Origin of the sequence: Cronobacter dublinensis subsp. dublinensis LMG 23823 (genome assembly GCF_001277235.1) — a bacterium.
In the GTDB taxonomy this organism is placed as follows: Bacteria; Pseudomonadota; Gammaproteobacteria; order Enterobacterales; family Enterobacteriaceae; genus Cronobacter; species Cronobacter dublinensis.
In genome coordinates this window covers 3773092-3829153 of sequence record NZ_CP012266.1, presented here as the reverse complement: position 1 = coordinate 3829153, position 56062 = coordinate 3773092, and the positions used below count along the sequence as shown (strand labels likewise).

At 59.0% G+C, this 56062-nt stretch carries 54 protein-coding genes and 1 tRNA gene (2 of these 55 running past the window's edge); 27 read left to right on the top strand and 28 right to left on the bottom strand.

All coding sequences use genetic code 11. The annotated features are described in order from the left end of the window. From AFK67_RS17705 to AFK67_RS17685, 5 genes are all read left to right on the top strand, one after another. Positions 1–421: the 3' portion of a DUF4310 family protein gene (locus tag AFK67_RS17705; RefSeq protein ID WP_038869929.1), read on the top strand. 224 nt of this gene lie to the left of the window's left edge; the window shows 421 of its 645 coding nt (coding positions 225–645); the start codon falls outside the window, past its left edge; the stop codon is at positions 419–421. Positions 422–460: 39 nt separating this feature from the next. Continuing rightward, positions 461–1594, top strand: a complete 1134-nt coding sequence (locus AFK67_RS17700) for an amidohydrolase/deacetylase family metallohydrolase (RefSeq protein ID WP_007722774.1) — start codon at positions 461–463, stop codon at positions 1592–1594. Beyond that, positions 1578–2696: a DgaE family pyridoxal phosphate-dependent ammonia lyase gene (locus AFK67_RS17695; protein ID WP_007722777.1), complete on the top strand. Its 1119-nt coding sequence runs from the start codon at positions 1578–1580 to the stop codon at positions 2694–2696. Before AFK67_RS17700 ends, AFK67_RS17695 begins: the two co-directional genes overlap by 17 nt. Further along, the gene (dagF, locus tag AFK67_RS17690) at positions 2693–3433 is read left to right on the top strand and encodes a 2-dehydro-3-deoxy-phosphogluconate aldolase (RefSeq protein ID WP_038884537.1); all 741 of its coding nucleotides are present in this window, start codon (positions 2693–2695) and stop codon (positions 3431–3433) included. The genes AFK67_RS17695 and dagF overlap by 4 nt, the downstream gene beginning before the upstream one ends. A gap of 111 nt (positions 3434–3544) precedes the next feature. Continuing rightward, a complete protein-coding gene (locus tag AFK67_RS17685) occupies positions 3545–5455 on the top strand; it encodes a BglG family transcription antiterminator (RefSeq protein ID WP_038884535.1) in 1911 nt (636 codons plus the stop codon). 50 nt (positions 5456–5505) lie between these two features. Here AFK67_RS17685 and nrdG read toward each other — a convergent pair whose 3' ends face one another. From nrdG to AFK67_RS17670, 3 genes are all read right to left on the bottom strand, one after another. Then, entirely contained in the window at positions 5506–5970 is a 465-nt protein-coding gene (nrdG, locus tag AFK67_RS17680; RefSeq protein ID WP_032967262.1) for an anaerobic ribonucleoside-triphosphate reductase-activating protein, read from the bottom strand. A 371-nt stretch (positions 5971–6341) separates the two neighbouring features. After that, positions 6342–8477, bottom strand: a complete 2136-nt coding sequence (gene nrdD, locus AFK67_RS17675; protein ID WP_032967264.1) for an anaerobic ribonucleoside-triphosphate reductase — start codon at positions 8475–8477, stop codon at positions 6342–6344. A gap of 297 nt (positions 8478–8774) precedes the next feature. Next, on the bottom strand, positions 8775–9656 hold the full coding sequence (locus tag AFK67_RS17670; RefSeq protein WP_007722788.1) for a LysR family transcriptional regulator: 882 nt from the start codon (positions 9654–9656) through the stop codon (positions 8775–8777). A 102-nt stretch (positions 9657–9758) separates the two neighbouring features. Between AFK67_RS17670 and AFK67_RS17665 the strand changes: the two genes are divergently transcribed. Next, positions 9759–10289 (top strand): NAD(P)H-dependent oxidoreductase, encoded by a 531-nt coding sequence (locus AFK67_RS17665; protein WP_007722790.1) that lies wholly within the window; start codon positions 9759–9761, stop codon positions 10287–10289. 24 nt (positions 10290–10313) lie between these two features. Here AFK67_RS17665 and treC read toward each other — a convergent pair whose 3' ends face one another. The 3 genes from treC to treR form a co-directional block, all read right to left on the bottom strand. Further along, a complete protein-coding gene (gene treC, locus AFK67_RS17660) occupies positions 10314–11969 on the bottom strand; it encodes an alpha,alpha-phosphotrehalase (RefSeq protein ID WP_007722793.1) in 1656 nt (551 codons plus the stop codon). A gap of 60 nt (positions 11970–12029) precedes the next feature. Then, positions 12030–13448 carry a PTS trehalose transporter subunit IIBC gene (treB, locus tag AFK67_RS17655; RefSeq protein ID WP_007722797.1) on the bottom strand — a complete coding sequence of 473 codons (1419 nt, stop codon included), beginning with the start codon at positions 13446–13448 and terminating at the stop codon, positions 12030–12032. Between the two features lie 147 nt (positions 13449–13595). Further along, on the bottom strand, positions 13596–14543 hold the full coding sequence (gene treR / locus AFK67_RS17650) for a trehalose operon repressor TreR (protein ID WP_007722800.1): 948 nt from the start codon (positions 14541–14543) through the stop codon (positions 13596–13598). A gap of 376 nt (positions 14544–14919) precedes the next feature. Between treR and grxB the strand changes: the two genes are divergently transcribed. Beyond that, entirely contained in the window at positions 14920–15555 is a 636-nt protein-coding gene (grxB, locus tag AFK67_RS17645) for a glutaredoxin 2 (RefSeq protein WP_007722805.1), read from the top strand. A 56-nt stretch (positions 15556–15611) separates the two neighbouring features. Then, positions 15612–15914: a putative quinol monooxygenase gene (locus tag AFK67_RS17640; RefSeq protein ID WP_007722807.1), complete on the top strand. Its 303-nt coding sequence runs from the start codon at positions 15612–15614 to the stop codon at positions 15912–15914. Positions 15915–15974: 60 nt separating this feature from the next. Here the strand turns inward: AFK67_RS17640 and AFK67_RS17635 are convergent, their stop codons facing one another. From AFK67_RS17635 to yqhD, 3 genes are all read right to left on the bottom strand, one after another. Further along, entirely contained in the window at positions 15975–16484 is a 510-nt protein-coding gene (locus tag AFK67_RS17635; RefSeq protein WP_038869906.1) for a DUF3828 domain-containing protein, read from the bottom strand. A 76-nt stretch (positions 16485–16560) separates the two neighbouring features. After that, on the bottom strand, positions 16561–17388 hold the full coding sequence (dkgA, locus tag AFK67_RS17630; RefSeq protein WP_007722810.1) for a 2,5-didehydrogluconate reductase DkgA: 828 nt from the start codon (positions 17386–17388) through the stop codon (positions 16561–16563). Between the two features lie 105 nt (positions 17389–17493). After that, on the bottom strand, positions 17494–18657 hold the full coding sequence (gene yqhD / locus AFK67_RS17625; RefSeq protein ID WP_007722811.1) for an alcohol dehydrogenase: 1164 nt from the start codon (positions 18655–18657) through the stop codon (positions 17494–17496). A gap of 187 nt (positions 18658–18844) precedes the next feature. On the opposite strand from yqhD, the gene AFK67_RS17620 reads away from it, so the two are divergent. Next, entirely contained in the window at positions 18845–19738 is an 894-nt protein-coding gene (locus AFK67_RS17620; RefSeq protein WP_007722812.1) for an AraC family transcriptional regulator, read from the top strand. Positions 19739–19766: 28 nt separating this feature from the next. On the opposite strand, the gene yghB is transcribed toward AFK67_RS17620, so the two are convergent. Both yghB and metC read right to left on the bottom strand, forming a co-directional pair. After that, the gene (gene yghB / locus AFK67_RS17615) at positions 19767–20420 is read right to left on the bottom strand and encodes a DedA family general envelope maintenance protein YghB (RefSeq protein WP_007722813.1); all 654 of its coding nucleotides are present in this window, start codon (positions 20418–20420) and stop codon (positions 19767–19769) included. Between the two features lie 118 nt (positions 20421–20538). Beyond that, positions 20539–21726: a cystathionine beta-lyase gene (gene metC, locus AFK67_RS17610; protein WP_007722814.1), complete on the bottom strand. Its 1188-nt coding sequence runs from the start codon at positions 21724–21726 to the stop codon at positions 20539–20541. 249 nt (positions 21727–21975) lie between these two features. On the opposite strand from metC, the gene exbB reads away from it, so the two are divergent. Continuing rightward, positions 21976–22716, top strand: coding sequence for a tol-pal system-associated acyl-CoA thioesterase (gene exbB / locus AFK67_RS17605; protein WP_007722818.1), 741 nt, complete (start codon positions 21976–21978; stop codon positions 22714–22716). A gap of 6 nt (positions 22717–22722) precedes the next feature. Continuing rightward, positions 22723–23148, top strand: a complete 426-nt coding sequence (exbD, locus tag AFK67_RS17600) for a TonB system transport protein ExbD (RefSeq protein ID WP_007722821.1) — start codon at positions 22723–22725, stop codon at positions 23146–23148. A gap of 80 nt (positions 23149–23228) precedes the next feature. On the opposite strand, the gene AFK67_RS17595 is transcribed toward exbD, so the two are convergent. From AFK67_RS17595 to AFK67_RS17585, 3 genes are all read right to left on the bottom strand, one after another. After that, a complete protein-coding gene (locus AFK67_RS17595; RefSeq protein WP_007722823.1) occupies positions 23229–24125 on the bottom strand; it encodes an SDR family oxidoreductase in 897 nt (298 codons plus the stop codon). Positions 24126–24403: 278 nt separating this feature from the next. Then, complete coding sequence (locus AFK67_RS17590) at positions 24404–24823, bottom strand: hypothetical protein (RefSeq protein WP_007722825.1); 420 nt, start codon at positions 24821–24823, stop codon at positions 24404–24406. A gap of 5 nt (positions 24824–24828) precedes the next feature. Continuing rightward, positions 24829–25230: a hypothetical protein gene (locus tag AFK67_RS17585; RefSeq protein WP_007722827.1), complete on the bottom strand. Its 402-nt coding sequence runs from the start codon at positions 25228–25230 to the stop codon at positions 24829–24831. 105 nt (positions 25231–25335) lie between these two features. On the opposite strand from AFK67_RS17585, the gene AFK67_RS17580 reads away from it, so the two are divergent. The 3 genes from AFK67_RS17580 (at position 25336) to AFK67_RS17570 (ending at position 27743) form a co-directional block, all read left to right on the top strand. After that, a complete protein-coding gene (locus AFK67_RS17580) occupies positions 25336–25836 on the top strand; it encodes an ESA_00282 family adhesion-associated protein (protein WP_007722831.1) in 501 nt (166 codons plus the stop codon). A 119-nt stretch (positions 25837–25955) separates the two neighbouring features. Next, the gene (locus tag AFK67_RS17575; protein WP_007722834.1) at positions 25956–26453 is read left to right on the top strand and encodes a TIGR00645 family protein; all 498 of its coding nucleotides are present in this window, start codon (positions 25956–25958) and stop codon (positions 26451–26453) included. Positions 26454–26615: 162 nt separating this feature from the next. Next, on the top strand, positions 26616–27743 hold the full coding sequence (locus tag AFK67_RS17570; RefSeq protein ID WP_007722837.1) for a mechanosensitive ion channel family protein: 1128 nt from the start codon (positions 26616–26618) through the stop codon (positions 27741–27743). Between the two features lie 57 nt (positions 27744–27800). On the opposite strand, the gene phnO is transcribed toward AFK67_RS17570, so the two are convergent. The 5 genes from phnO to AFK67_RS17545 form a co-directional block, all read right to left on the bottom strand. Beyond that, complete coding sequence (phnO, locus tag AFK67_RS17565; protein ID WP_007722839.1) at positions 27801–28238, bottom strand: aminoalkylphosphonate N-acetyltransferase; 438 nt, start codon at positions 28236–28238, stop codon at positions 27801–27803. 154 nt (positions 28239–28392) lie between these two features. Continuing rightward, positions 28393–29772, bottom strand: coding sequence for a carbohydrate porin (locus AFK67_RS17560; RefSeq protein ID WP_007722842.1), 1380 nt, complete (start codon positions 29770–29772; stop codon positions 28393–28395). A gap of 149 nt (positions 29773–29921) precedes the next feature. Next, on the bottom strand, positions 29922–30227 hold the full coding sequence (locus AFK67_RS17555) for a PTS lactose/cellobiose transporter subunit IIA (RefSeq protein ID WP_007722844.1): 306 nt from the start codon (positions 30225–30227) through the stop codon (positions 29922–29924). A 138-nt stretch (positions 30228–30365) separates the two neighbouring features. Further along, on the bottom strand, positions 30366–31691 hold the full coding sequence (locus tag AFK67_RS17550) for a PTS sugar transporter subunit IIC (RefSeq protein WP_007722847.1): 1326 nt from the start codon (positions 31689–31691) through the stop codon (positions 30366–30368). A 16-nt stretch (positions 31692–31707) separates the two neighbouring features. Beyond that, positions 31708–32022 carry a PTS sugar transporter subunit IIB gene (locus tag AFK67_RS17545; RefSeq protein ID WP_007722851.1) on the bottom strand — a complete coding sequence of 105 codons (315 nt, stop codon included), beginning with the start codon at positions 32020–32022 and terminating at the stop codon, positions 31708–31710. A 290-nt stretch (positions 32023–32312) separates the two neighbouring features. Here AFK67_RS17545 and AFK67_RS17540 point away from each other — a divergent pair, with 290 nt between their 5' ends. After that, entirely contained in the window at positions 32313–33266 is a 954-nt protein-coding gene (locus AFK67_RS17540; protein WP_007722854.1) for a LacI family DNA-binding transcriptional regulator, read from the top strand. A 40-nt stretch (positions 33267–33306) separates the two neighbouring features. Here the strand turns inward: AFK67_RS17540 and AFK67_RS17535 are convergent, their stop codons facing one another. Further along, positions 33307–33924: a DUF2238 domain-containing protein gene (locus AFK67_RS17535; protein ID WP_007722856.1), complete on the bottom strand. Its 618-nt coding sequence runs from the start codon at positions 33922–33924 to the stop codon at positions 33307–33309. A 259-nt stretch (positions 33925–34183) separates the two neighbouring features. Next, positions 34184–37273, bottom strand: coding sequence for an autotransporter outer membrane beta-barrel domain-containing protein (locus AFK67_RS17530; protein ID WP_007722859.1), 3090 nt, complete (start codon positions 37271–37273; stop codon positions 34184–34186). A gap of 198 nt (positions 37274–37471) precedes the next feature. On the opposite strand from AFK67_RS17530, the gene AFK67_RS17525 reads away from it, so the two are divergent. Both AFK67_RS17525 and AFK67_RS17520 read left to right on the top strand, forming a co-directional pair. Next, entirely contained in the window at positions 37472–38311 is an 840-nt protein-coding gene (locus AFK67_RS17525; RefSeq protein ID WP_007722862.1) for an alpha/beta hydrolase family protein, read from the top strand. Between the two features lie 250 nt (positions 38312–38561). Further along, positions 38562–38816: a hypothetical protein gene (locus AFK67_RS17520; RefSeq protein ID WP_234015077.1), complete on the top strand. Its 255-nt coding sequence runs from the start codon at positions 38562–38564 to the stop codon at positions 38814–38816. 276 nt (positions 38817–39092) lie between these two features. On the opposite strand, the gene AFK67_RS17515 is transcribed toward AFK67_RS17520, so the two are convergent. Continuing rightward, positions 39093–39168 (bottom strand) — tRNA-Phe (locus tag AFK67_RS17515). 112 nt (positions 39169–39280) lie between these two features. Further along, complete coding sequence (locus AFK67_RS17510) at positions 39281–40000, bottom strand: DUF554 domain-containing protein (RefSeq protein ID WP_007709573.1); 720 nt, start codon at positions 39998–40000, stop codon at positions 39281–39283. Between the two features lie 540 nt (positions 40001–40540). Here AFK67_RS17510 and AFK67_RS17505 point away from each other — a divergent pair. Further along, a complete protein-coding gene (locus tag AFK67_RS17505) occupies positions 40541–42679 on the top strand; it encodes an ornithine decarboxylase (protein ID WP_007709569.1) in 2139 nt (712 codons plus the stop codon). Positions 42680–42835: 156 nt separating this feature from the next. On the opposite strand, the gene AFK67_RS17500 is transcribed toward AFK67_RS17505, so the two are convergent. Next, entirely contained in the window at positions 42836–43534 is a 699-nt protein-coding gene (locus AFK67_RS17500; protein WP_007709566.1) for a response regulator, read from the bottom strand. Next, positions 43524–45158 carry an ATP-binding protein gene (locus AFK67_RS17495; RefSeq protein ID WP_038884594.1) on the bottom strand — a complete coding sequence of 545 codons (1635 nt, stop codon included), beginning with the start codon at positions 45156–45158 and terminating at the stop codon, positions 43524–43526. The genes AFK67_RS17500 and AFK67_RS17495 overlap by 11 nt, the downstream gene beginning before the upstream one ends. Before the next feature lie 337 nt (positions 45159–45495). On the opposite strand from AFK67_RS17495, the gene AFK67_RS17490 reads away from it, so the two are divergent. From AFK67_RS17490 to citG, 8 genes are read left to right on the top strand one after another with little or no spacing between them, the layout of a single operon-like run. Next, positions 45496–46860, top strand: coding sequence for a 2-hydroxycarboxylate transporter family protein (locus tag AFK67_RS17490; RefSeq protein WP_007709562.1), 1365 nt, complete (start codon positions 45496–45498; stop codon positions 46858–46860). Between the two features lie 18 nt (positions 46861–46878). Then, on the top strand, positions 46879–47742 hold the full coding sequence (locus AFK67_RS17485; protein WP_007752387.1) for a fumarylacetoacetate hydrolase family protein: 864 nt from the start codon (positions 46879–46881) through the stop codon (positions 47740–47742). Positions 47743–47760: 18 nt separating this feature from the next. After that, complete coding sequence (gene citC, locus AFK67_RS17480) at positions 47761–48792, top strand: [citrate (pro-3S)-lyase] ligase (protein WP_007709560.1); 1032 nt, start codon at positions 47761–47763, stop codon at positions 48790–48792. A 25-nt stretch (positions 48793–48817) separates the two neighbouring features. Further along, positions 48818–49111: a citrate lyase acyl carrier protein gene (gene citD / locus AFK67_RS17475; protein WP_007709559.1), complete on the top strand. Its 294-nt coding sequence runs from the start codon at positions 48818–48820 to the stop codon at positions 49109–49111. Further along, entirely contained in the window at positions 49108–49983 is an 876-nt protein-coding gene (gene citE / locus AFK67_RS17470; RefSeq protein ID WP_007709555.1) for a citrate (pro-3S)-lyase subunit beta, read from the top strand. Before citD ends, citE begins: the two co-directional genes overlap by 4 nt. A gap of 10 nt (positions 49984–49993) precedes the next feature. Further along, entirely contained in the window at positions 49994–51511 is a 1518-nt protein-coding gene (gene citF, locus AFK67_RS17465; RefSeq protein ID WP_007709552.1) for a citrate lyase subunit alpha, read from the top strand. 3 nt (positions 51512–51514) lie between these two features. After that, positions 51515–52054 carry a citrate lyase holo-[acyl-carrier protein] synthase gene (gene citX / locus AFK67_RS17460; RefSeq protein ID WP_007709546.1) on the top strand — a complete coding sequence of 180 codons (540 nt, stop codon included), beginning with the start codon at positions 51515–51517 and terminating at the stop codon, positions 52052–52054. Beyond that, complete coding sequence (citG, locus tag AFK67_RS17455; RefSeq protein ID WP_032966212.1) at positions 52032–52874, top strand: triphosphoribosyl-dephospho-CoA synthase CitG; 843 nt, start codon at positions 52032–52034, stop codon at positions 52872–52874. The genes citX and citG overlap by 23 nt, the downstream gene beginning before the upstream one ends. A 65-nt stretch (positions 52875–52939) precedes the next feature. On the opposite strand, the gene mltC is transcribed toward citG, so the two are convergent. Genes mltC through mutY form a run of 3 tightly spaced genes read right to left on the bottom strand, consistent with a single transcriptional unit; the run spans position 52940 to position 55427 of the window. Then, entirely contained in the window at positions 52940–54022 is a 1083-nt protein-coding gene (mltC, locus tag AFK67_RS17450) for a membrane-bound lytic murein transglycosylase MltC (protein WP_032966211.1), read from the bottom strand. 44 nt (positions 54023–54066) lie between these two features. Then, a complete protein-coding gene (locus AFK67_RS17445) occupies positions 54067–54342 on the bottom strand; it encodes an oxidative damage protection protein (protein WP_007709534.1) in 276 nt (91 codons plus the stop codon). A gap of 2 nt (positions 54343–54344) precedes the next feature. Then, the gene (mutY, locus tag AFK67_RS17440; RefSeq protein WP_085958806.1) at positions 54345–55427 is read right to left on the bottom strand and encodes an A/G-specific adenine glycosylase; all 1083 of its coding nucleotides are present in this window, start codon (positions 55425–55427) and stop codon (positions 54345–54347) included. Positions 55428–55582: 155 nt separating this feature from the next. Here mutY and trmB point away from each other — a divergent pair, with 155 nt between their 5' ends. Further along, positions 55583–56062: the 5' portion of a tRNA (guanosine(46)-N7)-methyltransferase TrmB gene (trmB, locus tag AFK67_RS17435; protein ID WP_007752347.1), read on the top strand. 240 nt of this gene lie beyond the right edge of the window; only the first 480 of its 720 coding nucleotides appear in the window; it begins with the start codon at positions 55583–55585; its stop codon lies beyond the right edge, outside the window.

Sequence of the window (56062 nt, the reverse complement as noted above, 5' to 3'; positions counted from 1 at the left end):
AGGTTCGCTGGTAGGGATCCTGGATATCGGCGGCGCCATCCAGACCGGCGTAGGGCTCGGTGTTCCGGCGCTGCTGCTCGGCGCGGGCATTGTCTTCCCGGTGGCGAACTTCGCCGCCTCGCTGGCGACCGGGCTGCTGATTGGCCTCGCTATCGGTTACGTCATCATTCTGGCGCGTAAATTCACCATCAACCAGAGCGACTCCACCTACGGGGCGGACGTCATGATGGGCGCGGGCAACGCCTCCGGGCGCTTTCTCGGGCCGCTGATTATCCTGAGCGCGATGACGGCGTCGATACCTATCGGCATCGGCTCGCTCGTCGGCGCGCTGCTGTTCTACCTCTGGCAGAAGCCTATCACCGGCGGCGCTATTCTCGGCGCGATGATCCTGGGCTCGCTGTTCCCGGTCGCGATCGGTTAACCGCGCGAGCGCTGCGGCGCCCGCCCTTAAGGAGTGCCTATGTTTGACCTGATCCTGCGTCAGGCGCGGCTGGTGGACGACACGCTGGCGGATATCGCCATTAAAGACGGCGTCATCGCCGCGCTTGGCGAGGTTTCCGGCGCGGCGTGCGAGACGCGCGAGCTCAACGGCGAACATTACGTGAGCCCCGGCTGGATAGACCTGCACGTCCACTGCTACCCGAAATCGCCGATTTATCACGATGAGCCGGACGCGGTCGGTATCGCGACGGGCGTCACGACGGTCGTGGACGCGGGCAGCACCGGCGCGAACGATATTGACGACTTTTACGCGCTGACGCGCGGCGTCGCGACTGACGTGCTGGCGCTGCTCAATATCTCGAAGGTCGGGCTAATCGCCCAGAATGAGCTTGCGGATATGGCGAATATCGACGCTGTTGCCGCGCGCGACGCCATCGCCCGTCACCCCGATTTTATCGTTGGCCTGAAGGCGCGGATGAGCAGCAGCGTGGTGGGCGACAACGGCATCGCGCCGCTTGAGCGTGCCAAAGCCATTCAGCAGGAGAACGGCAATCTGCCGCTGATGGTGCATATCGGCAACGGCCCGCCGCCGCTCGATGACATCGCCGCGCGGTTATGCGAAGGCGACATTATCACCCACTGCTTTAACGGTAAGCCGAACCGCATTCTGACGCCGCAGGGCGCGCTTCGCACCAGCATCAGCGACGCGCTGCGGCGCGGCGTGCGGCTGGACGTGGGCCACGGCAGCGCCAGCTTTAGCTTTGAGGTGGCGCGCCAGGCTATCGCACAGGGCATTGTGCCGCACACCATTAGCTCGGACATCTACTGCCGCAACCGTATTAACGGCCCGGTGAAAAGCCTGGCCCATGTGATGTCGAAATTCCTCGCCATCGGCCTGTCGCTGCCGCAGGTGATTGACTGCGTGACGCTGCATGCCGCGCAGGCGCTGCGTCTTGAACATAAAGGCCGCCTGACCCCAGGCGCGCACGCTGACCTGACCATTTTCGACCTGCGCCGCCAGCCGGCGCGGTTTACCGATGCCGACGACCAGAGCCTGCAGGGCGAACATTTACTGGTGCCGCTTGCCGCCGTGCGCGCGGGCGTCTGGCACATGACCGAACAAGGGAGCGCGGAACATGCCTTCAGTGTATGAAAAATATGATTTAAAACAGGTGATCAACGCCTCCGGGCGCATGACGATTTTAGGCGTCTCCACACCGCGCCAGGCCGTGGTTGAGGCCATGTCCGAAGGGCTTAATCACTATTTCGAGATGAAAGATCTGGTGAATAAAACCGGCGCTTACATCGCCAGCCTGCTGGATGTGGAGGCGGCGACGGTCGTCTCCTGCGCGTCGGCGGGCCTCGCGCAGTCGGTGGCGGCGGTGCTGGTGAAAGAGAGCGACTGGCTTCTTGAAAACCTGCATACCACCGCGATGGCGCAAAACGAGATTGTGCTGCCGAAAGGCCACAACGTGAACTACGGCGCGCCGGTGGGCACGATGGTGGCGCTGGGCGGCGGAAAGCTGGTCGAGGCGGGCTACGCCAATGAGTGCTCGGCGCAACAGCTGGCTGCCGCGATCACGCCGCGCACGGCGGCAATTCTCTATGTGAAATCCCACCACTGCGTGCAAAAAAGTATGCTGAGCGTGGCGCAGGCGGCGGCAGTGGCGCGGGCGCATCAGCTGCCGCTTATCGTCGATGCCGCCGCCGAAGAAGATTTGCAGTGCTACTACCGCGCCGGCGCCGATCTGGTGATTTACAGCGGCGCTAAAGCCATTGAAGGGCCCAGCAGCGGGCTGGTTATCGGCAAAACGCAGTATGTGGAGTGGGTAAAACGCCAGGCGAACGGTATCGGACGCGCCATGAAGGTCGGCAAAGAGGGCATTCTCGGCCTGACCTGCGCCATTGAACACTACCTCAGCGCGCCGAAAGAGAGCGGGGCGGAGATGGTCGCGAAGATGACGCCGTTTATCGACCAGCTCAACACGCTGAATGGCGTGACGGCCCGCGTGGTATGGGACAGCGCCGGACGCGACATTGCCCGCTGCGAGATGACATTCGACGACGCCGCGACCGGCGTACCGACGAGCGATCTGGTCAGCGCGCTGAAACAGGGCGAATACGCCATCTACTTTCGCGGCTACAAGGCCAACGAGGGCATCATCGAAGCCGACGTGCGCAGCGTCAGCGCCGCCCAGTTGGCGATTGTTTTGCGCCGCATTCGCGACGTGCTGAATCAGGAGACGCCCGCATGAAACTCACCCCGAATTTTTACCGCGATCGCGTCTGCCTGAACGTGCTGGCGGGCTCTAAGGAAAACGCCAGCGCGATTTATGAAGCCGCCGAAGGGCATGTGCTGGTGGGCGTGCTGTCCAAAAACTATCCCGATGTGGCGAGCGCCGTCACGGATATGCGCGACTACGCGGCACGTATCGATAATGCGCTGTCTGTAGGGCTTGGCGCAGGCGATCCGAACCAGTCGGCGATGGTCAGCGCTATCGCGCGCGAACTACAGCCGCAGCATGTGAATCAGGTTTTTACCGGCGTGGGGACGAGCCGCGCGCTGCTCGGGCAGCGGGAGACCGTCGTCAACGGGCTGGTGTCGCCGACCGGCACGCCCGGCATGGTGAAAATCTCCACCGGCCCGCTGAGCAGCGCCGCGCCCGACGGCATCGTGCCGGTAGAAACGGCCATTGCCCTGCTGAAGGATATGGGCGGCAGCTCGATGAAATATTTCCCGATGGGCGGGCTCGCCTGCCGCGAAGAGTATCAGGCGGTGGCGCAGGCGTGCGCGCGTCACGACTTCTGGCTGGAGCCGACCGGCGGCATTGATCTGGCGAACTTTTCGGAGATCCTGGGTATCGCGCTGGAGGCGGGCGTGAGCAAAGTGATCCCGCATATTTACAGTTCGATCATCGACAAAACCAGCGGCGATACGCGCCCGCAGGATGTGCGCCGCCTGTTGGCGATGACGCGCGAGCGGGTGGGGTAAGCGCTTTTACGTTAAGGCTGGAGAATATATTTATCACCGTGATAAATATAAACCCTGCCTGACGCCGTCCGCGGGCGCGATGGCGCGCCCGTTCAACGAGAGGAAACCGGTGTGCGATTCCCGAGTCAACGTCTGTCCCGGCTGTTTGATCTGCTGCAAAACGAAGCGCTGCCGCAGGATGAGCTGGCGCGCCGGTTAAACGTCACCACGCGTACCGTGCGCGCCGATATCAGCGCGCTCAATGAACTGCTGCGCCAGCACGGCGTCCAGCTGGTGCTTAATCGCGGCAGCGGCTATCAGCTGAACGTCGACGATCCGGGGCGGTATCAGGCGTTGCAGGCGAGCCGCCCGAACGCGCTGCGCATTCCGCGCACCGCGCCGGAGCGCGTTAACTACCTGGCGGTGCGTTTTCTGACGGCGGCGTTTGCCCTGAAGCTTGAAGATCTCGCCGACGAATGGTTTGTCAGCCGCGCCACGCTGCAAAGCGACATGACGGAAGTGCGCGAGCTGTTCACCCGCTATAACCTGACGCTGGAGACCCGCCCGCGCCACGGTATGAAGCTCTTTGGGAGCGAGATGGCGCTGCGCGCCTGCCTGACGGACTTGCTCTGGCAGCTCGCCCAGCAGGACAGCGCCAACCCGCTGATTACCGAAGAGGCGCTGAACGCCGGCGTGCAGGAGCGGCTCGGCGGCGGGCTGCCGGCGATTTTCTCGCGCGCGCGCCTGCGCTTCACCGACGAAGGCGAACAGTTTATCCGGCTCTACTGCGCGGTGGCGGTGCGGCGTATCAGCGAGGGCTATCCACTGTCTGAATTTGTGGCGGACGATGTCGATGAGAGCGTGCGCGCGGCGGCGCGCGATATTGCGGCCCTGCTGCAAACGCTGTGCGGTAAGCCGCTGTCGGATGCCGAAGAGAACTGGCTACGGGTGCATATCGCCGCGCGGCAGGTGCAGGAGCTGGAGCCCAGCGCTATCAGCGCCGATGACGCCGAAGCGCTGGCGGGCTACATCCTGCGCTATATCAACACGCACTATAACTACAACCTGCTGACCGACGAGCAGTTGCGCGCCGATTTGCTGACCCATATCCGCACCATGATCACCCGCGTGCGCTACCAGATAAACATTCCTAACCCGCTGCTCGGCAACATAAAACAGCACTACCCGATGGCCTGGGATATGACGCTTGCGGCAGTGTCTGGCTGGGGGAAATATACGCCTTACACAATCAGCGAAAACGAGGTGGGGTTTCTGGTGCTGCATATCGGCGTCGGGCTGGAGCGCCACTATAACGTGGGCTACCAGCGCAATCCGCGCGTGCTGCTGGTGTGCGACACCGGCAACTCCACGGTGCGCATGATCCAGTCGATGCTGCTGCGCAGATATCCGCAGCTCGAAGTGAGCGAAATCGCCACGCTGCGCGACTATGAACAGCGCGCCAGCATCGCCGAGGATTTTGTGATTTCTACCGCGCGGGTCGCCGAAAAAGATAAGCCGGTAGTGGTGATGTCGCCGTTTCCGACCGATTTCCAGCTGGAACAGATAGGCAAGCTGGTGCTGGTGGACCGCACCCGGCCCTGGATGCTGGAGAAATATTTTGACGCTCGCCATTTTCGCGTGGTGGAAGGGCCCATGACCCAGCAGGAACTCTTTACGCAGCTGTGTGGAGAGCTGGAGCGGGAGGGCTACGTGGACGCGGATTTTCTGCCGTCGGTGGTGGAGCGTGAGGCGATTGTCAGCACGATGCTTGGCGACGGGATAGCCCTGCCGCATTCGCTCGGTCTGATGGCGCGCAAAACCGTGGTCTACACCGTGCTGGCGCCGCAGGGAATAGCCTGGGGCGAAGAGACGGCGCACGTGATTTTCCTGCTCGCCATCAGCAAGCGCGAATATGAAGAGGCGATGACGATTTACGATCTGTTCGTGACGTTTTTGCGCGAACGCGCGGCGCAGCAGCTACAAACGTGTCGCGATTTCGCTCATTTTCACGAGGTGGCGATGGCGTGTCTGAGCCGCTTTTAGCGGCGGTTTGCGCACGAAGAGGCGTGATTCGGATAGCGTGGCCGCGGCGCTCAGCGCAGCCGGTGGATAACCTGGTTACTGCTGCCGCGCCAGATGAGCGCCGGATCTTTGAGCTCCTGAACAAACTTGCCGTCGACCAGAACGTTGATGAGCGCCACGACCTCGCGCTGGGCGTCGTTCAGCTCATCGATTTTATATCCCGTCCAGACCCAGATATCTTTGCCGGGGCATTCAGCCCGCACGCGACGGACGAGTCGCAGGACCGTCGGCACGTTTTTCGGGTGCAGCGGATCGCCGCCCGAGAGCGAGAGCCCCTGGCGTTTGACGCGGGTGTCGTTGAGATCGCGGATGATGCGGTTTTCCATGTCGTCGGTGAACGGCGAGCCGGAATTGAGCCGCCAGGTGCTTTTGTTATAGCAGCCCGGACATTCGTGGACGCAGCCTGCGACAAACAGCGTACAGCGGGTGCCGGGGCCGTTGACGACATCAACCGGGTAGTATTGGTGATAATTCATTTTCGCTTCTCAATGGACGCCATAGCGGCGTTGGCTGCGCGCATTCGCCCCGGTCACTTACCGGAGTAAGCTCCCGGGGACTCGTTCGCTTGCCGCCTTGCTCTGACGCCAATTGCTTTGCGAAATCGCTTCTCAATGGACGCCATAGCGGCGTTGGCTGCGCGTATTCGCCCCGGGCACTTACCGGAGTAAGCTCCCGGGGACTCGTTCGCTTGCCGCCTTGCTCTGACGCCAATTGCTTTGCGAAATCGCTTCTCAATGGACACCATAGCGGCGTTGGCTGCGCGTATTCGCCCCGGGGGCTGTCGCGCGGCATGGCGGGTGCGCTGCGCTTACCCGCCCTGGGGACTGTCGCGACGTGGCAAACGGCGTTAACCCAACTGGCCGTTGCCGAGGTGTTTCACGCGGCGCTTCACTTCTTCCTGCTTACCGGCATTGAACGGACGGGCGTCGGGGCTGCCGAGATAACCGCATACGCGGCGGGTGACGGAAACGCGCGTGGCGTCGTGGTTGCCGCATTTCGGGCAGGTAAAGCCCTTGCTGGTGCACTCGAACTCGCCGGTGAAGCCGCACTCGTAACATTCGTCAATCGGCGTATTGGTGCCGTAATACGGCACGTGGTGATAGCTGTAATCCCACACGTCCTCCAGCGCCTTGAGGTTATGCTGAAGGTTCGGGTATTCGCCATAACAGATGAATCCGCCATTGGCGAGCGGCGGGTAAGGCGCTTCGAAATCGATTTTGTCGTACGGGTTCACCTTCTTCTCGACATCCAGATGGAAGCTGTTGGTGTAATACCCTTTATCGGTCACGCCCGGCACCACGCCGAACTCGGCGGTATCGAGGCGGCAGAAGCGGTCGCACAGGTTCTCGCTCGGCGTACTGTAGAGGCTAAACCCGTAGCCGGTCTCCTCTTTCCATTCATCCACCGCCTGACGCAGACGCTCGACAATCGCAATGCCTTTGGCGCGCAGCGCGTCGCTGTCATATACATGCTGATTGCCGCACAGCGCGTTAATGGTTTCGTGAATACCGATATAGCCGAGTGAAATGGACGCACGGCCATTTTTGAAAATCTGCGCGATATCGTCATCGGGTTTGAGACGCACGCCGCACGCGCCTTCCATGTACAGAATGGGCGCCACGCGCGCTTTCACGCCTTCGAGACGCGCAATACGCGTCATCAGCGCCTTGCGAGCGAGCGTCAGGCGCGCATCCAGCAGCTGCCAGAACACGGTTTCATCGCCTTTCGCTTCCAGCGCGATGCGCGGCAGGTTCAGGCTGATAACCCCGAGGTTATTGCGCCCGTCATGGATCTGCTCGCCGTTCTCTTCATAAACGCCGAGGAAACTGCGGCAGCCCATCGGCGTTTTAAACGAGCCGGTGACTTTCACGACCTGATCGTAATTGAGGATATCCGGGTACATGCGCTTGCTCGCGCACTCCAGCGCCAGCTGTTTGATGTCGTAATTCGGGTCGCTGGCTTTATGATTCAGGCCGTCGCGGATGGCGAACACCAGTTTCGGGAACACGGCCGTTTTGTGGTTTTTGCCAAGCCCGGCGATGCGGTTGCGCAGGATCGAACTCTGGATCAGGCGTGATTCCCAGCTGGTGCCGAGCCCGAATCCGAAGGTAACAAACGGCGTCTGGCCGTTGGCGGTATGCAGCGTGTTGACTTCATATTCCAGCGACTGGAACGCGTCGTAGCACTCTTTCTCGGTGCGCGCGCGGGCGTAGCCTTCCGCGTCCGCAATCTGCCACTCTTCGGCCACCTGGCGATGCTTGTTATAGCTTGCGGTGACAAACGGGGCCAGCACTTCGTCGATGCGGTTGATGGTGGTGCCGCCGTAAATATGGCTCGCCACCTGGGCGATAATTTGCGCCGTCACGGCGGTCGCGGTTGAGATGGATTTCGGCGGTTCAATCTCGGCGTTGCCCATCTTAAAGCCCTGCGTCAGCATGCCTTTTAAATCGATAAGCATGCAGTTGAACATCGGGAAAAACGGCGAGTAGTCAAGATCGTGATAGTGGATGTCGCCGCGCTCATGCGCCTGCACGACATCGCGCGGCAGCAGGTACTGACGCGCGTAGTGGCGCGCGACGATGCCCGCCAGCAGATCGCGCTGGGTGGGAATGACTTTGCTGTCTTTGTTGGCGTTCTCGTTCAGCAACGCCGAATTGGTCTGCTCCACCAGGCCGCGGATCTCTTTATTCAGGCGACCCTGTTTTTCGCGGGCGATATCGCGGTCGTGGCGATATTCAATATACGCGCGCGCCAGCTGCTTGTAGTTGCCCGCCATCAGCTGGTTTTCTACCGCCGTCTGGATCTCGTGGATATCCACTTCCCGACGATGCTGCATCTGACTGCTGACGATCTCTGCGACGGTGGCGCAATAGTCTGCGTCATCGACTCCCGCTGCCTGCGCCGCACGAAGAATCGCTTCGTGAATGCGCGCTGAATTGAAAGGTACTTTACACCCGTCTCGTTTCACTACATGCGGTGTCATGATCACTCCATATTAAGCACAGGTTATCCACAGAATCTTCGTCGTGCGGCATGAGCGGTATCTTCCCGATAACCCCTCAGTAACGGCGAAGCCGGCCCGTTTTATCCACAGCGTTGCGTCGTTTTCAGCAATGCCGGATTGTTGAAAGGGTAGCCTGAAATAACAAGATATTGGGCCGCGCTGGATTTTAATGTCTATATATAGTGATTTGCATCAAACAAGTTTGCGTTTTTATTGATGCAGGACAAAGCAAAGCGGCGAGCGCGCTCGGCGTCTGCGCTGACGGATGCGAAATATTTACGCCGTGAATTTTTCGATTAAAAAGTCGACAAATGCCCGCACGCGCGGGGCCAGGCGATGGTGCGGATATTTCACCCATAGCGGCTGCGGCGCGGGCCAGTGGGCCTCCATCAGCGGCACGAGGCGGCCCGAGGCGACGGGCGGAGCCAGATACCAGTCGGCGAGCGAAACGATGCCCATATCCGCCAGCGCCGCGTCGACCAGCACGTCGGGAAAGGTGCTGATAAGAAACGCATGCTGCTCTTCCATCGCCAGTTCGTCAGCAAGCCAGCTTTGCAGCTTGCCGTTGCCGGGATTGCGGTGTACGAGACAGTGGTGATGTACAAGATCCTGCGGGCGTTGCGGCGTGCCGAAGCGCGCCAGATAAGCGGGGGAGGCGGCGAGCATCATGCGCATCGGGCGGATCTCGCGCGTCACTACCCGGCTGTCCTGCACGGTGCGCTGGCCGACCGCCACGTCGATCCGCTCGCCAATCAGATTGACGCGGCGCGGATCCATCGCCAGATCCAGACGTACCTGCGGGTAGCGCGCCTGAAAAGCGGGCAGTTCCGGCATCAGGAGATAGCGGCCGAAGCCCGGAATGACGCTCACACGCACCAGCCCCTGCGGCTCGTCGGCGGGTTTTTCCAGCGCCTGATCCAACGCGTGCCACAGCGGCGCCACCTGGTCGCGCAGCGCCGCGCCTTCTTCCGTCAGCACCACAAAATGGGTGTTGCGCTGGAACAGCACGCGCCCGAGCCGCGCTTCCAGCTGGCGCACGCTTTTACTCACGGCGGCGGGCGTCACGCCCAGCAGGCGCGCGGCGGCGGAAAAGCTCTGGCTCTGCGCGGCGGCCAGAAAAGCGGGCAGCAGGCGGTGTACATCGGAAGTCAGCGTCATGGTTGATACCTTTGGTTGAAACAGATATGCCCGGAACCGCGCTACAGGTTAACCCTGCGTCGTGCCAACATTACCTCAACATCACCGTTGAGGAGAGAAAAAATGAAAAAAGTATTGGTACTGGCCGGGCACCGTTACCCGGATGAATCGCGCGTCAACCACGCCGCCATCGAGGCGCTGAAGGCGCTGCCGCAGGTGACGGTGCATGAACTGATGCGCGAGTACCCGGATTTCAGGATTGACGTGAAGCGTGAGCAGGCGTTGCTGCTGGCGCATGACGCGGTGGTCATGCTGTTCCCGTTCTGGTGGTACAGCGCGCCCGCGATTTTAAAAGAGTGGCAGGATCACGTACTGGAGCACGGCTTCGCGTATGGCAGCGGCGGCGACCGCCTGCACGGTAAGCCGTTTATGCTGATGGTCTCGACCGGCGGCAACGCGCAGGCGTATTCGCCGCAGGGCTACAACCGGTATCCGATTGAAGAATTCTGGCTGCCGTTCCGCGCGACAGCCAACATGACCGGCATGGTCTGGCAGACGCCCGCGCTGATTCAGGGCACCCATGTACTGAGCGACGCCGAACTCGACGCGGGCATCGCGCAGTGGCTGAGCCGGGTAAACGCGCTGGTAAGCTGATGCCCGGCGGGTGCCGGGCAAGGTTCAGGATTGCAGCCAGATAGCGGCTTCGAACGGGCGCAGGTTCATTTCCGCAGGTTCAGAGGCCGCGTCCGGGTAGTTGCTCATTAACAGCTGCCATTCGCCGCTGAATGCGCCCGGCGTACACCAGTGCGTTTCGCGACTAAGGTTGGCCATCACCACCAGCTGCTGGCCCTGCCATTCGCGGCGGTAACACCAGAGATACGGGTGCTCCGCCAGCAGATCCTGATAGTCGCCCCAGGTGAAGATCGGGTGCGCTTTGCGCAGCTGAATCAGCTTTTGGTAGGCGTAAAAGACGGAGTCTGGATCGTCGAGCGCGCGGGCGGCGTTGATCTCGCGGTAGTTATCGCACAGCCCAATCCACGGCGTGCCGGTGGTGAAGCCGCCGTTGTCGCTGTCATCCCACTGCATCGGCGTGCGGCTGTTGTCGCGCGATTTGCTGGCGAGGATAGCGAGCAGCGTCTCCGGGCTTTGCCCCTGCGCGCGGCGCTCCGCAAACATGTTATGGCTCTCCACGTCGCGGTAATCGATGATGCGCGTAAAGTGCGGGTTGGTCATGCCGAGCTCTTCGCCCTGATAGATATACGGCGTGCCCTGCATACCGTGCAGCACCATCGCGAGCATTTTCGCCGCCGGAACGCGCAGCTCGCCCTCGTCGCCGAAGCGCGAGACGATGCGCGGCTGGTCGTGGTTACACCAGAACAGCGCATTCCAGGCGACATTATGCATCCCCTGCTGCCAGTGGTTGAAGATGGCTTTCAGCGCCACGAAATCGGGCTGCGCCAGCGTCCACTTCTGCCCGTTGGGGTAATCCACTTTCAGATGGTGAAAGTTAAAGGTCATTGAGAGCTCGTGGCCCTCCAGCGCGGCATAACGCTTGCAGTTATCGAGCGTGGTGGAGGACATTTCGCCAACCGTCATCAGCCCGCGCGGCGTAAACACATCGCGGCTGAGTTCCTGCAGATAATCATGAATGCGTGGTCCGTCGGTGTAAAAACGCCGCCCGTCGCCCTGGTCATCGGAAGGAAAATCGCTGTCTTTGGAAATCAGGTTAATCACATCCAGGCGCAGACCATCGACGCCGCGATCGGCCCAGAATTCGCAGACTTTTTTAACGTCGTCGCGCACCTGCGGGTTTTCCCAGTTGAGGTCCGCCTGTTCGGGCGCGAAGAGGTGCAGATAATACTGGCCGCTCTCCGCGTGCCAGCGCCACGCGCTGCCGCCGAATTTTGAGCGCCAGTTGTTGGGGGCCTCCTCCGGCGTGCCGTCGCGCCAGATGTAGAAATCGCGGTGCGCGCTCTCGCGGGTCAGCGCGTCGTGAAACCAGGCGTGCTGGGTCGAGGTGTGGTTAAACACCATATCCAGAATCAGCCGGATGCCGCGCGCGTGCGCCTCGGCCACCAGCGTGTCGAACTCCTCCAGCGTCCCGTAGGCCGGGTCGATGGCGGTGTAATTCGCCACGTCATAGCCGTTATCGACCTGCGGGGAGAGATAAAAGGGGGTGAGCCAGATGGCGTCGACGCCGAGCGTTTGCAGATAATCGAGGCGGCGGATAACGCCCGCCAGATCGCCGGTGCCGTTGCCGGAAGTATCCTGGAAGCTCTTCGGGTAAATCTGGTAAATCACCCCGTTTTGCCACCAGGGCAGAGTTTTAGTCATAACGCCTTCCTGCCGTTGCTGAAGGGGAGCGCCGCAGCGCTCCCCGTACCACTCTAAAAGTTAGACGACTAATAACGTTCCCTGGCGGGATTTACGCTTATAGATGAACGTTGTCAGGATAAACGGCACGATAATCGCCACCAGCATCGCCATACCGTACACGCTCCAGTAGCTGGTCTGGATGGAGAGAATGGCCGGCAGGCCGCCGACGCCGATGCCGTTGGCCATCACGCCGCTTAAGCCGCACAGTAGCCCGGCGATGCACGAGCCCACCATGCCGCACAGCATCGGGAAGCGGTATTTCATGTTGATGCCGTACATCGCGGGCTCGGTGACGCCGAGATAGGCGGAGATCGCCGCCGGAACGGAAATCTCGCGCTCGTTGTGTTTGCGGCTGGTGGCAATGATGCCCATCACCGCCGACCCCTGCGCGATATTCGACAGCGCAATCAGCGGCCACACCGGCGTACCGCCCATGCTCTGGATCATCTGCATATCGACGGCAAGCGTGGTCTGATGGACGCCTGTGATAACCAGCGGCGCATAGAGGAAGCCAAACAGCGCGGCGCCGACGGGCGCGAAGCTGCCGGTCATCAGATGACGCACCGCGAACGCCACGCCGTCGCCGATAAGGCGTCCGAACGGGCCGATAAACGCATGCGCCAGGAACACGGCGAGCAGTAGCGAACAGACCGGCACAACCACCAGATAGAGATAATCCGGCACCAGCCGTTTCAAGCGTATTTCAATCATGCCGAGCGCGAGACCCGCCAGCAGCGCGGGGATGACCTGCGCCTGATAACCCACTTTGGCGATGGAAAAGAGCCCGAAGTTCCACACTTCCGGCGTTTGCTGGCCGAGCAGGTAGGCGTTCATCAGCTGCGGAGAGACCAGCGTGATGCCGAGCACGATCCCGAGGATCGGCGTGCCGCCCATTTTGCGCACCGCCGACCAGCAGATCCCGACCGGCAGGTAGAAGAAAATCGCCTCGCCGATAAGCCACAGGAAATCGTTCACCGTTTGCAGCACCGGGAACATCTGCGCCAGCGTCTGGCCGCCGCTCATCGGCACGTCGCCTATCACATTGCGAAAACCGAGCACCAGACCGCCGCTAATCAGCGCGGGCAGCAGCGGGAAGAAGATTTCGGCAAAGTGGGAGATCAGCCGCTCGTGCCATTTCATGTTCTGGCGCGCGGCGAGTTTGGCCTGATCTTTACTGGCGGCGCTATGGCCGCTGGTGGCGATCAGCGCCTGATAGTAATCGCCGACGTTGGTGCCGATTACCACCTGGAACTGCCCGGCGTTGGTGAAACAGCCTTTGACCATCGACAGTTCTTCAATGGCTTTCGGATTGGCTTTGGCCGGCTGGTTCAGTACAAAGCGCAGGCGGGTAATACAGTGGCTGACGGTCGCGATATTCTCACGGCCGCCCACCAGTTCTATCAGTTTATCGATATCCTGTTGGTTTACTTTGCTCATGATGAAGCCCTGTCGCAGAGGTAGGTACGAGGCACGGATGGCCTGATGCGCAGAGTAACGAGTAACCGTCCGGACGTGAACGGGAACGTTCCCGAAAATGGAGGGCGATCACAATAAACGTGGCGCACTGTCACGCAGGGCACACGATCAGTCGAGATGAGCGGGGATCACTATCTGGCGCGGATCGGCGCGGCGGGTAATCTGATCGATAAGCTGTTTCGCCGCCGCGCGCCCGGCTTCGCCGTAGCCAGGATCGACGGCGATCGTCTCCGGGTGCAGGAATTTCAGCAGCGGCGTATTGCCTACGCTCGCGAGCTGCAACGGCGCGCCGCCGCGCTGCTGGAGGTATTTGCTGACGCCGATGGCGAGGGTGTCGGTGGCGCAGACCAGCGCGGTGGTGTCGTCATGGAGCACTTCGGCGGCGTGCTCGTAGCCCTGTTTCATCGCAAGCCCCGGCAGCGTGTCGCAGGGCGTCAGCCCGTGCTGCGCGCAAAAAGCGAGATAGGCTTCGTGGCGACGTTTGCCGGTGGTGATATCGCTGTGCGGCACGCCGAGAAAACTGATGCGCCGGTGGCCTTGTTCATACAGCCGCTGCATCAGGAGCCGTATCGCGCCCTCGTCGTCAAAACAGACCGACGCAAAGCCTGGCGCGTCGCGCGCCATCAGCACCAGCGAATCCTGCCAGGCGGCGCTCAGCGCCTCGTTGACGCCGGTAAAGCTGAATAAAATCACGCCGTCGATATGGCGGCGGCTCAGCACGCCTAAATGCTCCTGCACCAGCGCCGGCGAAAAACGGCTCTCCAGCATGATAGGGTCGTAGCCCTGTTCATAGAGCGCCGGCAGCATCGTCTGCACCGCCAGGTTTTCCGACAGCGAATCCAGACGCGTTACTATAATCGCCACCACTTTATCGCTCTGCCCGCGCATCGCCCGCGCCGAACGGGAGGGCGAAAAACCGTGCTGGCGCATCACCGCCTCCACCTTTTCACGGGTGCGCTCGCTGACGCCGCTCTCGTTATTGAGCACGCGCGAGACCGTGGATTTCCCCACGCCGCTTAAGCGCGCGATATCTTTGATGGTGAGACGGGTTTGCATCGTCCATTCCTCTGGCTGGCGGTCGAAAAGGTGTTATGCGTTAAGGTAATGCGCGCCGCGCCGCGCGCAATGGGTAAAATCTGGTTCGGGCAGATCCTGATGAATAACGAGGAGCGGGCGCCATTTGTACGCGGCTAAGCGAAGCGGCGCTTATCTTCGCCGATGGCTTGTGGCTTATCAATCGGTTAGCAGCGAATTTGTGCGCCTGTCGTCTGTGGCGCGGGCAAAGGGATGAGGCGGTCAGCCAGCAGGCAGGTCGTAAGGCTGGCGCCTCGTTATGGCAGTGCGTTATGGTAATGACATTCAAGACAACGCATCCGTCGTCCTTTTGCGCGCGATAAAAATGTTGTCGCCGCCTTCCAGCATGGAGAATTGCATGAAGCTGCATATCTACGAGCACTGCCCGTTCTGCGTCCGCGCCCTGATGATTTTCGGCCTGAAAAAGCTACCCGTTGAGGTGTCGGTCATTATGGAAGGTGACGCCGAAACGCCGACCCGCATGGTCGGGCGCAAAGTGGTGCCGATTCTTGAAAAAGAAGACGGCACGTATATGCCGGAGAGTATGGACATCGTGCGCTACGTTGATGGGCTTGCCGCGCCGCGCGTCGCCGATGCGCCGGTCGATGAGGCGGTAAAACAGTGGTGCGAGTCGGTCTCCGGCCCGCTGTTCAATCTGGTTATCCCGCGCTTTACCGAGGGCGATTTCGCCGAACTGGCGACCCCGGAAGCCCGTCGCGCCTACGCCGCGCGTGAAGAGAAAGCGTTTGGCGATCTGGACGCGCTACGCGCGCAGACGCCTGCGCTGCTTGAGCAGGTTAACGCGAAGCTCGCGGCGCTTGAGCCGCTGGTAGCCGAGCGTCACGCGGTCGATACCACCGATTTTATTCTCTTCCCGCTGCTGCGCTCGCTCACCATCGTGAAAGGCGCGGCATTCGGCCCGCAGGCGCAGGCGTACCTTGCGCGCGTGTCGGCGCAGACGCAGGTGGCGCTGTTAAGCGACCAGGCAAAATAACCGCGACGGGCGTAAGCGCGCCGCTTATTTACCAACCTTAACTTCAGGAGTACAACATGACCGTTCCGGTAGTCGCTGTTTTTGTCAGTAAGCCTGGCAATGAAGAGACGCTTGAGCAGCTGTTTCGCGGCGTGATCGAGAAAACGCACGCGGAAGAGGGCTGCATCGTTTACCAGCTGAACCGCGACAGTGAAAATCCGCGCCGTTTCGTCTGGACTGAAGAGTGGGAGAGCCGTGAACTGCTGCAAAAACATCTGCAGTCGGCGCACATCGTTCACCTGTTCTCTGAGCTGCCGAAATATATCGAAACCTCAGACGTGATGCTGCTGGATAAACTCGCAGGCGGCAGCGCGAAGTAAGACGGCGTCAACGCAAAAAAAACGGCTTGCTCAGGCAAGCCGTTTTTTATGGGGCGCGAATCAGGGGGCGACGGCGTCGCTGTTAGCGCTATCGGCGCGCAGTTGCTTACTGCTCTCCTGTAGCGACTGAGAGAGGCTGCCGTTGCCGTTCATGATGTCATCGATGCGCCAGCGGCCTTTTTCATTGATAAGCGCGAAGCTTTGCGTGGTGGCGTCCGGTGAGCTGCGAAACGGACGGAACGTCACTGTCGCTTTGGCGTGCGCGGCATCGCTGTTGGTCACATTGATTTTATCTACCGCCAGATCGTCCCAGTCCTGGCAATAGCAGATGGGATCGTAATCGAGAAAGCCAACTTCGCCGCCCGCGAGACGGGTGTCTTCATCGACCAGCTTTAACAGGCGATCGGAGAGGATCTGCTTCTCGCCTTGGCTTGTGAAATCAACGGGTTCATTGCCTTTGGAATAACTTTGGTAAAGCGCTTTCAAAAATTGCGTAGGGGTCTGCTCGGCCCCTTGCGCCAGCGCGCTGGCGGAAAAAAACAGCATAACTAACGCTAAGCGGTGCTTCATCGGAACTGGTCCTCAAACGTCCGTAAACAGGCCTGCGTAGTATGCTGTTTTTTCTTTTTGCCGCCAACAGGCGCGTTTATCCGCCGAACTGTTCCGGGTCCGGGCCGAGGCGTTTGCCCTGATCGAGTTTCGCGATTTCGCTCAGCTCGTCTTTATCCAGGCGGAAATCCCAGACGTCGAAGTTTTCCGCGATACGCGACGGCGTAACGGATTTCGGGATAACCACCAGGCCGGAATCGAGATGCCAGCGGATGACAATCTGCGCCGGGGTTTTGCTGTACTTATCGGCAAGCGTACGGATGATTTTCTGATCGAATACGCCTTCGCCGCCCTGCGCCAGCGGGCTCCAGGATTCCGTCTGGATCTTGTGCGTGGCGTTCCAGGCGTGCAGCTGGCGCTGTTGCAGCAGCGGGTGCAGCTCAATCTGGTTGATAACCGGCGTGACGCCTGTTTCATCAATGATGCGTTGCAGATGCTCTACGTTAAAGTTACAGACGCCGATGCTCTTGATGAGCCCTTCCTGCTGGAGTTCGATCATGCCTTTCCAGGCCTCGACATAGTGGTCGATAGCCGGCACCGGCCAGTGCATCAGATAGAGATCCACATAGTCGAGCTGCAGCTTTTCGAGGCTCTCTTCCAGCGCCTCGCGCGGGCGCTTCTGGTCGTCATTCCACAGTTTGGTAGTGATAAACAGCTCGTCGCGCGCAATGTCCGCGCTTTTCAACGCATCGCCCACGCCCTGTTCGTTTTTATAGGCCGCCGCGGTATCGATGGAGCGATAGCCCACCTCCAGCGCTTTATGGATAGCGGTGACAACATCTTCGTTAGACGCTTGCCATACGCCGAGGCCGAGCTGGGGCATCAGGTTGCCGTCATGCAGCTTAATTACGCCTGGATTTGCCATATGTCCTCCTTTTGAGCTAACACACCGGGGCTGTTGCCCCGGCGCAAGTCAGGTGAGTTAAGTCTGGTTCAAATAGCCAAAAACGAAAGGTCGCGCGCAAAAAGCTTAGCGGGCGGCCTCGTAAATGCGGCGGCTGACGTCGAGGGTAATGTCCTGGTGTTCGCCAAGCGCGGTCAGGCCGTGCTCTTCGAGTTTCGCCAGCAGCGCCGGGATGGAACTGCCGTCCAGGCCGTAATCACTCAGGCGGGTTGGCGCGCCCATGGTTTCAAAGAAACGGCGGGTGGCGGCAATCGCGGCATCGATGCGTTCATCGTCGCTGCCTTCGGTGATATTCCACACGCGCCCGGCATATTGCAGCAGTTTGGCGCGCTTCTCGTTGCGCTTCTCATTCCACAGCGCTGGCAGCACGACCGCCAGCGTCTGGGCGTGATCCAGCCCGTGCATCGCCGTCAGCTCATGGCCGAGCATATGCGTCGCCCAGTCCTGCGGCACGCCCGCGCCAATCAGGCCGTTCAGCGCCTGGGTGGCGGCCCACATCAGGTTGGCGCGCACGTCGTAGTTTTCCGGCTCTTTCAGCGCTTTCGGGCCTTCTTCGATAAGCGTCAGCAGAATGCCTTCGGCGAAGCGGTCCTGAATTTTCGCGTTCACCGGGTACGTGACGTACTGCTCGACGGTGTGCACAAACGCGTCCACCACGCCGTTCGCTACCTGACGCGGCGGCAGGGTGTAGGTGTAAACCGGGTCGAGAATGGCGAAGCGCGGCTGCACAAACGGCGAGTGGAACGCTTGTTTATCGCCCGTGGCGCGGCGCGAAACCACCGCGCCTTTATTGGATTCCGAGCCGGTCGCAGGCAGCGTCAGCACCGAGCCCATCGGGATGGCGTCGGTAATATCGCTGCCGCGGGTTTCAAGGATATGCCACGGATCGCTTGCGGCGGTGTAGTGCGCGGCGGCGGCGATAAATTTAGTGCCATCCAGTACCGAACCGCCGCCGACGGCCAGTAAGAATGTCACTTTTTCTTTACGCACCAGTTCAACGGCGTTCATCAGCGTTTCGTAAGACGGGTTCGGCTCGATGCCGCCGAACTCCAGCACGTCGAGACCGTTTAACGCGCTGTAGACCTGATCGAGCACGCCGGTTTTCTTAACGCTGCCGCCGCCGTAGGTAATGAGTACGCGGCTGTCGGCCGGGATGAGCGAGCGCAGTTCGCTGATGGCGCCTTTACCAAAGGCAATGTGGGTCGGATTGTGGAGGTTAAAGTTGTTCATCGAAAACTCCTTCTGGAATAAACGTCACGCCAGGCGTGAAAGGTTGACGACTATTCTCGGCGCGGGAGCGTACAGCCTCAATGCTCATTCCTGCCTTTCTCTTGCCCATTTCTCTTTGCCGCTGGAGGAAACGCATTTTTTTGCGCACACTGGAGGCCGGATAAAAGGCTATCAGGAGCCGTGATTAATGAACCGTGACAGCGTCTGCCGCAAAATTGCCGACGAGATTAGGAGACTGAAAGAGAAAGAAAAAATGCTGGCGTTTCTGCCGCCGGAGGTGCGTCTGCTGTACGGCACGACGCCCGGCGCGCGCACACCGGTCATTTATCAGCCTGGCATCATATTTCTCTTTTCCGGCCATAAAACGGGTTATCTCAACGATAAAGTTTTCCGCTACGATCCGCGCGAATATCTGCTGCTGACGGTGCCGCTGCCGTTTGAGTGCGAAACGTTCGCCACCCCGCAGGAGCCGCTGGCGGGCCTGCGCATTAATATCGATCTGTTACAGCTTCAGGCGCTGGTGATGGAGATTGGCGAAGATGACCACTTCCGGCCCGCGCCCTGTTCGTGCGGCATTAACTCGGGCGTGCTGACCGATGAGATCCTCTGCGCCGTCGAGCGGCTGCTGGAGGTGCTGGAGACGCCGCTCGACGCGCGGATCCTCGGCAAGCAGGTCGTGCGCGAAATCCTGTATCACGTCCTGAAAGGGCCGGGCGGCGGGGCGCTGCTGGCGCTGGTGAGCCGTCAGACGCATTTTAGCCTGATAAGCCGCGCGCTGCGGCGCATCGAAACGCGCTATGCCGAAACCCTGACGGTGGAGCAACTCGCCGCGGAGGCCAACATGAGCGTGTCAGCGTTTCACCATAATTTTAAAGCGGTGACGAGCACCTCTCCGCTGCAATATCTGAAAACCTGGCGGTTGCAGCAGGCGCGGTTATTGATGCTGCATAACGGCATGAAAGCCAGCGCGGCGGCAATGCAGGTAGGGTATGAGAGCGCGTCGCAGTTTAGTCGGGAGTTCAAACGTTATTTCGGCGTCACGCCGGGAGAGGACGCCGCGCGGATGCGCGCGATGGCGTGAGCGGAGCTGGCGCTCCGCCCGAGGTCATTCAGCTTGTTTTTTTCTTCACTACCACCACGATGGCGCCGAGCAGGCCCATGACCAGCAGCGCGATGGGCAGGATCATGAGAAACGTCATGACCTGATCCTCATGGCGTTTAACGAACGGGATCATACTGATGGCATAGCCAAGGCCGGTGACCACGCCGACCCAAATCAGGGCGCTCAGCCAGTTGAAAATCTGGAAGCGGCGGTTAGAGAGGCCGGAGATGCCCGCCATTGTCGGCAGCAAGGTACGCACAAAAGCCAGGAAACGCCCGGTCAGCAGCGCCAGCAGACCATGGCGGTCGAACATGCAGGTGGCGCGGTGGTGGTATTTTGCCGGTAACTGCGCGAGCCAGCCGCGCACGAGGCGGGTATTGCCGAGCCATCGCCCCTGAACATAGCTCAGCCAGCAGCCGAGGCTCGCCGCCGAGGTGAGGATCACAAGCGTCGGCACAAAGTCCATCACGCCCTGGGCTATCATCGCGCCCGCCAGCAGGAGCAGGCTGTCGCCCGGTAAAAACGAGGCCGGCAGCAGACCGTTTTCTAAAAACAGCGTGGCAAACATCACGCACCAGACAACGCCAACGACATGCGGGTCCGCCAGCGCGGCAAAATCGTGATGCCAGAGCGCAGCGATAATATCCTGGATAACAGCCATGGGAGATCCTGTGGAACAGCGGAATTGTGCTTATTGTACCCTTAAATGGACCGGCACATCTGCATTACAGGTTCAACAAACCCTCTCTTTTCCTGGGATAACGGCGTTTTTTTTCACTTCAGGCGATGCGATGAAAGCCTGCGTCCAGATCGGCGATTAAATCTTCGACATTTTCAAGCCCGATGTGCAGGCGCACCAGCGTGCCGGTGAAGTCGACGCCGCCCGCCGGACGAATCGCCGCCAGCTCTTCGGGCTGATTGGCGAGGATCAGCGATTCATAGCCGCCCCAGGAGTACGCCATGCTGAAATGGGTGAAATTATCCAGATAACGCGCGAATTCCGTCTCGCTCAAACGTCTGTCGAGAATAAAAGAGAACAGGCCGCTGGCGCCGCTAAAATCGCGCTGCCAGAATTCATGGCCTTTGCTGCCGGGCAGCGCCGGATGGTTGACGCGCGCCACCTGCGGATGCGCCGCCAGCCATTGTGCGATTTTCAGCGCGCTTTCGTGATGCTGACGCAGGCGCACGGCAAGGGTGCGCAGGCCGCGGCTGGTGACATACGCCGTGTCGGCATCCACCATCTGGCCCATCAGGTAGGCGTTTTCGCGAAGCGTATCCCAGCAGCGGGCATTGGCGACGGCGGTGCCGATCATCGCGTCCGAATGGCCGACCAGATATTTAGTGCCTGCCTGAATAGAAATATCGACGCCGAAATCGAGCGCTTTGAACAGAATGCCCGCAGCCCAAGTGTTGTCCATCATAATAATGGCCTGCGGCGCGACGCGGCGCACCGCCGCGACAATCGCCGGGACGTCATGCACTTCCATCGTGATGGAGCCTGGCGACTCCAGAAACACGACTTTGGTGTTGGGCTGAATATGTTGCGCGATAGCCGCGCCCGCCAGCGGATCGAACCAGCTGGTGGTGACGCCGAGCTTCGCGAGAATTTTGGTGCAGAAATCCTGCGTCGGCTCATACGCGCTGTTGGTCACCAGCACATGGTCGCCCTGTTCAACAAACGCCAGAATAGTATTAGCGACCGCCGCTGCGCCGCACGGAAACAGCGCGCAGCCCGCGCCGCCTTCCAGCTCGCACATCGCCTCCTGAAGCGAAAAGTGGGTCAGGGTGCCGCGACGGCCATAAAACAGTTCCCCCTGCGCGCGCCCGGCGGTGGCCTGTTTTTTCGCCTCAACGCTCTCAAACACCAGCGATGACGCCCGCTGGATCACGCTGTTCACCGAACCTTGCGTGTAACGTTTCGCGCGTCCGGCATGGATGAGCGTCGTCTCGATGTGTTTGTCGGTCATGGAAGGCTCCTGTCTGAACGTCTGGATGTCTAAAACTACGTTACCACGGAAAATCCCCAGCGCCTCGCGCTGTTTTGCGTTTGGCGGGAAAGATGAAAAAACGTCATCTGCGCCGCTTTCCTGTCTGAGCGCAAAGAAAAAAAATGTGCGCTGGCGCACCATGCAAATACTAATGAGAACTACTATCAATTCGATGTCATTTTGATATCATTGTGAGCAGTTTTGTGACTTTCGTCCTGGAGATGCAGAGTGGGAAATAATTTGATGCAGACGGATCTCTCCGTCTGGGGCATGTATCAGCATGCCGACATCGTGGTGAAAATTGTCATGATCGGCCTCATCCTGGCCTCCGTCGTGACCTGGGCGATCTTCTTTAGCAAAAGCGTTGAGCTCGCCGGTCACAAGCGCCGCCTCAAACGCGAGCAGCAGGAGCTGGCAGGCGCCCGCACGCTGAACGACGCGCGCGAGATGGCCGAGCGTTTCGGCCCGAAAAGCCTCAGCGCCCGTCTGATTGACGAAGCGCAGAACGAGCGTGAGCTCTCGGCAGGCAGCGAAGATAACGAAGGCATTAAAGAGCGCACCGGTTTTCGTCTTGAGCGTCGCGTGGCGGCGGCAGGGCGTCACATGGGGCGCGGCAACGGCTATCTCGCCACTATCGGCGCGATTTCTCCGTTCGTCGGCCTGTTCGGCACCGTGTGGGGCATCATGAACAGCTTTATCGGCATCGCCCAGTCGCAGACCACCAACCTTGCGGTCGTGGCGCCGGGTATCGCCGAAGCGCTGCTGGCGACGGCCATTGGTCTTATCGCCGCGATCCCGGCCGTGGTTATCTACAACATTTTTGCGCGCACCATCGGCAGCTATAAAGCGACGCTCGGTGATGTCGCGGCACAGGTGCTGCTGCTGCAAAGCCGCGATCTGGATCTCGAGGCGAGCGCGCAGGCGCAGCCGCAGCCGGTACGTACTGCTCAGAAACTGCGTTTAGGTTAATGCCCTATGGCGATGCGTCTTAACGAAAATCTGGATGATAACGGCGAAATGCACGAAATTAACGTCACGCCGTTTATCGACGTGATGCTGGTGCTGCTGATTATCTTTATGGTGGCCGCGCCGCTCGCGACCGTCGATGTGAAGGTGAATCTGCCGGCGGCGTCGAGCCAGCCGCAGCCGCGCCCGGAAAAGCCGGTCTATCTGTCGGTGAAAGCGGATAAAACGATGTTTATCGGCAACGACCCGGTTACCCGCGACACGATGGTCGGCGCGCTGGACGCGCAGACCGGCGGCAAGAAAGACACCACGATTTTCTTTCGCGCCGACAAAACGGTCGACTACGAAACCATGATGAGCGTGATGGATACGCTACATCAGGCGGGCTATCTGAAAATCGGCCTGGTCGGTCAGGAAGTGACGAAAGCGAAGTAACGCTTAAGCCTTCAGATAACCCTTCAGATAAAGAAAAAGCGCGGCACAGGCCGCGCTTTTTTATGCTCCATCGCCGGGCGTTAACTCAGGTGCTCGCCGCCGGTCACGCCGTGAACTTCGGCGGTGACGTAGCTCGACTCCTGGCTTGCCAGATAGACGTAAATCGGCGCAAGCTCGGCGGGCTGACCGGCGCGTTTAAGCGGCGTCTGCTGGCCGAACTGCGGGATTTTCTCCTGCGGCTGACCGCCACAGATTTGCAGCGGCGTCCAGATAGGGCCTGGGGCCACGATATTCACGCGAATGCCTTTCTCGGCCACCTGTTTCGCAAGGCCGCGGCTGTAGTTCAGGATAGCGGCCTTGGTAGAGGCGTAATCCAGCAGGTGCGGACTCGGCTGATATGCCTGAATGGACGACGTCGTAATAATGCTCGCCCCCGGTTTCAGGTGCGGCAGCGCCTCCTGGGTTATCCAGAACAGCGCGAACACGTTGGTCGCATAGGTTTTCTGAAACTGTTCGCTGGTGAGATCCGCAATATCTTCAACGGCGGTCTGCTTACCGGCCACCAGCGCCAGAATATCCAGCCCGCCCAGTTCTTTAATGGCGCGATGCACCAGCTCACGGGCGAATTTCTCATCGGTCAGATCGCCTGGGATCAGCACCGCTTTGCGGCCTGCCTCTTCAATCAGCGCTTTGACCTCTTCGGCGTCCTGCTGCTCGTCCGGGAGGTAGTTCAGCACCACGTCCGCGCCTTCTCGCGCGTAAGCAATGGCGGCAGCGCGTCCGATGCCGGAATCGCCCCCTGTCACCAGTGCCTTACGATCCTGAAGACGACCGCTGCCCTTGTAGGTTTTCTCGCCGCAGTCCGGCACCGGCTCCATTTTTGCCTGAATGCCCGGCGCAGGCTGTTTCTGCTTTGGATATTCCCCGGTGAAATACTGGGAAGTCGGGTCCTGGATCTTGTTCTGGTCGTTCGCCATAAGTTCCTCCTCGTTATCAAAGCGTATCTCTAAGGGTAGTGCCTTGTGCTGCGCTGTCGAAAATTATCAGGATTTTCTGTATTCACGTTGCGCAGGGTAGTCTTCGGGGCGTGCCTGTAAAGTGAGGCATAGTTAACGCTGCTGCGCCGGGCGGCGCTATCGCTGTGACGCATCAAGCGCGGCACACGCAATCATACCGGCGACGCACATATCGGCGCGCTGTAGCAGGTGACGGAGGTGATAACGCAGAGGAGAGCGGCAAGTGAAAAGCGGGCGCGCTACTTTTTGGCTGAAGGGGCGGGCGGTTCCGGGAGCGGCGTAACGGAGGAGGTCTGGCAGTTGCCATCGGCGAGCTGACGGGTCAGCATCAGCGTTTCGGCTTCCTGCGTTTTGATCTGCTGATAGTGTTGTTCAATCGCCGCCATGATTTGCGCGCGCAGCTGCGGGTGCCGGTTCATGAGTTCTTCCAGCACCGCGCCATACACTTCTTCTTTCACCAGCAACGGATAGATTTCGCGGCGATTATGCCATTTCAGCTGTACCAGGGCGGCCGGGATCGTCAGCACTGCCCGGGTATAACCCGCAATGGCTTCATTCTTTTCGTTAATCAGCGCCTGCAAATTCTGACTTAAGATAAATTTCTGCTCTTCTTGCTTATCTAAAGTGAAATATTGGTGGCTGGAGGTTATTTCCGTCACGCCAGTTAATCCTCGAACTTATAAAAAACGGGGGCGTCTTTTTCCTGGGTAATGAGATTAAGCCAAATTTTATTACCCGCTTCATTTATCTGCGCGGTTTTGGTGGCGATCAGTTCAGCCAATTCTTCAGCGCTAATAGTATTATCTTCGACCAGTTTATTCAGGACTTTAGTGTAAGCCTCGATTTTAACCACACTGAGCAGGCGTGCTTTAATATGGCGGTCGCGTTCTTCAAGCAACACGTTGCCGCTCTGGCCCGCCAGAGATTTGCCGCTCAATATGTCGGTTTCATATTCTTCGAGCTTTGGCTTTCCCTGAGTTAAATTTTCGCTATTTTGTTCGCCGGAGGGTTGGGTGTCGGGTGTAGGAATACGATAACGCGCCGGCACAAGATTGTCGGGCAACATTGATGTTATTTCCTTTTATATCAGAAGGATAAAGGATTGGGCTGAATGGTTTTCGTTGACAATAACATGCCGCAAAATTAAAATCAAAAAAAACGGAGTCTGCACATGAACAGTATTTTTTATTCTGTCATTACCTTGATGCTGCTTTTAAGCGGCGTACTTTTTTTTATGAAAGAAAATGGTGACAATAAACCAGCGAACGGTTCTGGTGCAGAGCCCATGCCGCCACGCAACAAAGAAGAGGGCGAAGACCATTTCTCCGCGCTCCTTAACGCAATTACGCCGTTATGGTACTGGCGCGTTAATCATGAATATATTGATTTTACTAATGCAACCATTAAAAAAATGAGTTTTGAAGAGCTCAATGCGACGCCTGGTTTATTTGAGGCGCAACGCCGTTGCAGTAATCTTAATTCCGCGGTTTATAAATATTACGACAATTTAAAAAAACGCTGTCTGAACGGCGAGTTAGTCACTTTCTCCGATATCGAAGTCCTCAACCTGCGCCACTGCTTCCATGAGTTCAGCCAGGACGCGTACCCGCAACTGGTGGCGATCGTCTGGCCGGAGTATCAGCGCCCGCAGGTCGATATCACGCAGGTCTAAGCCTGCCTTTCTCCGTTGTTGTTGTTATTCCCCTGTTAAGCGTCGTTTGCTGGCGTGTTGCCAGACGTTAACCTCTGTGCGTTATACTGAAAGCCATTCTGGCTATTTTTCAGGACGCTATGGAACGCTTTATCGAAAACGCAATGTACGCTTCGCGCTGGCTGCTGGCCCCGGTTTACTTCGGGCTCTCGCTGGCCCTGCTGGCGCTCACCGTCAAATTCTTCCAAGAAATCTTCCACGTTCTGCCGAACATTTTATCGATAGCCGAGGCGGATCTTATTCTGCTGCTGCTGTCGCTGGTGGATATGACGCTGGTGGGCGGTCTGCTGGTCATGGTGATGTTTTCCGGTTACGAAAACTTCGTCTCCCAGCTGGATATTCATGAAGGTAAGGAAAAGCTAAGCTGGCTTGGCAAAATGGACGCCAGCTCGCTGAAAAATAAAGTGGCGGCGTCCATTGTCGCTATCTCGTCGATTCACCTGCTGCGCGTCTTTATGGATGCGAAGAACGTGCCGGATAATAAGCTGATGTGGTATGTGATTATCCATCTCACGTTCGTGCTATCGGCATTCGTGATGGGATATCTCGATAAAATCTCCCGCGAAAAAGGCTATTAACACGTTACGGCAGACAGGCCGGACGGGTTAATTCTGCGATTAAGCCCCTTCTGATGAAGGGGCCTTTTTTATCCGCCAGGCGGCATAACCCTATGAAAAGAGCGTCCTTAGCGATGGTCTATACTCAGATTTCTTTTAAGGGCTGCCAACCACGGAGGATGAATGGAGTACATTCTGCACACCAATTTTTTACGGCTGATGACCTCGTTAACGTTCTGGGGAAATGTCCTGCTGGTCGTGGCGGTCACCGCCATTACTTACTGGGTCGTGAATAAAGTGCTCGCGCTGCTGCACAAGCGTATCGCCCGCTGGGCGGAGGAGCACAACAACAGCACCGCGTATAAAGTGTTTCTCGACGTGCTGCAAAAGACGCGGCGGATCCTGATTTTATTTGCGGCGTTCCTGTTCAGCCTGCAGTTTGTCAGCCTGCCTGACCGGCTACACAGCACGATTTCCCACGCCTGGTTCCTGGTGCTGGCGTTGCAAATCGCGCTGTGGTTCGATCAGTCGGTGCAGTCGTGGCTGCGCCATTCCCTGATGCGCCCCGGCGCGCACCGCAACCCGGTGACGACGATTATCCTCGGGCTAATGATCCGCGCGCTCATCTGGGCGGTCATGCTGCTGTCGATTCTCGCTAACGCCGGGGTCAACATCACGGCGCTGGTCGCAAGCCTCGGCGTCGGCGGTATCGCCATCGCGCTGGCGGTGCAGACGGTCTTAAGCGACGTTTTCGCCTCGCTTTCAATAGGCTTCGATAAGCCGTTCGAGATTGGCGATTTCATCGTCTTTAACGATGTTTCCGGCACTATCGAGCATATCGGCCTTAAAACCACGCGCATTCGCAGCCTGAGCGGCGAGCAGATTGTCTGCGCCAACGCCATTCTGCTTCAGCAAACCATCCACAACTATAAACGCATGCAGACCCGCCGCATCGTGTTTACGTTCGGCGTTGCGCTCTCCACGCCGCCTGAGAAGCTGCGCCAGATAGGCCCGATGGTGAAAGCGATCATCGAGAAGAGCGGCGACACCCGCTTCGATCGTGCTCACTTTGCCGCGTTCGACCAGGATCGCCTGACCTATGAAGTGGTGCACATCATTAATACGGCGGATTACAACCAGTACATGGATCTGCAGCAGGAGATTAACCTGCGCATTATGGAAGGGTTACAGGAGCTCGGCGTGCGCCTGGCGCTGCCAAGCCGCGTGATTATTCAGTCTGACGGGCCGGAAGAAAAAGAGGAAGACGGTAAGCCGCAGGAGGGTAATCCACAGCAAGCCCACCAGGCGTAACGCTGAAGTATGCAGGGTTCGCAACACCCGCCCCGGTTTGTCCGGCGGCGGGTTTTTTTATGCCAGCGGTTTTGTAAAACGCGCATGGGTGCGTGTGTAGCCCTCGCGTTCGTAAAAACGGTGCGCGTCGAGGCGTTTGACGCTGGTGGAAAGCTCCGTCAGCTCTGCGCCGGCCTTGCGGGCAATCTCTTCGGCACACGCCAGAAGCGCTTTGCCAGTACCTGTACCGCGCATTTTCGGCATCACGACCAGCTCCTGGATTTCGCCAATCAAGCGCAAGTGATGCAGGTGGTATTGCAGATGCAGGGTGATCAGCCCGATCGGTTCGTCATCATGCCAGGCCAGCAGCAGGTGCGTATTGGGTTGCGCCAGGAGACGTGCGAAACCGTCGCGAAACCTGCTTCTGTCAAACGTCGCCTGTTTGAGTTCGCAAATGAGCGCGTAGGCGTGCGCTTCGTCATCAAGGGTGGCGGGGCGGATTTCATTGGCAGGCATTACGCGGCTCCTCAGGCATCCGACGGCGCGGACGCGCGATTAACAGGGCAGAAGACGACATGTACCGCGCCATTGTTGCAGCGTTTGCGGCGCGCGTCAGCCTGTTAAAAAGAGGAGGGTGAACCGCGCGACAGAAGCCGCGCGGTCAGGGGGATTACCACCAGGCTTCCCACATAGCGCCGATATTCAGCGAATCGAGCTGCGACTCTTCGGTGTTGTTCACGCGCGCGGTGCGTTTGTTGTCCACCTCGCCGCCAGTCACGTAGAAGCGCAGCATCGGGCGGAATTCCGGTCCCATCGCAATAGACATATTCTGCGAGAGCGTGACTTTCCAGCCGTCGTTGTCTCCGCCTTCTTTATAATCGACGCGCTGCCAGCCCGCTTCGAGCCAGGTAGAGTGAACGTCGTTCCAGAAATACATCGGGCGCACGATGGCGTTGTAGTTGCGGCGGTTATCGCGGTCGTCACGGTCGTTGTCGTAATCGTGGAACGCCAGCAGGTACTCAATCTGCGCCTGCTGCGTGAACTTATGAAGTCCTTCGAAGCTTGCGTAGACGGTGGTCAGATCGTCGGTTTTGTTATAGACGCTGTTGTCTGAGTTATCGGAGTAGCGGGCGATAAGTTTGTTCACGCCGCTGTCATTGGTGTGGCTCAGCACCACGCCGCCCTGCCAGGCTTTCAGGCGCTCATCGCGATCCACCGCTTTGGAGTCGAACCCGTAGTTGGCGTAAAGCTCCAGATCGAGCGGGCCGACTTTCATGCCGTGCAGTTTCGAGGTGGCCGCGTAGTTGCCTTTATCGCCGGTGCCGGAGCCGCCGGTACAGGTGATGCGCGACGGGTTGGCCTCATCTTCCATCACTTCCGGGCTACAGGATTCGACGGCTGCGACCACCGCCAGATCGAGCTGCACGCCGCCGAGATCGAAGTTTTTCACCCCAGCGCCCTGGCCGTCGTGGTTCATCCAGAAGTAGTCGTTGATGCCTTGTTGCGGACGCTGGTGGAAATCACGACCGGCCCAGAAATAGGCGTTCGGGTTGGATTCGAGCAGATTGGTCACGCCCGCGTAGGCTTTTTTCAGGTTCACTTCGTCGCCCCAGTGGTCAAACATCACGTTGACGTCCCAGATGGCGCCATTGCCGCCTTTAAAGGCTTTAGAGAGCTGGAATTCGCCGCCGTTGCCTTCGTTGCCGAGTCGGCCAATCGCGGACGCGCCGTTATAGGAGCCGTCCACCCCGACATACTTCTGGTCGCCGCTCTGGTAATGCGCGCCGTAGCGGGCGTAGCCGGTGAATTTTACCCCGAACGGGATCGCGAGATCCGGCGTCTGGGCGGTGGATTGCGGCTCGGTGATGACATCCGCTTTCTTGTTCATTGCGGCATCGATTTTCGCCTGACGCTCGGCCAGCGCTTTATCCACCGCTTTTGCCACCATGGCGTCGATTTGTTCCTGCGTATATTCATGAGCGAGCACAGACATCGGGCAAAGCGCGGCGATAACCGCCAGGGTTAAGGGCAGTTTTTTTAACGTAGTCATAATTATCTCTTTATCGTTACTATTATTAAGACAACAGCTTTCCCTTCTGGCGAGCCAGAATTAATGCGCTATCATCGGGAAAACTATTTACGTCGTTTCAGGTACAGCTATTTATCGCAACCCGGATATTTATCCACGGCAATTCTTATTTACTGACGCTGATATAAATGCATCAGCTCTTCAGAAAATTCACGCGCCAGCAGGGAATTCATTAAATGATCCTGCGCGTGCACCATAATTAACGTCATCGGCTGGCGGCCTTCTCCGGCGTCTTGCTCAATAAGCTTCGTCTGCATCTGGTGCGCTTGACGGGCGTAGCCGTCTGCCTCGCGCAGCAGCTGCTGCGCCTCGGTGAAATTCCCGGCGCGGGCGGCGTGCAGCGCTTCAAAACAGAGGCTGCGCGACTGCCCCGCATTGACGATGATTTCCATTACCGCTTCTTCCAGTGCCATCATTATTGATTACTCTTCATCTGTTAAAGGGAAATAACGCGGGCGCAGCCGCCCCCGCATGGCGCAATTCGCCACGCGTGTATTTCGGATACGGTTTTCCGCTCCCGTCTGGATAATGCGCTGTCCTTAGCGCGGCGATGATTATCCGGTGACGGTTTGCGCCGTCGGGGCGGCGTTACGGGCCTTCAGCTCTTCAGTTTTAATTAATGACCGCTCATAGGCGCGCAGGAAAGGCAGGTAAATGAGCGCCGACATCACCATGCAGACCAGGCACATGACCACCGGGGCAAAGGCCCAGTTGGCGGCCCAGGACGCGCCGATAGGCGCAGGCGTCGTCCACGGGGTGAGCGACACCACCTGTTCAATCAGGCCCAGCCGGGTGGCGGTCCAGGCGAGTACCGCGTTCACCAGCGGCACGCAGACGAACGGGAGAAACATCATCGGGTTCATGATGATAGGCGCGCCAAACAGGATGGGCTCGTTGATATTAAAGAAGCTTGGCACGACGCCCATCTTGCCGATGGTGCGCAGGTGCGTGACGCGGCTTTTCAGCAGCAGGAACGCCAGCGGCAGGGTGGAGCCGACGCCGCCAATCAGCAGGTAGTGGTCCCAGAAGCCCTGCAGATAGGTGTGCGGCAGCGCGGCGCCGGCGGCGAGCGCAGCCTGGTTGGCGGAGAGGTTCGCCATCCAGAACGGGTTCATAATGCCGGTGACAATAAGCGAGCCGTGGATGCCCGCGAACCAGAAGATCTGGCACAGCAGCACGGAGAGCAGCACCGCAGGCAGGGAGTCGGAGGCGGAAACCAGCGGCTCCAGCAGATGCATAATCGCCTGCGGCATAATCATGCCGGTCTGCGCTTCGATAAACAGGTTCAGCGGATGCAGCGTGCCCATGACCGCCATCACCGGGATCAGAATTTCAAAAGAGCGCGCCACGCCGGTCGGCACCTCTTTGGGCAGGCGAATCGTCACCTTATGCTGCTTGAGCCACGCGTAGACGCGGGTGGAATAGATGGCGGTGATGAGCGCCGTAAAAATGCCCTGGCCGGAGAGATATTGCGTGGAGATTTTGCCGTCGGCATACGGGGCGGCGACCAGCAGGAACGCCATAAAGGCCAGCAGGCCGGACATCACCGGGTCGAGCTGGAACTGACGCCCCAGGCTCGCGCCTATCCCGACCGAGATAAAAAAGGTCATCACGCCCATGCTGAGGTTAAAGGGCAGCATCAGTTGCTCGCGGTAAGTCTCGGAGAAATCGAGCCAGGCGCGGGCGAAGCCAACCGTGGTATCGGCGGAGAATGGCGGGAAGATAAACACCAGCATAAACGAGCCGATAATCATAAACGGCAGCGCCGCGGTGAAGCCGTCACGAATGGCGATAACATATTTCTGCTGGCCGAGTTTTCCGGCGAGCGGAGTGATCGTCTGTTCAATGACGGCAATCATCGACTGATATAAAGAACTCATGGGCGAGATCCTGTTTCTAATGCGCCGCTTCGATGAGCGAGAGCGCGTAGTCCAGCACTTTGTCGCCACGCTGCATTCCGTAATCCATCATGTCGATGGCCTGAACAGGAATGCCGTGAGCGGCAGCCTTTTGCGACAGCGTCGGTAACATATACTTCACTTGCGGCCCGAGCAGTACCACCTGATATTTTGGAAACTGCGTATCAAATTCGGCAACGCCCCAGGCTTCAATCTGTACCGGGAGGTCCCGCTCCTGGGCCGCGTCCACCATTTTCCTCACCAGCAGACTGGTGGACATTCCCGCAGAGCAACACAGCATAATCTTGTACATGACCTCATCCTTAAATGTAAAAACTTATTGCGGAGATGATTGGATAGGATATGGAAACCGATTTCCATTTATAAAAAATGGAAGTGTGAGCCCTATCATGATCTCCCGCTTATCGCGCGGATTAATTGGATTTGCATCACAGCTTTTCAGGTGAAATTCGTGACACGGATACGAAACGGAAAATCGGTTTCCATGATTTCGGGAAACAGATATACTTCAGCCGGTTATCATCTGAACGATTTTTGATGAAAGTTTGACGCAGAAAACCAGGTTTCTGTCAGGGGAAAAAGATGTCAACAATCAACGACGTATCGCGTTTAGCCGGGGTGTCGAAAGCCACGGTGTCTCGGGTGTTGAGCGGATCGCGCGGCGTGAAGGAAGCCAGCCGTCAGGCGGTGTTGAAAGCGGTGGATGAACTCAACTACCGCCCTAACGTCATCGCGCAGTCGCTGTTAAGCCAGAGCACTGGCTGCATCGGCGTGATTTGCGCGCAGGATAATATCAACCAGACCACCGGTTACCTCTACGCGCTGGAAAAACAGCTCAGCCAGCATCAGAAACACCTGCTGCTGCGCTTCGCCAACAGCAAGCAGGAGGTGATGCAGGCGCTCGACGAACTGACCAGCGGCCTGTGCGACGACGTGCTGATCATCGGCGCGCGGTTTCCGTTAAACATCACGCAGGAAAATGTGATCCTGGTGGACTGCATGGAGAGCGAAAACGCCCCCAGTCTCCAGTACGATCATGCGTTCGCCGTGGAAACCGCCTGTAACTATCTGATTCGTCAGAACCGACGCCAGATTGCGCTCATTTACCCCCACGGCAGCGGCTTCGCCGATCAGGTGCTGCTCGGTTATAAGCTGGCGCTGGAGCGCAACTTCCTGCCGTTTAACCGCAATCTGGTGTTGATGGACGCGACCTCATCGTCGGTGGCGTTGCAGGAGTTGCTCAACAACGCCACGACGGTGAACTTCAACGCGCTGCTGGTGGCCGACGATCAGGAGGCGCAGCGTGTCATCCCGCAGCTCCAGGCGTTTAATAAGTCGGTGCCGGAAGAGATCATGGTCTTTAGCCTCGCGGGCACGCTGCATATGCCAGGCATCCCGACGATCCCGGCTATCGAGTATTCGATGGATGTGATGGCCGCGCGAATTGTCGGCTGGCTGAATGAGAAAACGCAGGATGTGCTCGGCAGCGGCGTGCTGCGGGGCGACTTATTCCTGCCGGAAATCCCTAAGCGCTAAAATAAAAGCCGCCTGCGGGCGGCTTTTTAATGGGGGGGCGTTAATGCACAAAGCGCCGCAGCTGGCGCGTATGCCAGCGGCCCAGCGCGAATACCGTGATAAAGGCGCCTGCCAGCGCGCAGAGCATATCCGCCTGCGTATCCCATTCATCACCCTGGGTGCCGAGAAAATCATCGGCGTCTTTACCGAGCGCCAGCGCCACCCACCATTCAATCAGCTCATAAAACGCGCTGACGGCGAGCGTCACGCAACAGACCAGGCACGCCAGCATCTTTGCCCCGAACCGGTAGCCGCCGCGCGCCAGTACTTCCCGCGCCGCCATTGAGATAACGAGCCCCTGCAAAATATGCCCGAAGCGGTCGTAAGGGTTGCGGGCAAGCCCGAACCACTCCTGCACCGCAAACCCGGCGGGCACGCGTGCATAGGAATACATCCCGCCGACGATAAGCGACACGCATCCCATAAAAACCAACGCATACAGCAGCGGCGTCAGCGGATAGCGCTTCGCGGTGAGCCACAGCACCGGCGCCACGATAAGCACCGGCATCACTTCCATAAGCCAGGTTAGCCTGCGCCCGGTGGTCAGCGCGGTGATGACCAGCAGCAGCGCCAGCAGCGCAACGCCTGCGCTGAGATAAAAGGGACGAGAGGTTTTCATCAGCGATCCTTCACAACGGCCAGGTGAAAAGCGTAAACCAGCAACGTTGATGCTGCGCCGCGCGGCCTTCTGACGGCGCGCCAGGTGAACGTTATCTTATTCATTTTAGATGGATTACGGCCGGGCTCATGATGAAACGCGCGCCGCGTGGGATCGGGCCGCAGAGGAGAGGGCGTATCGTGAGACGGGAGAGCGAAACGTGGGACGCCTGAAATAAAAAACGGGGCCGCGTGGCCCCGTGAGTGTTCAGCGTCAGCGCTTAGAACGATTTGTTCAGGCGCAGGCTGAAGGTGTGTGCCTGGTAACGCTCGGCGGCCTGGAGGTCATAACGCGCGTCAATGCTCAGGTCACTGGCGTTAAACAGCGTGCTGCCGACCGACAGACCCGCCATATCCTTAACCGGCGCGGCACCTTTGGTGGTGAACTGCGTCTCGCCAATGGTATCGGCGGCGTAGGTCGCGGTGTTGCTCGTACGGCGGTTGTCATACTGGTGGATCCAGGAGACCTGCGCGAACGGGGTCAGGCGGCCAAGACCGGTATCGAAGCCTTTCTCGATGCGAGTGCCAAGATCGCTTGTGACCGACTGCGAGTGCGATGAACCTACGTCCAGCGCCATGCCGTTGCCGCCGCTCTCTTTATAGCCATCGACGTGCTGATAACCGTAAGTCAGGCCCGCCATCGGGGTGATCACCACCGCAGCAGGCAGCGTGAACGGGTAGCCGAATTCGCTTTGCAGCGTCACAGACTGGCCGTTGAACTTGCCGTTGGCCGTACCGGAGAAACCGGTGAAGTCTGCGCGACGCACGGTGTCGTAGTTCTGACGGGTCAGCGCGGCAGACAGGTTCACAAACCACGGGTCACCGGAGTAGCCAGCATAGCCAATCACGCCATAGTTATTCGCCGTTGAGTTGTTGCCGGTCAGGTTGTCTTTACCGTGTACGGAGGTGTTGCTGTAGTTCAGCGCCGCACCCACGCGCCAGTCTTCTGCGACGGTACGGTCTGCGCCAAACAGCAGGCCGCCAAATTTCGCGCTGTAACCGCTCACTTCACTGGTGCTGTCCTGACGGGTATAGCCGCCGTACGGTTGCGCCCAGACGATCCAGTCACTGTAGCCGTCACCGGTTGACACGCCGCTCAGGCCCGCCGTTTGCGGACTGCGGATGGTATCCAGATGGTTGCCGACGACACCCATTGCGGTGGAGGTCGCCACGCCGCTCGCCGTGCTGACGTTGATGTTCTGGCTGGTGGAAAGACGCTCGCCTACGCGGTTGGCTTCCTTCGTGCCCTCAATCGCCAGTGATGCGTTGTACAGCTCAAGCAGCTGTGGCGCGATGCCGGAGTAACTGGCGAGGCCATTCAGCGACGACGTCGCGTTCGAGGTGGTGGCTCGCTCAGGCCCGGTGACCGGTGCCACAGGCGGTTTCACAACCACTGGCGGTTTCACTACCACAGGCGGTTTGCCCGGCACGGTAGGGGTAGTAGGGTTTCCTGGGACGGTTGGCGTTCCGGGCACAGGCGGCGTCGGCGCTTTTTCAAGCTGAACGACCAGCGCGCTGTTGGTCTCGTCAACATAGGTTGAACCCGTGACTTTACCGGCATAGCCCACTGCCTTATAAGCCAGTTTGTCCGCGTTATAGTTCGTGCCGTTGCTGTTAGCGTTGATAACGACATAGCGCTGGCCGGGCGCGAACTTATAGGTATTGCCGGTGCGGGTAAGCGATATGCTGGAGCCTTGATCCACGGTCGCAGAGCCTGTGACGTTCAGGCGGCCATAGCTGGTATCCTGGGCGATATCGCCGCTCGCGGAGGCTGTGTCGCTCACGCCAACGATCAGCGCCGCGCCGGCGTTTTGATGGTAATTGCCGGTGATGGCGATCGGGGCGTTAATCTGAAGCTGCGCCGCATCGTTAAGCACAGTGCCGACGGTGGCGGTGCTGTCATCGCTTGAGAGGCTGTGCGTGGTGAGGCTGGCAACGTTGATATTATCGTTCAGCAGCATTGAGCCGGAGCGGAAGATAACGTCGCTGTTGCTGGCAATCGTACCGATGCCGTTCGTGCTGGACGCCGTTTCGTCATCGCCGACGGTACGCACACCCGTAAGCACGCCCTGTTTATCCGTGCCGCCGATAAATTCCAGTGCCGCGCCATTGTTGGAGGAGATATTACCTTCAATGATGCCGCTGTTAGTGATAGTCAACGCGGAGCCGTTAGTGCCATTGGTAAAAATCGCATTGCCTTTACCGGTAATGGTGCCGTTATTGATAATGGCATTGCTGGCGCCATTACTTCCGGTGATGTAAACACCCTGGGTGCTGCCAGTAATGGTGCCGTTGTTAATCAGCGTCGTGGTGGTCGTCTGGGAGTTATAATTGGTTGCATAAAAGCCGTAACTGCCACTGACGGTACCATTGTTAATAATGGTGCTGGCAGCGGTAGAGTTGCTGTTAGTGTTACCGTTGTAAATACCGACTAAATTGCCAGAGATATCACCATTATTAGTCAGCGTATCAATCTGGCCCAGGTTATACACGCCGACATAATTACTGGCGATTTTGCCGTCATTGGTTAACGATTTAATGATGCCCGTGTTGGTATTGAAAATGCCTGAGTTATAATAACTGGTGCTAGTGTTGATGTTGCCGATGGTGCCGGTATTATGCAGTGTATTAATCGTGCCGGTATTATAAATTGCGCCGTTATTATAATTATACCCGCTGGTGTTGGTGGTCGTGGAACTAATAACGCCAGCGTTTTCCAGCAGATCGATTTTGCCGAGGTTACTCACGCCGGTTCTACCCGTAATCACGCCTGATGAAATATTCTTCAGTGTCCCGAGCGTACCGCTATTAGTAATGCCGCCCTGGCTATAGTTGCCGCCATAATTGTAGTAGGTGTCAGGGCCTTCAATCGTACCGCTGTTGATAAGCGTGCCTACCTGGCTTGTTTCGGTCAGGTTAACCGCGCTGCCGGAATAATAATTGTTGCTGGCAGAGGCCATTTTAATGCTGCCAGAGTTATCGATAGTATCGATCGTACCTTCGTTTTTCAGGCCGTAAGAATAGGTGTCAGTATTTTGGCTGTTGCCTTCAGCGGAAATGACGCCATCGTTATCAAGTAACGTGACCGCAACGCCCTGCCCAATACTGAGCGCCGAACCGGCGCTGCTAAGCGCAGAACCAGTATTCGTTACCTGAACCAGGCTATAGGAGCTTGAGATCTGAACATCAGATTGCTGGCCGGAAATGACATAGTCGCTCGATACTGCAAAGGCATAAGGTGCCAGCAGTCCTTGCGCAGAGGTTAACGCTACCAGCAGGGTGCCTTGCTGGCTAAAACGTGATTTCTTCATGATGTACCGTGCGACGCTGCGCTTCAGGTTAAGGGGAACGGCCGTTATATGCTATCTTCAGATTAATCTGATTACATTTCGCTACGAAATATACATTTGCTTGCAAAGAAAACAATAAGCGGTCGTGAACTATTTTCGGCGCACGACGGGCGGAACTTTAGGACTTAAGTGAAATAAAACGGGTACAGGGCAGGAACAATGGCTAAAAATGACCTCGCTTTTACAGGTGTACTATTGATTAGTATGGCTTTATTTTTAGCCGGATGTGCCGGTAAAAATTTTCGTGAAGACGCCGATGCGCAGGCTACAAAACGTGATCTCATCGGCAAAAATTTTTTTGCGCGCGGCTTACCGCTGCGTACCTGGCAGCGCATAACGCCGCCGGTCACGCGTTTGCGCGTTTACATCGAGGGTGACGGGTTTGCATGGGTGAGCCGCTCGCGACCCTCTGACGACCCGACGCCGCACAACCCCGTAGGGCTGAAGCTCGCAGCGGCGGATCCGTCTGCGAATGTCCTGTATATGGCTCGTCCGTGTCAGTTTATCGGCCTGCCATTGCCGCCCGCCTGCAACGTTCATCTCTGGACCGATCAACGCTTCTCGCCGGAGATCGTGCAGGCGATGGATGAGGTCTTAAGCCAAATTGTGCAGCGCTACCCGCAGGCTCGTATTGAGCTGGTGGGCTATTCCGGCGGTGGAAATATTGCCGCGCTGCTTGCGGCAAGGCGTACGGACGTGGTGTCGCTGCGCACGGTGGCGGGGAACCTGGATGTCGCATACGTGAACGCGCTACACCGCGTCTCGGCCATGCCGGATGCGCAAAGCGCGGCAGACGTGGCAGTGATGCTTGCGAACCTGCCGCAGAGGCATTTCAGCGGTGCGGATGACGACACGGTGCCGCCCGCTGTCGCGACGCGTTTTCAACAGGCGGCAGGCGAGCGCTGCGCGCAGGTTGAGGTCGTACCGGGGATGAACCATGGTTCTGACTGGGCGGCGCAGTGGCCAGAGTTACTTGCGAAAACGCCGGTTTGCCGGTGAGAAAAAACCAATCAGTGATGCGAAAAAGATAGCGCGCAGAGGGAGGCCAGCATCAGGCCACGGCCTGTTACGCGTGGGGCAGGGCATTTAATTAGCGTCATACCCGTATAGGATGGCTGGCTGAAAACAGGGAACCCCGACAGGGGCAAGAAGACAATCAGAGATAATGATGAAGAGTTTTGTAGTTATCATCACAGCTGTTTTAATCACGCTGCCTTTTCACATCCAGGCCGCGCAGAAAAAATCAGCTATGACGTGCAAAGCGCAGGCAGTAACCGAAGCTAAAAAGCTGCTGGCCTTTTATCGGGATAATGACGACCGCGCCGACATTGATAATAACGTGACGCCGCTTGCCAGAATGCGCAACCCGGAAAACCGCGCGCACTATTTCGATGTATTACAGGTCTGGGGAACGATTTATAAAGGGAAATATCGGATGCGATTTCTTTTTCTCAGCGACTGTACGCTGATGGGCGAAGAGATCCTCGAATATGCCAATCCCTGACGTGGTGGTGGGGCCTGGCACAATGGCGACGAGTGAATCGAACGGCGTTCGATGGAGAGTCTGAATCTCCAAAAGCAAAAACCCGCCTTTTGGGCGGGTTCTGTGAATAAGTGGTGCCCGGACCGGACAAAAACGCCGGGAGCGTTTTTGCACAGCGCGCCGCGCTGCCCGCAGGGCGAGTCGCAGGGAGGCGACGAGTGAATCGAACGGCGTTCGATGGAGAGTCCGGATCTCCAAAAGCAAAAACCCGCCTTTTGGGCGGGTTCTGTGAATAAGTGGTGCCCGGACTCGGAATCGAACCAAGGACACGGGGATTTTCAATCCCCTGCTCTACCGACTGAGCTATCCGGGCAACGGGGCGCATTAAACCCGATTCATCTTTCGGCGTCAACGAAATTCCACGAATTCTGCGCCGTCCGCCCATTCCTGCGCCACTTTGCATGCGAAATAGCCATTTTGACGCGTTACGCGAAGAAATGCGTCCAGAGTGCCGAAAGCGGCATCGAAAGCAGCAGCGCGGGCAGCATATTCACGACCGCAAACATCTTGATGCCGCAGATGCGCAGGCCCGTCGCGAGCAGCAGCAGGCCGCCCGTGGCGGTGAAATCGCCCATCATCGCGGGCGTGGTGAGCGGCAGAATAAACACCGCGCTGGCGGCGAGTACCAGCTGGATAATCAGCATCGGGACGGAAATCGCCGCCACGGCAGCGCCGAGCGTGGTGGCGAAAATCGTGGCGGTGAAAAAATCGAGAAACGCTTTGGCGATAAGCACGCTGTTATCGCCGGTCATGCCCTCGCGCATCGCGCCGAAGATACCGGTGCCGCTCGCGCAAAACAGCACAATGATAGCGACGAAGCTCTGCACGACATTATCCTGCGCCGGACGCGCGTTTTTCGCAGGCCGTAACCGGCGCGCCAGCCCGTGCAGGCCATGCACCAGGTTGCCGACACCCTTTTCGAGATAGCAGAGCTCGCCTATCAGCGCGCCGAGCAGCGTCGAGAGCACCATCACCGGCAGGTTCACGCACTTCATCACCAGTAAAATACCGATGCCAAGCGACGCCAGCCCGAAAATAGACGGCATGGAACTGCGCAGCCGCTCGGGAAGACGCTGGCTTAAGGCCGCGCCGAGCAGCCCGCCCAGCAGCACCGCCGCCGCATTGATAAAAGGTCCGGTTACCACATGTTGCTCCTGCTAAGGGTTATCATCGCGCGCTCAGCATAAGCCCGTTACCGGAGCAGGGAAAGCGCGAGCAATAAGAGCATTATTATGCGTAAACAATGCTTACTTATTTTAATCATTTATTTTTTACCTTAATAATCATAAAGGTAAAAATCAACGTCATTGGCATTGTGATTAGAAAATCGATTTTCTGCCCGCGATGGCTTGCCGCTGGTGGCGTAAGGTGACATGATTGCGCGACTTTTCTCCATCAGACAGGGTGCCGCCATGACCGCGCGTGAGTTATCAGCCGTCATTTCTTCGCGACATTGCACAATGCCGCGCGCCCGTCATGTCTGTCCGCCATACTTCCCTGTGCCCACCATGCGGTGAGGCGGTCGCACGCTCACTGCCGGACAACAGTAAAATCAGGCGTGCTCTGCTTTTACTGATGTCTCGCGGTCGGAGCTGGGAACCAGTCAGACCATCATCGTTTCGCCGGGCTCCGTCCCGTTGCCGTGCCCGAAGGCGCTTACACCGACACTCAGGGTTTTTGTGCTTATGAAATCGTTAAAAATTGCCGCCAGCCACGCCGTGGCTTCTCTGCTTTCGACCTCCCGCGACGTGGTGACGCTCGACAGCACCGATTTTACCGACGTGGCCGCCGTCGTGCTCAGCGTGCCTGACACTCGCAGCGGTATCCTCGCGCTGCTCGCGCGCACCGGGTTTAACCTGCCGGTTTTTGTTTATTTGCAGGAGGGGGAAACCTGCGCGCTGCCGGTCAGCGGCACGCTCACAGGCAGCGCGCAGGGGTTTCTGGCGCTCGAAACCGCAGCGCTGGCCTATGAAGAAAACCTGCTACCGCCGTTTTTCGACACACTCACACAGTATGTGGAGATGCAAAACAGCACCTTTGCATGCCCCGGCCACCAGCACGGTGAGTTCTTCAGAAAGCATCCGGCGGGCAGGCAGTTTTACGATTTCTTTGGCGAAAACGTGTTTCGCGCCGACATGTGCAACGCGGATGTGAAACTTGGCGATTTGCTGATCCACGAAGGCTCCGCCAAGCACGCGCAGAAGTTCGCCGCGAAGGTATTTCACGCCGATAAAACCTATTTCGTGCTTAACGGCACCTCGGCGGCCAATAAAGTGGTGACCAACGCGCTGCTGACGCAGGGCGATCTGGTGCTGTTCGATCGCAATAACCATAAATCCAACCACCACGGCGCGCTTATTCAGGCGGGCGCGACGCCGGTCTATCTCGAAGCGGCGCGCAACCCGTTCGGGTTTATCGGCGGGATCGACGAGCGCTGTTTTGAGGAAGATTATCTGCGCGCGCTGATTGCCGAAGTGGCCCCGTCGCGCGCGCAGGAGACGCGTCCGTTCCGGCTGGCGGTCATTCAGCTTGGCACCTACGACGGCACCGTTTATAACGCCCGTCAGGTGGTGGATAAAATCGGCCACCTGTGCGACTACATCCTGTTTGACTCCGCGTGGGTCGGCTATGAGCAGTTTATCCCGATGATGGCCGACTGCTCGCCGCTGCTGCTGGAGCTTAACGAAAACGATCCGGGGATTTTCGTCACCCAGTCGGTGCACAAGCAGCAGGCCGGGTTCTCGCAGACCTCGCAGATCCACAAAAAAGATAACCATATTCGTGGTCAGGCGCGCTTTTGCCCGCACAAGCGGCTCAATAACGCCTTCATGCTGCACGCCTCCACCAGCCCCTTTTATCCGCTGTTCGCGGCGCTGGACGTCAACGCGAAAATCCACGAAGGCGAGAGCGGCAAGCGGCTGTGGGCCGACTGTGTGGAGCTTGGCATCGAGGCGCGCAAAGCGATCATCGCCAACTGCCGGATGATCAAACCGTTTATTCCGGATACGGTAGCAGGGCGGCCCTGGCAGGATCACCCGACCAACGCCATCGCCCGCGAGCGGCGCTTTTTCAGCTTTGAGCCGGGCGCGGCGTGGCACGGCTTTGCCGGTTACGCGCGCGAGCAATATTTCGTCGACCCGTGCAAGCTGCTGCTCACCACGCCCGGCATTGACGCAGAAACCGGCGAGTACAGCGATTTCGGCGTGCCGGCGGCGATCCTCGCGCATTACCTGCGTGAAAACGGCATCGTGCCGGAAAAGGCGGATCTCAACTCGATCCTGTTTCTGCTGACGCCCGCCGAGAGCGCGCAAAAAATGGCGCATCTGGTCGCGATGCTGGCGCGCTTTGAGCAGCATATCGAAGACGATACGCCGCTTGCCGATGTGCTGCCGACCATCTGTCAGAAATACCCGGTACGTTATAAAGGCTACACCCTGCGCGCGCTTTGCCAGGAGATGCATAACCTGTATGTGAGCTTTGACGCGAAGGCATTACAGCGCGAGATGTTCCGCAAGGCCGGGCTGCCGCAGGTCGTGATGAACCCGCAGCAGGCGAACATCGAGTATATTCGCGGCAACGCAGAGTTGGTGCGCCTTAGCGAGGCCGAAGGGCGCGTGGCGGCGGAGGGCGCGCTGCCGTACCCGCCGGGCGTGTTGTGCGTGGTGCCAGGCGAAGTCTGGGGCGGCGCAGCGCTGCGTTATTTCCTGGCGCTGGAAGAGGGCGTGAACCTGTTACCGGGCTTTTCGCCGGAGTTGCAGGGGGTTTACAGCCAGACCGATCCGGATGGCATCAAGCGGTTATACGGGTATATGTTGCGCGAGTAACGCGTGGCCGGGCGGGATAACGGCTGGCGGAGGTTTTATTTGACGCTGGCGGGTGCGCTTCGCTTACCCGCCCTACGATAAACAATGCCTGAAATGTAGGCGGGTAAGCGCAGCGCACCCGCCGTAAAGCACCGCCGTAAAACGCCCGCCGTAATATCACGCTTCTCCCTCTGCCCGGCGGTACAGCCGCCGCGGATGGCCAATCTTGCCGTACAACATCTCCACCTTCAAAAAACCGCTCTCCACGCAATGCTCCAGATACCGCCGCGTGGTGGTTTTACTTAAGCCTGTCGCGCTGACCACATCATCGACCGAAAAAATCTGCTCGCCGCGTCCGGTAAAGAGCCGCTGCACCAGCGTGAGCGTATTCTCCTCGATGCCCTTCGCGCCGGAGTCCGGCCGGAAGCTGCGCGCCTGCAACTGATAGAGCGAATCCACGTTCTGCTGATCCACAATCTTCCACACCCGCTGCTGCTCGCGAAACTGCACAAAGCGCTCCAGTGAATGGCTCAGGCGCTTCCACGACACCGGCTTTAATAAATAATCGAACGCGCCGTTGCGAATCGCCTGGCTACAGGTATCCATATCGCTCGCGGCGGTAATAAAAATCACCGAACAGGCGCTGTTCTTGAGCGTCAGGCTCTCCGTCAGCGTGATGCCTTTCCCGTCCGGCAGATAGTTATCAAGCAGCACCAGATGCGGGCGCTTGTCGCGGATCTGCCGCTCGGCGTCGGCGAGCGTCGTCGCCATACCCACCAGCCGCAAATGCGGGTGCTGTCTGACCATTTCGGCATGCAGCGCCGCCAGCTGGTTTTCATCTTCCACAATCAGTACGTCGGTCATCTCAGGTGGCATAGTCAGGTTCTCCCTGCGGTTGGGCCGGACGAGTGTCGGGCGCGTCAGGAATAAAAAGTGAGAAAATCGTGCCGCGCGGCGTATTGGCGGACACTTCCAGCGTGCCGCCCGCGAGCTTCACATAGCTGGCGATAAGATGCAGGCCGATCCCGTGATCGCCGCGGCGCTTGGTGGTAAACCCCGGATCGAAGATCCTGTCGCGAAGCGCAGGCGCGATCCCGACGCCGCGATCCGCCACTTCGATAATCAGCTCCCGCTCATTCAGGCGGATCAACACTTCGACCGGATCGTGCGGCCCTTCGGCGCGTTGCGTGGCTTCAATCGCGTTATCCAGCAGATTGCCGATAACCGAAATCAGCTCCGCCTCGCCAAGCCCACGGAACGCGCGCGTCATCTCGCAGGCCGGGTCGAAGGTCAGCGTCACGCCTTTCTCCCGCGCTCTGGCGCATTTGCCGATAAGCAGCCCGCAAAGCGTGGGGGAGTGGAACCGCCCGGAGATAAAATCGAGCAGCTCCTGCGTGTGCTCGGTCTGGGCCTGGATATAGCTCAGCGCCTGATCGTAATGCCCAAGATGCAGCAGCCCGGCGAGCGTCGACATCCGGTTGAGCTGCTCGTGGCGCAGAATGCGCAGGTTGTCCGCGTAGCGTTTCACCTGGCTTAGCTGCACGCTCAGGCTGTCGATATCCTTACGGTCGCGAAAGGTGATAACCCAGCCCTGAAGCTCGCCTTCCAGCAGAATGCGCACCCGGCTTGCGATCACCGTGACATGGTTGAAGACGCAAATCTCATCGTGCGTGTCGTTTTCCAGCATCACCTGCGGCGAGAAAAAAGAGACCGGATTAATCACCGTCTCCAGCGGCTGTCCGCGCAGCGCGCGCGAGGAGAGATTCAGCCCCAGCAGTCGCTTGGCGGCGCGGTTGATTACCGCGATGCGCGACTGCTCGTCGATGGCGATAACGCCTTCGTAGATGGATTCCATCAGCGCCTTTTGCTGGCGCACCAGCAGTCCGATTTCTCGCGGCTCCAGAAAAAACATCTGTTTTTTAATGCTGCGGGTGAAGAACCACGAAAAGATAAACAGCGCCAGCAGCAGTAGCAGCGCGCCAATCAGGATATTCACCACTTTGCCAAGCGTAATCGTATCGAGATAGCTGGTCAGATAGCCGACCGACACAATGCCGATGACGTTGCCCTGCTCATCAAAAATCGGCGCTTTGCTGCGCAGCGATATCCCAAGCCCGCCCCGGCGAATGCTGGTAATGGTTTTTCCTTCGAGAACATCCTGATTATCGCCGCCAATCAGCGGCGTGCCGATGCGGTCATGAAACACGGAATGAAACAGGTGCAGGCCTTTCTTATCGCCAATAACCATAAAGCTGGCGTCGCTGTGGCGCGCCATACCGGTCATAAAGGCATTAATCGCCGGAATATTACGTTCTCGTACTGCTTCACGTAATGACGGAATGAGAGAAATCTCTTCCGCCTGTATTCTCGCGCGGCTGCTCATCTCCTGATAAAGCTGGCGGCTGACGTCGAGATAATAATAAACGCCGAGCGCCGTAAACAATACGGAGAAGAATATGATGAGATGAATAAATAACTTAATGCGAAAGGAAAACTTCATCATTCATTAGCGCGCCGGAATGCAAACAGTAGAGAACTGTATCATTTTTTCAGGCGCTTAGCGGAACGGCGCCTGAAACTTGTGATCCCCTGCACAGGGCACGGCGCGCGCGGGTAACTGTTTATCCGCATTCGGTTTTTATGCTGAAAATGACGCGCACGGAATAAACGCCATAAAAACCATGCCCGTAAATTGAGCGTGGATCACATCGTGTTAATTAAAACCATAAACACCATAGGTGCCATTAAATTACCGGTGTCTATCCGGCCTTCCTCACAAATTGTAAGGGTAACCTCTTTTAGGCTTAACGGGAAATATAACTACGGAGCTTAATTAAATGAGCACAACCGATGATTCTTACGTTGTACCCCACAACCCGTCTGCAACGAAGCAAATATCACTGAAAGAAAAGTGGTGGCATATCATGGATACCTGGAAAGTCGGGATTGTTCCATTGCCGCTGTTTATCCTCTCCGGCGCGCTTATCGCCATTGACTGCCTCGGCGGCAAGCTGCCGAGCGACATCGTGGTGATGGTCGCGACGCTGGCGTTCTTCGGCTTCGCCTGCGGCGAGTTCGGCAAACGCCTGCCTGTTGTCGGGAAAATGGGCGCGGCGGCGATTTGCGCCACTTTCATTCCTTCCGCGCTGGTCTATTACGGCTGGCTGCCGGATGTCGTCGTGGAGTCCACCACCAAATTCTATAAATCCACCAACATTCTCTATCTCTACATCTGCTGCATTATCGTCGGCAGCATCATGAGCATGAACCGCACCACGCTTATCCAGGGGTTTCTGCGTATTTTCTTCCCGATGCTGTGCGGTGAAATCGTCGGCATGCTGGTGGGCATGGGCGTCGGTATCGCGCTCGGCATGGAGCCGTTCCAGATTTTCTTCTTCCTGATCCTGCCTATCATGGCGGGCGGCGTGGGCGAAGGGGCTATCCCGCTTTCCATCGGTTACGCGACGCTGCTGCATATGGATCAGGGCGTGGCGCTGGGCCGCGTGCTGCCTATCGTCATGCTCGGCAGCCTCACCGCCATCATTATTGCCGGCTGCCTTAACCAGCTCGGCAAACGCTACCCGCACCTGACCGGCGAAGGCGAACTGATGCCGGATCGCGGCGACAAACCGCAAACCCAGACGCTGACCACCGCCTTTAGCGGCAAGGCAGACGTCACCACTATCGCCTCCGGCGCGCTGCTGGCGGTGCTGCTCTACATGCTCGGTATGCTCGGCCACAAGCTGATTGGCCTGCCCGCGCCGGTGGGCATGCTGTTTATCGCGGTCTTTATCAAGCTGGCGCACGGCGTCTCCCCGCGCCTGCTCGAAGGCTCGCAGGTGGTCTACAAATTCTTCCAGACCTCAGTGACCTACCCGATCCTCTTCGCCGTCGGCGTGGCGATCACCCCGTGGGAAGAGCTGATGCACGCTTTTACGCTTAATAACCTGCTGGTGATTGTCAGCACCGTGTCGGCGCTGGTGGCGACGGGCTTTTTCGTCGGCAAGAAAATCGGTATGCACCCGATTGATGTCGCCATCGTCTCCTGCTGCCAGAGCGGGCAGGGCGGCACCGGCGACGTCGCCATTCTCACTGCGGGCAACCGCATGACCTTAATGCCTTTCGCTCAGATAGCCACTCGCATCGGCGGCGCGATTAACGTCTCGCTCTCCCTGCTGGTACTGGGCAATTTTCTTGTTTAATCATCAGGATATGCTGTTATGAAACTTGCGAGTTATCTCCATCAGGGCCGCCGCAGCTACGGCATTGTCACGGATAAAGGTGTAGTGGATCTGGGCTCCCGTCTCGGGGCGGATTATGCGGATCTCAAAACGCTGCTGGCGCAGGACGCGCTGGACAACGCGCGCCGCTACGCCGCCGCGCCCGCCGATATCGCGCTTTGCGACGTGACGTTTTTGCCGGTAATCGAACAGCCGGAGAAAATCCTCTGCGTGGGCATGAATTACGCCGAGAAACGCAAAGAGTTTGACCAGCACAACCCGGCGCCGACGCTGTTTGTCCGCTTCCCGGATTCCCAGACCGGCCACAACGCGCCGGTGCTCAAACCGCGCCACTCCAGCGAGTTCGATTACGAAGGGGAGCTGGCGGTGATTATCGGGCGCGGCGGCGAGAACATCGCCCGCGAGGCGGCGCTTTCGCACGTGGCGGGCTACAGCTGCTACATGGACGGCTCGGCGCGCGACTGGCAGCACACCTGGTTTACGGCGGGCAAAAACTGGCGGCAGACCGGCGCGTTCGGCCCGTGGATGACCACCGCCGATGAAATTCCCGATCCGCACCAGCTCGCCATCCGCACCTGGCTTAACGGGCGCATGGTGCAGGATGACAACACCCGCAGCATGATCCATGGCGTGGCGGAGCTTATCGAATATATCAGCACCTTCACCCGCTTAAGCGCGGGCGATGTGATCATCACCGGATCGCCAGGCGGGGTCGGTAAAAAACGCACGCCGCCGCTGTTTATGAAGCCGGGCGACAAAATCGAGGTGGAGATCGAGCGGATCGGCCATCTGTGCAATGTGATCGCCGAAGCGCCTGTCGCGCAACCGGCGCCCGCCCACTAAACGACGCCGGACGGACGTATGAGCACTCTGGAACTGGTTACCGTGGCGCTTGCCCGCCAGCCGCAGGAAAAAGCGCGCGTCGCCGCGTTTCTCGCCAGCCATCAGCTGGGGATGGATGAAGACGTCACGCATGTCGTTATCGCGCTCGCCCAGGGCGGCATCGCGGGCTGCGCCGGGCTTGCGGGCAACGTCATCAAAGGCGTGGCGGTGGATGAGCGCTGGCGCGGCGAAAACCTCAGCGCGCGGCTGCTGGTGGAGGTCGAAAACCTGGCGATGAGCCTCGGGCACTTTCATCTGTTCCTCTGCACACGTCCGTACCACCTGGAGCGCTTCCGGCGCTGCGGTTTCTGGCCGCTCGCCCAGTGCGACGATATCGCCGCGCTTCTTGAAAACACACCCTCCTGCATTCGCCGTTACTGCCAGCAGCTTGGCAGACTGAAACAGCACGGCGAGCGCATCGGCGCGGTCGTGATGAACGCCAACCCGTTTACGCTCGGCCACCGCTTTCTGGCCGAACAGGCGGCAAGAGAGAGCGACTGGCTGCATCTTTTTGTGGTGCGCGAAGAGGCGTCGTTTTTCCCTTACCGCGAACGGCTCGCGATGGTGCGGGCGGGCGTCGCGCATCTGCCGAACGTGACCGTGCACGAAGGCTCGGCGTATCTGATTTCCCGCGCCACCTTTCCGGGCTATTTCCTCAAGGAGCGCGGGCTGGTGGATAAGGCCTGGAGCGGGCTGGATTTACAGATTTTCCGCCGTTATATCGCGCCTGCGCTCGGGATTACGCAGCGCTTCGTCGGCAGCGAGCCGTTCTGCCCGGTCACGCGCGCCTATAACCAGGCGATGCACGCGTGGCTTGAGCGCGCGCCCATGAGCGCCGCGCCGGTGGACGTTATCGAAATTCCACGCCTCAGCCACGCGGCGGGCGAGGCTATCTCCGCGTCCGAAGTGCGCCGCCTGCTCAGGGCGCAGCGCTTTGCTTCGATTCGCGAACGGGTGCCGGAAAGCACCTGGACCCTTCTTGCGCAAAGTTATCGCGCCGAAGTGGCATGAATTCTTCTCTGACAGGACAACCGTAATGAAGATAGTCAAGGAGGCGCTGGCGGGGACCGCCGAGTCCAGCGACCTGATGGTAAAAATCGCCCCGGCGGCGGGCGAGCTGGAGATTGAAATCTACAGCGATGTGATAAAGCAGTTCGGCGACCAGATCCGCCGCGTAGTGCAAGAGACGCTCGCGGCGATGGACGTAGACGAAGGACTGGTGATTATTGAGGATAAAGGCGCGCTCGACTGCGTGATCCGCGCCCGGCTGCAAAGCGCCATTCTGCGCGCCTGTGAGGCGCAGCCGCTGCGCTGGGAGGCACTCAAATGAGCAAACTTCGCCGCAGTATGCTGTTTTTACCCGGCGCTAACGCCGCCATGCTCTCCACCGCGTTTATCTACCGCCCCGATTCCATCATGTTCGATCTCGAAGACGCCGTGGCGCTGCGCGAAAAAGACACTGCGCGCCTGTTGGTCTTCCACGCCCTGCAACATCCGATGTACCGGGAGATTGAAACCGTGGTGCGTATTAATCCGCTCAGCACGCCGTTCGGGCTGGCGGATCTCGACGCGGCGGTGCGCGCAGGCGTGGACGTGATCCGCCTGCCGAAAACCGACTCCCCGGACGATATCGACGAGCTGGAAGGTCATCTGGCGCGCATCGAGCGCGAATGCGGGCGTGCGCCGGGCTCGACGCGCATCATGGCGGCCATTGAGTCGGCGGTGGGCGTTATCAACGCGGTGGCGATCGCCCGCAGCTCGCCGCGGCTTATCGGCATTGCGCTCGCGGCGTTCGACTACGTGATGGATATGCAGACCGAGCGCGGCGACGGCACCGAACTCTTCTATGCCCGCTGCGCGGTGCTCCATGCGGCGCGCGCCGCCGGGATAGATGCGTTCGACGTGGTGTGGTCTGACGTCAATGACGAAGCGGGTTTCTTAAAAGAGGTCGAGCTTATCCGCAAGATGGGCTTTAACGGCAAATCGCTGATAAACCCGCGCCAGATAGATCTGCTGCATAACGCCTACGCGCCAACACAAGACGAAGTGGATTACGCCCGCCGCGTGATTGCCGCTGCCGAAGAGGGCGAGCGCAACGGGCTGGGTGTGGTGTCGCTCAACGGCAAGATGATTGACGCGCCGATTATCAACCATGCGCAGGTGGTGCTGGAACGCGCCGCGGCCTCCGGCGTGCGCCGTTAAGGAGAGAACCATGAACCAGACAGAACTTTTGCACGTGCAGTTTCCGCACCTGCGCGACCTGACGCCGTTCGACACCGCCCATACCGCCACGCCGTGGCTGGCGGACGATGAATGCAAACACGCCCGCAAACTCTGCGCGTCGCTGGAAGAGGCGGTGCGAAAAAGCGGCCTGCGCGACGGAATGACGATTTCATTCCACCACGCGTTTCGCGAAGGCGACCGGGTGATTAACCAGGTGGTGGCGACGCTCGCGCAGATGGGCTTTAAAAACCTGACGCTGGCGTCCAGCTCGCTGATGACCTGCAACGATCCGCTCATCGAGCATATTGAAAGCGGCGTCATCACGCGGATTTACACCTCTGGCATGCGCGGCAGGCTGGCGGATGCCATCTCTCACGGGCTGATGGCCGAGCCGGTGCAGATCCACTCCCACGGCGGGCGCGTCAAGCTGTTGCAGGATGGCGAGCTGACGATTGACGTGGCGTTTCTCGGCGTACCGTGCAGCGACGAATTCGGCAACGCCAACGGCAGCCACGGCAAATCCTGCTGCGGCTCGCTCGGCTACGCGATGGTGGACGCACAGTTCGCCCGTAACGTCGTGCTGCTGACCGAAACGCTGGTGCCTTACCCGAACATGCCCGCGAGCCTGTCGCAGGATCGCGTGGATTTTGTGGTGCCGGTGGAGAGCGTGGGCGACCCGGCGAAGATAAGCGTGGGGGCGGCGCGCGTCACCAGTAACCCCCGCGAGCTGATGATTGCCCGCTACGCCGCAGATGTTATCGAGCACTCCGGCTATTTCAACGAGGGCTTCTCGATGCAGACCGGCTCTGGCGCGGCATCTACCGCCTGCACGCGGTTTCTTGGGGAGAAAATGGCGCGCCGCGGCGTGAAGGCGCGCTTCGCGCTCGGCGGCATTACCGGCAGCCTGGTGGATCTGCATGAAAAAGGGCTGATCGACGTCCTGCTCGACACCCAGTGCTTTGACAGCCAGGCGGCGGCGTCGCTCGCGCGTAACCCGAAGCATATCGAAATCTCCACCAACGTTTACGCAAGCCCCGCCAGCAAAGCGGCCTGCTGCGACAAGCTCGACGTGGTTATCCTGAGCGCGCTGGAAATTGACGTCGGGTTTAACGTCAACGTGATTACCGGCTCCGACGGCGTGATGCGCGGCGCCTCCGGCGGGCACTGCGACGTGGCCGCGGCGGCGAATCTCACCATCGTGGTGGCGCCGCTGTTGCGCAGCCGCATTCCGACGGTCGTGAAACGCGTCACGACCCGCCTGACGCCGGGCGAGAGCATCGACGTGCTGGTCACCGATCACGGCATTGCGGTCAATCCGGCGCGGCCTGAGGTGCGCGAGCGGCTGGTCGCGGCGGGGCTTAACGTCGTTGATATCCACGCGCTGTGCGAACGCGCCGTGGCGATCGCCGGCGAGCCGAAACCGATTGAATTTACCGACCGCATCGTTGGCGTGGTGCGCTACCGTGATGGCAGCGTTATCGACGTGGTGCGTCAGGTTAAGGAGTAACGCATGGAAATTGATACGCCCTTTTATCCGGGCGTCACGCTTGATGAGCTGCTGGCGGCAAAAGAAGCGCGCGCGGGCCGCCAGCAGGCGTGGCTTGCCCGCTACGGCCAGCCGGTGATTTCACTCTCGCTGGTGACGCCCGGCCCGGTGAAAGACAGCGTGCGCTACCGTAACGCGTTCGCGGTGGCGGTTCAGGCCTGCGATCAGCTGCTGTGGCAGCATCGCTGGTCGTGGCTCGCGCGCGAAGTGTTTCACGCGCCTGCGGGCCCGACGGCGCTCTGGAGCGTCGCGCACCCGGCGAGCGAAATCAAAGCGCTGTGCGTGGCGCTTGAGCAGACGCACCCGCTCGGCAGGCTGTGGGATTTCGACGTTCACTGTCCGCAGGCGGGCCAGGTGGGGCGCGCGTCGCTCGACCGTCCGGGGCGGCGCTGCCTGCTGTGCGACGAACCGGCTCACGCCTGCGCCCGTTCGCGTCGTCATCCGCTGGAAGAGGTGGTCGGGCGCGTGGAGAAGATGATTGATGACTGGTTTGCCCGCGACTGACACGTGCCCGGCGCGCGTGGCCGATGTGCCGCTGCTCGCTGTGGCGGCGCTGTACGCCGAACTGAACCTGACGCCGAAACCAGGGTTGGTGGACCGCGCCAACAGCGGCGCGCACCGGGATATGGATCACGCGCTGTTTGTCGCCAGCATCAACGCGATCGCGCCGTGGCTGCGGGTGTTTTACCAGCAGGGCGCGCAGGACGCCGGGCAACCGGAACGCGAGATGCTGCGGCGCCTGCGCCCGGCGGGGCTCGCCTGCGAACAGGCGATGTTTAGCGCCACCGGCGGCGTAAACACGCATAAGGGCGGTATTTTCTCGCTCGGCCTGCTGTGCGCCGCCGCAGGGAGACTTTCGGCTAAGGGCGAATCGCTGAGCGCAACCACGCTCTGCATGACGGTGAGCGCGATGACCCGCGGCATGGTGGCGCGCGAGCTGGCGCACGGGCGACGTGCGGCGACGGCGGGCGAGCGGCTGTATCGCGAGTGTGGTCTCACAGGCGCGCGCGGCGAGGCGGAGAGCGGTTTTGCGATAGTGCGCCGCCACGTTTTGCCGTTCTGGCAGCCTGCGCAGGGCGAGCGAGGTTTGCAGCAGGCGCTGCTGCGGCTGATGGCGGTTAACCCCGATACCAATCTGGCGTCACGCGGCGGGCTTGCGGGGCTGCGCTACGTGCAGGCGTATGCGAGCGGTCTGCTGGCGCGCGGCTGGGACGAGGATGCGCTGCGGGAGATGGACCGCGCATTGATTGCACGCAACCTCAGCCCCGGCGGCAGCGCAGATTTGCTGGCCGTGAGTTGGCTACTGGCGGCGTTGCCGTCGTGATGGGGCATAAAAAAAGGCGGGTGCGCAGCGCCACCCACCACGGGACGGCGCTGCACTACGCCGCGCTATTTGCGGCGGTAGCTTTTCTGCGCGGTATTCACTTTATAGAGATACCGGCGCGATTCCGCTGACGGATGGCGGGTGGTAAGCGTCTCGTACACATCCCCTGGCGACAGGCGGTTAATGATATTCACCGCCTGATCTTTATCGCTGGAGAACACGCGCAATACGCTACCTGCGCCGCCGTTGTACGCGGTAATAACGGCGTAACGACGCGAGGTCGGGTTGGCGATGCCGCCCAGATACACATTGTCGAGCATCGCGAGATACGCAGTGCCGGTATCAATGTTGCTCTGCGGATCGAACAGATAGCTGCGGCTCGGCGTGCCCCATTTACCCTGCGAACGGAAGACATCCTTACCGGCGCTGTGCTGCACGACCTGCATCAGCCCGAGCGCGTCGGCATGGCTCACCGCATACGGGTTAAAGGACGATTCGGTCTGCATAATCGCGAGGATCAACGCCTCATCCACGCCATATTTACGCGACGCCTGACGCACCATACCGATATATTTATGGGCGCGTTTATCGAGGTGGTTCGGCACCAGGTTGATGGTCACGCTGTAGATAATACGCAGGCCGTTGCTGCGGCTTTTCAGACGCGTTTGCAGCAGGTAGTCGGCGAATTTCGAGGCGCGGCCTTCCCAGCGGATCGGCTGCCCGGTGTTGTCCACCACCTGGCCGTAGAGGAAGGGCTCGCGGGAGATCTGAATATCGTTAACGTCAGAATAGAGATCGATAGAGCCCGGATCGTCGCCCATCAAAAGCGTCGTAATAATCGCCTGACGCAGGCGCGCCGCCGGTTCGGTTCCGGCTATCGTCTCCACCGTAATGGTGCCGTCGTCGAAGTTAATATGGCTGCGGGTCTGGTACTGGTCGGTGTACTTAACGTAATCCTTCGGGCCCGCGATCAAAACTTCATTAAATCCCCAGATGTTTTCAATGTTATGGGCAAACTGGCCCATCAGAATATCAAACCCGTTGGTGTCCTTAATCCAGGCCTCGTTATAGGCGTTTTCAGCATTTTTTTTACTGGAACAGGAGATGAGCAACGGCGCTATCAACGCGAGCGCAAATATTTTTTTCATCATTCCGGGCGTGCTGTTGGGTTAAATGAAAGGGCCAGAGGCCCTTACTGTTGTTCCGGCGGCGTGTAGCCTTCGATGTGCACCTCTTTGCCTTCAAACAGGAAGTTCACCATTTCCTGCTCCAGCAGCTTGCGATGCTCCGGGTTCATCATGTTGAGTTTCTTCTCGTTGATAAGCATGGTTTGCTTCTGCTGCCACTGCGCCCAGGCTTCCTTTGAGACTTCGTTATAAATACGCTTACCCAGTTCGCCCGGATAGAGCTGGAAATCCTGGCCTTCGGCGTCGCGCTGAAGGAAAGTACAAAAAATGGTTCTGCTCATCATTAATCCTCATGAATGGCGCGAGCGGGGCGGGACGCCACCGGCTCTGCGCGCACTTGCTGTAACAGGCGCTCAACGGGAGCGGCGAGGCCCACCGCAGGCGGCTGGGCTAAGTTATACCAGAGACCCGTCGCTTCATCCATGCAGGCGGCGGTCTGCTGCACGCCAAGCCACATCGGCACAATATCCAGATGGAAATGGCTGAAGGTGTGGCGAAACGCGGTGAGCTGCGTCAGGCCGTCGGCGGAAATGCCGCGGGCATGCAGCCAGTCGCGCAGCGCGGTTTCACTCTCAAACTGCGGAAAACAGTAAAGGCCGCCCCACAGCCCCACCGGCGGGCGCTGGTGCAGCAGCAGCGCCTCTTCGTGCTGGAGCAGCAGAAAATAGCCGGTTTTCTCCGGCAGTGTCTGTTTGGGTTTCTTACCGGGGTATTTCGCATAGCTCTGATGCGCGTAAGCCTCGCAGCCGCTATTGAGCGGGCAGATCTCGCATTTCGGTTTCGAGCGCGTGCAAACCATCGCGCCGAGATCCATCATCGCCTGGTTAAAGCGCGCCACGCCGTCAGCCGGGGTCACCGTTTCGCTTATCTGCCACAGGCGGTTTTCCACTTCCTTTTTACCCGGCCAGCCTTCGACCGCGTAACAGCGCGCGAGCACGCGTTTCACGTTGCCGTCGAGGATAGGAAAGTGTTTGCCAAGCGATAACGACAGCACCGCGCCGGCCGTCGAGCGCCCGACGCCCGGCAGCGCCGCCACTTCTTCGAAGGTTTCAGGGAATTTGCCGCCGTGCAGCGTCGCCACCTGCTGCGCCGCTTTATGTAAATTGCGGGCGCGGGCGTAATAGCCAAGGCCGGTCCACAGGTGCAGCACATCGTCGAGCGGCGCGTTCGCGAGCGCCGTGACGTCAGGAAAGCGCGCCATAAAGCGTTCAAAATACGGGATAACCGTCGTGACCTGCGTTTGTTGCAACATCACTTCCGAGAGCCATACTTTGTAAGGGGTTTTTTCCTGCTGCCAGGGAAGGGTTTTGCGCCCATATTTGTCGTACCAGTCGAGCACCTGGCGGGAGAACTGCTGTGCCTGCATCATTAACGCGTGGCTTCCGGCTTGTAGAAATCAGGGGCTGTGATTCCAGCACAGGCCCTGCGGGCTGTAAACAGGAACTTTCCTGTGCTTGCATCGGGCAACTATCTTTGGATAATGCCCGTTTCCCGAACCACTACTCAAACAGACTAATCGCCATGAATAACGACGTCATTTCACCGGAATTTGATGAAAACGGCCGCGCGCTGCGCCGGATTCGCAGCTTCGTCCGCCGCCAGGGGCGCCTGACCAAAGGGCAGCAGCACGCGCTGGACCACTACTGGCCGGTGATGGGCGTTGAATATCGCGCAGAGCCGCTCGATTTCGTGGCGCTGTTTGGCCGCGACGCGCCGGTGACGCTGGAAATCGGCTTCGGCATGGGCTCTTCGCTTGTGGAAATGGCGAAAACCAATCCGCAGCAGAATTTCTTAGGTATTGAAGTGCACTCGCCGGGCGTGGGCGCCTGCCTGAGCGCCGCGCATGACGAGGGCGTCGAAAACCTGCGCGTGATGTGTCATGACGCGGTCGAAGTGCTGGAAAAAATGATCCCCGACGGCTCGCTGCATATGGTGCAGCTCTTCTTCCCGGATCCGTGGCACAAAGCGCGCCACAACAAGCGTCGCATCGTACAGGTGCCG

Bases quoted from the DNA above. Each gene is read 5' to 3' on its own strand.
- AFK67_RS17540 (WP_007722854.1), top strand. From the start codon at position 32,313: ATGTCAACAATCAACGACGTATCGCGTTTAGCCGGGGTGTCGAAAGCC.
- AFK67_RS17500 (WP_007709566.1), bottom strand. From the start codon at position 43,534: ATGCCACCTGAGATGACCGACGTACTGATTGTGGAAGATGAAAACCAG.
- citF (WP_007709552.1), top strand. From the start codon at position 49,994: ATGAACCAGACAGAACTTTTGCACGTGCAGTTTCCGCACCTGCGCGAC.
- AFK67_RS17505 (WP_007709569.1), top strand. From the start codon at position 40,541: ATGAAATCGTTAAAAATTGCCGCCAGCCACGCCGTGGCTTCTCTGCTT.
- phnO (WP_007722839.1), bottom strand. From the start codon at position 28,238: ATGCCTGCCAATGAAATCCGCCCCGCCACCCTTGATGACGAAGCGCAC.
- citG (WP_032966212.1), top strand. From the start codon at position 52,032: ATGACTGGTTTGCCCGCGACTGACACGTGCCCGGCGCGCGTGGCCGAT.
- treR (WP_007722800.1), bottom strand. From the start codon at position 14,543: ATGCAAACCCGTCTCACCATCAAAGATATCGCGCGCTTAAGCGGCGTG.
- nrdG (WP_032967262.1), bottom strand. From the start codon at position 5,970: ATGAATTATCACCAATACTACCCGGTTGATGTCGTCAACGGCCCCGGC.
- AFK67_RS17525 (WP_007722862.1), top strand. From the start codon at position 37,472: ATGGCTAAAAATGACCTCGCTTTTACAGGTGTACTATTGATTAGTATG.
- AFK67_RS17535 (WP_007722856.1), bottom strand. From the start codon at position 33,924: ATGAAAACCTCTCGTCCCTTTTATCTCAGCGCAGGCGTTGCGCTGCTG.
- treB (WP_007722797.1), bottom strand. From the start codon at position 13,448: ATGAGCAAAGTAAACCAACAGGATATCGATAAACTGATAGAACTGGTG.
- mltC (WP_032966211.1), bottom strand. From the start codon at position 54,022: ATGAAAAAAATATTTGCGCTCGCGTTGATAGCGCCGTTGCTCATCTCC.
- AFK67_RS17665 (WP_007722790.1), top strand. From the start codon at position 9,759: ATGAAAAAAGTATTGGTACTGGCCGGGCACCGTTACCCGGATGAATCG.
- AFK67_RS17495 (WP_038884594.1), bottom strand. From the start codon at position 45,158: ATGAAGTTTTCCTTTCGCATTAAGTTATTTATTCATCTCATCATATTC.
- AFK67_RS17520 (WP_234015077.1), top strand. From the start codon at position 38,562: ATGACGTGCAAAGCGCAGGCAGTAACCGAAGCTAAAAAGCTGCTGGCC.
- AFK67_RS17560 (WP_007722842.1), bottom strand. From the start codon at position 29,772: ATGACTACGTTAAAAAAACTGCCCTTAACCCTGGCGGTTATCGCCGCG.
- AFK67_RS17490 (WP_007709562.1), top strand. From the start codon at position 45,496: ATGAGCACAACCGATGATTCTTACGTTGTACCCCACAACCCGTCTGCA.
- treC (WP_007722793.1), bottom strand. From the start codon at position 11,969: ATGACTAAAACTCTGCCCTGGTGGCAAAACGGGGTGATTTACCAGATT.
- exbD (WP_007722821.1), top strand. From the start codon at position 22,723: ATGGCGATGCGTCTTAACGAAAATCTGGATGATAACGGCGAAATGCAC.
- citD (WP_007709559.1), top strand. From the start codon at position 48,818: ATGAAGATAGTCAAGGAGGCGCTGGCGGGGACCGCCGAGTCCAGCGAC.
- AFK67_RS17550 (WP_007722847.1), bottom strand. From the start codon at position 31,691: ATGAGTTCTTTATATCAGTCGATGATTGCCGTCATTGAACAGACGATC.
- metC (WP_007722814.1), bottom strand. From the start codon at position 21,726: ATGACCGACAAACACATCGAGACGACGCTCATCCATGCCGGACGCGCG.
- citX (WP_007709546.1), top strand. From the start codon at position 51,515: ATGGAAATTGATACGCCCTTTTATCCGGGCGTCACGCTTGATGAGCTG.
- grxB (WP_007722805.1), top strand. From the start codon at position 14,920: ATGAAGCTGCATATCTACGAGCACTGCCCGTTCTGCGTCCGCGCCCTG.
- AFK67_RS17555 (WP_007722844.1), bottom strand. From the start codon at position 30,227: ATGATGGCACTGGAAGAAGCGGTAATGGAAATCATCGTCAATGCGGGG.
- mutY (WP_085958806.1), bottom strand. From the start codon at position 55,427: ATGCAGGCACAGCAGTTCTCCCGCCAGGTGCTCGACTGGTACGACAAA.
- AFK67_RS17530 (WP_007722859.1), bottom strand. From the start codon at position 37,273: ATGAAGAAATCACGTTTTAGCCAGCAAGGCACCCTGCTGGTAGCGTTA.
- AFK67_RS17640 (WP_007722807.1), top strand. From the start codon at position 15,612: ATGACCGTTCCGGTAGTCGCTGTTTTTGTCAGTAAGCCTGGCAATGAA.
- AFK67_RS17445 (WP_007709534.1), bottom strand. From the start codon at position 54,342: ATGAGCAGAACCATTTTTTGTACTTTCCTTCAGCGCGACGCCGAAGGC.
- dagF (WP_038884537.1), top strand. From the start codon at position 2,693: ATGAAACTCACCCCGAATTTTTACCGCGATCGCGTCTGCCTGAACGTG.
- AFK67_RS17545 (WP_007722851.1), bottom strand. From the start codon at position 32,022: ATGTACAAGATTATGCTGTGTTGCTCTGCGGGAATGTCCACCAGTCTG.
- AFK67_RS17585 (WP_007722827.1), bottom strand. From the start codon at position 25,230: ATGTTGCCCGACAATCTTGTGCCGGCGCGTTATCGTATTCCTACACCC.
- nrdD (WP_032967264.1), bottom strand. From the start codon at position 8,477: ATGACACCGCATGTAGTGAAACGAGACGGGTGTAAAGTACCTTTCAAT.
- citE (WP_007709555.1), top strand. From the start codon at position 49,108: ATGAGCAAACTTCGCCGCAGTATGCTGTTTTTACCCGGCGCTAACGCC.
- AFK67_RS17485 (WP_007752387.1), top strand. From the start codon at position 46,879: ATGAAACTTGCGAGTTATCTCCATCAGGGCCGCCGCAGCTACGGCATT.
- yqhD (WP_007722811.1), bottom strand. From the start codon at position 18,657: ATGAACAACTTTAACCTCCACAATCCGACCCACATTGCCTTTGGTAAA.
- dkgA (WP_007722810.1), bottom strand. From the start codon at position 17,388: ATGGCAAATCCAGGCGTAATTAAGCTGCATGACGGCAACCTGATGCCC.
- AFK67_RS17635 (WP_038869906.1), bottom strand. From the start codon at position 16,484: ATGAAGCACCGCTTAGCGTTAGTTATGCTGTTTTTTTCCGCCAGCGCG.
- AFK67_RS17570 (WP_007722837.1), top strand. From the start codon at position 26,616: ATGGAGTACATTCTGCACACCAATTTTTTACGGCTGATGACCTCGTTA.
- AFK67_RS17620 (WP_007722812.1), top strand. From the start codon at position 18,845: ATGAACCGTGACAGCGTCTGCCGCAAAATTGCCGACGAGATTAGGAGA.
- citC (WP_007709560.1), top strand. From the start codon at position 47,761: ATGAGCACTCTGGAACTGGTTACCGTGGCGCTTGCCCGCCAGCCGCAG.
- AFK67_RS17670 (WP_007722788.1), bottom strand. From the start codon at position 9,656: ATGACGCTGACTTCCGATGTACACCGCCTGCTGCCCGCTTTTCTGGCC.
- AFK67_RS17695 (WP_007722777.1), top strand. From the start codon at position 1,578: ATGCCTTCAGTGTATGAAAAATATGATTTAAAACAGGTGATCAACGCC.
- AFK67_RS17575 (WP_007722834.1), top strand. From the start codon at position 25,956: ATGGAACGCTTTATCGAAAACGCAATGTACGCTTCGCGCTGGCTGCTG.
- AFK67_RS17700 (WP_007722774.1), top strand. From the start codon at position 461: ATGTTTGACCTGATCCTGCGTCAGGCGCGGCTGGTGGACGACACGCTG.
- AFK67_RS17595 (WP_007722823.1), bottom strand. From the start codon at position 24,125: ATGGCGAACGACCAGAACAAGATCCAGGACCCGACTTCCCAGTATTTC.
- yghB (WP_007722813.1), bottom strand. From the start codon at position 20,420: ATGGCTGTTATCCAGGATATTATCGCTGCGCTCTGGCATCACGATTTT.
- AFK67_RS17580 (WP_007722831.1), top strand. From the start codon at position 25,336: ATGAACAGTATTTTTTATTCTGTCATTACCTTGATGCTGCTTTTAAGC.